Origin of the sequence: Streptomyces sp. IMTB 2501 (genome assembly GCF_001953885.1) — a bacterium.
GTDB lineage: Bacteria > Actinomycetota > Actinomycetes > Streptomycetales > Streptomycetaceae > Streptomyces.
The window spans coordinates 57,672-113,179 of record NZ_MQUS01000026.1 but is presented as its reverse complement, the minus strand read 5'-3'; the positions used below and the strand labels follow the sequence as shown (position 1 = coordinate 113,179).

The window sequence follows — 55,508 nt, the reverse complement described above, 5'->3', positions numbered from 1 at the left end:
GCCGGCGCGTGCGGGGCCATGACGACCACCCTGGTAGCCCACCCGACGTTCGGCCTGGGGCTGCCGCCCATGGGCCACCCGCACGCGAAAAATCTCCTGGCGGCCCTCGTGATCGCCTCGGCGGCCGCACTGCTCGGCATGGGCGCCGTGTACGCCTTCCCGCATGTCCACGCGGCCTTCCGGCGGCTGCGGCACCCGATGCTGATGATTCCCGGCCGGCGGGGTCGTGCTGGGCGCTCTGGGGGCGCTGGGCGGCCCTGTGACGCTGTTCAAGGGGCTGTCGGAGGTCGGGGAGCTGGCTCGCCGCCCGGAGGGCTGGTCGGCGGGGCGGTTCGCCGCGATGGCGGTGGTGAAGCCGGCCGCGCTGCTCGTCGCCGCGTCATGGGGTTTCCGCGGCGGCCGTATCTTCCCGGCGGTCTTCATCGGCACCGCCCTGGGCCTGTGCGCCCACGCGCTCGTTCCCGCCGTCCATCCGGTGGTCGGCGTGGCGACGGGTGTCCTGGGCATGCTCCTGGCGATCACCCGGCAGGCCTGGGTGAGCCTGTTCACGGCCGCCGTGCTGGTCGCCTCGCCGAGCGTCCTCGCCCTGCTGTGCGTCGCGTCGCTGCCGGCCCGGCTGCTGGTGACGGGGCGCGCGCAGATGCAGTTGCGCGAGAACGGCACCCCGGTCCGCTGACAAACGGTTCGCTGACAACCTTCCCTGGAGGCACGTTCATGGCCCTGCACAAAGGTTCCGAGAAGCACGAAGCGCGGACGCTGTCGGTCAACCCGTTCTACGGGGAGGCCAATCCGGTCGGCGGCATGACCGAGGCCCCGCCGACACACCGCCTCCCGGACGCGCCGCTGCCCCCGTCCACGGCGTATCAGCTGGTGCACGACGAGCTGATGCTGGACGGCAACTCCCGGCTGAATCTGGCCACGTTCGTCACCACCTGGATGGAGCCGCAGGCCGGGGTGCTGATGGCGGAGTGCCGGGACAAGAACATGATCGACAAGGACGAGTACCCGCGCACGGCCGAGCTGGAGCGGCGCTGTGTGGCGATGCTCGCCGACCTGTGGAACGCGCCGGACCCGTCGGTGGTGGTGGGCTGTTCGACGACCGGGTCGAGCGAGGCGTGCATGCTCGCCGGGATGGCGCTCAAGCGGCGCTGGGCCAGGCGCAACGCCGACCGCTATCCGGGCGCCCGGCCGAACCTCGTCATGGGCGTCAACGTCCAGGTGTGCTGGGAGAAGTTCTGCAACTTCTGGGAGGTGGAGGCCCGGCAGGTGCCCATGGAAGGCGACCGTTTCCGTCTCGACCCGCAGGCCGCGGCCGAGCTGTGCGACGAGAACACCATCGGGGTCGTCGGCGTCCTCGGTTCGACGTTCGACGGCTCCTACGAGCCGATCGCCGACCTGTGTGCGGCCCTGGACGCCCTCCAGCAGCGCACGGGGCTCGACATCCCGGTGCATGTGGACGGCGCGTCCGGCGGCATGGTGGCGCCCTTCCTGGACCCGGACCTGATGTGGGACTTCCGGCTGCCGCGCGTGGCCTCGATCAACACCTCGGGCCACAAGTACGGCCTCGTCTACCCGGGCGTCGGCTGGGCGCTGTGGCGGGACAAGGAGGCGCTGCCCGAGGAACTGGTCTTCCGGGTCAACTACTTGGGCGGCGACATGCCGACCTTCGCGCTCAACTTCTCCCGCCCCGGCGCCCAGGTGGTCGCGCAGTACTACACGTTTCTGCGGCTGGGCCGGGACGGCTACCGCGCGGTGCAGCAGTCGACGCGGGACGTGGCGACCGGGCTCGCCGAGCGGATCGCGGCGCTCGGCGACTTCCGGCTGCTGACCCGAGGCGACGAGCTGCCGGTCTTCGCCTTCACCACCGCCCCGGACGTGACCGCGTACGACGTCTTCGACGTCTCCCGGCGGCTGCGCGAGGGCGGTTGGCTGGTGCCCGCGTACACCTTCCCGGCGAACCGGGAGGACCTGTCCGTGCTGCGGGTGGTGTGCCGCAACGGCTTCTCCCACGACCTGGCCGACCTGTTCCTGGCCGACCTGACCCGCCTCCTGCCCGAGCTGCGCCGGCAGCCGCACCCACTGACCCGGGACAAGGACGCGGCCACCAGCTTCCATCACTAGTCCCCCGGATGCCGCTCCCCCGTCGCGTAGGGGTTCTCCTCGTCCTCGGCGAGGACGCCGACGAACGGTTCGCCCTCGGTGGCGAAGGTGTAGGCGCCGCTCTCGATGCGGTCGATGAGGCCGTGGGTCCACTCGGCCTCGGAGTCGGCCGTGTGGACCCACATGTTCATGATCTCGCCGATGTGACCGAGCTGCCCCGGCCCCTCCTCGGGCACATAGTGCTCGGTGACCGAGGAGCGCCACGCCTCGATCCGGCGTGTGCGCTCCTTCAGCAGCGCCACCGCCTCGGCCCTCGGCAGGTCGACCATGAAACCGATGGCCGCCGTCTTCATGTCGCCCCGCTGGTCGTAGGTGACCAGCGCGTCGCGCAGCAGGGTGAAGTACTCCTCGGTGCCCTTCTCGGTCAGCTCGTACTCGGTGCGCGGCGGCCCGCCCGCCGTGGACGGCGCGATCTCGTGCGCGTGCAGCAGCCCTTGCCTGGCCATCTGTTTCAGGGCGTGGTAGATCGAGCCCGGCTTGGCGTTGGACCACTCGTGCGCGCCCCAGTACTCCAGGTCGTTGCGCACCTGGTAGCCGTGGGCCCGCCCGTGCTGGCGGACCGCGCCCAGCACGAGAAGACGGATCGCTGACATGCGGTCCAGGTTATGGCCGCGGGGCTCACCTCCGTACGGCCGCCCGCCCCGCGATCACCCCCAGGAGGCGCCCTGTTCCTGGGCCACCAGCTCGAAGGCGGTCTTGCCGTCCAGGGACTCGCGGATGATGTCCGCGTGGCCGGCGTGCCGGGCCGTCTCGCGGATCAGGTGCAGACACAGCCAGCGCAGCGAGACCCGGCCCTCCGGCGGGAACCACGGGTCCGGCGGCAGCGGGAAGGTGTCGTCCAGGCTCGGCGCGGAGCGGATGAACTTCTCCGTCTCGGCGGCGACCTGCTCCCAGTACGCCAGCTGCGAGGCGACCGTCTCCTCGCCGACCAGCTGGAAGCTCTCGTGCCAGTTCGACTCGTTGCGCCGGACCGGCGGCTGCTCCTGCTTGGCGCGGGCGATCCAGATGTCCTCGATCTCGGCGACATGCTTGAGCAGACCGCCGAGCGACAACTCGCTGGCGCTGGGGCAAGAACGGGCCTGCTCCTCGGTCAGTCCGAGCAGGGCCCGGCGGATGCCGCCTCGCTGCTCCTCGATGAACGCCAGCAGCGCTCCTCGCTCGTCGCCGTTCGCCTCCGCAGGCACGTGCATGACCATGACGGCCACCCTTTCATCGGTTCACCGGGGCTTTCGCCCTGACACCGATGACGTTACGGACCATTGCGGTCAGGTACTGTCCGCAATGGTCCGCCTCGGCGAGAATTCGTCAGAACGGGAAGCCGCTGCGCCCGTGCTGCACCGAGATCCACTTGATGGTCGTGAAGGCCTCCAGCGTCGTCTCGCCGTTCAGGCGGCCGAGGCCGGAGTGCTTCTCGCCGCCGAACGGCACGATCGGCTCGTCATGCACCGTGCCGTCGTTCACGTGGAACATGCCGGTGTCGATCTGCTTGGCGAAGGCGACACCCCGCTCGATGTCGCCCGTGTGGACAGCGCCGCTGAGGCCGTACGGGGTGTCGTTGACGATGCGGAGCGCCTCCTCCTCGCCGTCGAACGGGATGAGGAAGACGACCGGGCCGAAGACCTCCTGCTGGAGCAGCGCGGAGTCGGCGGGGACGTGGCTGAGCACGCTGGGCTCGACCAGGTTGCCGTTGGTGGCGCCCCGCACGAGGGCAGTGGCGCCCTCGGCGAGCGCCTGCTCGACGGTGCCGGAAATGGCGCCCGCCTGCTGGGAGTTGATCACCGGGCCGATGACGGTCTGCGGGTCGCGCGGGTCGCCGACCTTCAGGGTGCGGACCTTGGCGACGAACTTCTCGGTGAACTCCTCGGCGACCGAGGCGTCCACGAGGACCCGGTTGGCGGCCATGCAGACCTGGCCCTGGTGGACGAACCGGCTGAAGACCGCCGCGTCCACGGCGTAGTCGATGTCGGCGTCGTCCAGGACCACCAGCGCGCTGTTGCCGCCCAGTTCGAGCACCGAGCGCTTGAAGTTCGCCGCGCACACGGTGGCCACGTGCCGGCCGACCTTGTCGGAGCCGGTGAAGGAGATGACCTTCGGGACGGGGTGTTCGATGAACGCGTCGCCGATCTCGGCGATGTCGGTGACGACGACGTTGAGCAGGCCGCCGGGCAGCCCGGCCTCCTCGAAGATCCTGGCGATCAGGGTGCCGCCGGCGATCGGGGTGTTCTGGTGCGGCTTGAGGACCACGCCGTTGCCGAGCGCGAGTGCCGGGGCCACCGACTTCAGCGACAGCAGGAAGGGGAAGTTGAAGGGGCTGATCACGCCCACGACGCCGACCGGCACCCGGTAGACGCGGTTCTCCTTGCCGTCGGCCGGGGAGGGCAGGATCCTGCCCTCGGGACGCAGTGCCAGGTGGATCGACTCGCGCAGGAACTCCTTGGCGAGGTGCAGCTCGAAACCGGCCTTCACGCGCGTGCCGCCCAGTTCCGCGATGATCAGGTCGGCTATCTCCTGCTCGCGGTCCTCTATGAGCCTCAGCGCCCGCTCCAGGACCGCGCGGCGGGCGTACGGGTTGGTCGCGGCCCACTGCTTCTGGGCGCGGGCGGCTGCCCGGTAGGCCTGGTCCACCTCGTCGACCGTGGCCACTGTGATCGAGGCCAGCTTCTCGTCGTCGTACGGGTTGAAGTCGATGACGTCCCAGGAGCCGGTGCCCGGACGCCACTCGCCGTCGATGTACTGCTGGGCCAGGTCGGTGAAGTAGGACGACATGTGATCCCTCAATCGCTAGCGGACACCAGATCTACGCCATGCCTGATCGCACGTCATCGTACTTGCGTTTAAAGCGAGTTGAAGGCGTCCGCTCAAGACAGACTGAAGACCGGCTCAGGACCCGCTCAGGACCGGCTCAGGGCAGATATCCAGACGGTGCGAGACAGATCTCAAGGCGGAAAGTGACCGCTCAGGACAGTTGCAGGAGCCCGCGGAGCAGATCCCGGCTCTCGTCGGGGCCCGGGCTGTCCTGCTGCAGTTCCTTCAGCGCCTGCTCGTACTGGGCGACGTCCTCGCGCTTGTCCAGATAGAGGGCGCTGGTCAGCTGCTCCAGGTAGACGACGTCGGACAGGTCGGCGTCCGGGAAGCTGAGGACGGTGAAGGCGCCGCTCTCACCGGAGTGCCCGCCGAAACCGAACGGCATGATCTGCAGTCGTACGTTGGGCCGCTGGGAGACGTCGATGAGGTGCTGGAGCTGGCCGCGCATCACCTCGCGGTCGCCGTAGGGGCGGCGCAGGGCGGCCTCGTCGAGGACGAAGTGGAACTCGGGGGCACTGTTCGCGAACAGGTGCTTCTGCCGTTCCAGACGCAGCGCGACCCGGCGCTCGACGTCTGCCTGGCTCGCGCCCGTCATGCCGCGCCGGACCACCGCGCGGGCGTACTCCTCGGTCTGGAGCAGGCCGTGGACGAACTGCACCTCGTAGACCCGGATGAGGGACGCGGCGCCCTCCAGGCCCACATAAGTGGGGAACCAGCTGGGCAGGACGTCGGTGTAACTGTGCCACCAGCCGGCCACGTTGGCCTCCCGGGCGAGGGAGAGCAGCGACTCGCGCTCCATCTCGTCCGTGATGCCGTACAGCGTCAGCAGGTCCTCGACATCCCTGGTCTTGAAGCTCACCCGGCCCAGCTCCATCCGGCTGATCTTCGACTCGGAGGCGCGGATCGAGTACCCCGCCGCCTCACGCGTAATCCCCCGCGCTTCACGCAGTCGCCTGAGTTGCGAGCCGAGCAGCATCCGCCGCACCACCGATCCGGGCTCTCCCGCGCTCACGTTCGCCAGCCTCCCCAACCGTCTTCAGGGCCCGCAGTCTGCCACTAAAACACTTCGAGCAGTACTCGCCCGGTTACGGAAACGGAAAGAGGTGAGCCGTTTCTGCCTGTGTGTGGTCGGGAAGAGGTCAGTACCTCTGGCGACAATCGCCGAGAAGATGGCGGAAAAAATGGCCAACAAGCGGTACGGGCAGGGCCAATTCGGTCGCGTGCACGTGCATCTGCCCTTGCATCTGCTTCCCGCATCCGAAACCATGGTGCCGCGCCACCGCTGCATCGCAACGACCGCGTCTTCCCGGGAGTGCCTCGCATGGGGACGAATGGATCGACCATGCTCAAGCCGTTACGGCAGGGCCTTCCGCCGCTGGATCCCGCGGCCGTGTCCGATGCCGCCTCCTGCGCCCTGCCCGCCCGCTACGAGGCGGTGCGCGAGGCCCGGCACTTCACCCGTGACACCCTCGACAAGTGGGACGTCGGCGACCGCTTCGACGACATATGCCTGGTCGTCTCGGAACTCGTCACCAACGCCCTGCGCCACGCGGTGCCGGCCGACACGGGATGCCCCGAGGCCGCAGCGTCCGTACGGCTGCACCTGATGCGCTGGACCGAGCGGCTGGTGTGCGCGGTGCGCGACCCGAGCCACGAGACACCGGTGCCGCGGGACTCGGACGACTTCTCCGCCGAGTCCGGACGCGGGCTGTTCCTGGTCGACTCCTTCGCCGACAGCTGGGGCTGGCATCCGCTCGCGGGCACCCTCGACGGCAAGGTCGTCTGGGCGCTGTTCCGGCTCCGTCCGGTCGGCTGACACGGCGAAGCACCCACGGACGCCCGGTTTCTACGCGCGTCACAGCGCCTCTTCCCGCGCGTCCGACATCGTTGCCACCGGGGCGGGCGGCCCGCCCCCACCCGGGCGTCAGCTCACTATCAGATGGTCGAACTCGCCGTCCTTGATGCCGAGCAGCATGGCCTCGATCTCCGCGCGCGTGTAGACGAGCGCCGGGCCGTCCGGAAAACGCGAGTTGCGTACGGCGACCTCGCCGCCCGGCAGCCGCGCGAACTCCACGCAGGAACCCTGCGAGTTGCTGTGCCTGCTCTTCTGCCAGGCCACTCCGGCCAACTGCGCGGCAGCCATGCCGTTGTACACGTCGTACCCCCCGTACACGCCGTCAACGTCGCGGTCCACAGGTCGCTCCCCGGTGGTGCACTGGCTGGTGTGGCCATAGATGCTGTGGTCAACTGACCCGGATCATAACCCCGTTCACGTGCGGATGCATGAGCAAATGCACGTGCACAGGGGGTGTTCCCTCGGTTACAGGTTTGACGTCCGCTTTACCGAAGTGGCCCCTGCGACCTGTACCGACGGCTCTCCACCCAAGCCGAAGGCCCGTTACCGAAGCTGTTCCAGCGTTTGCCCCAGTGCGGGCAGGACATGCCCCCGCCACCCCCCGTCCATGATCTTGCGCGCCATCAGCTGAGCCGGGTCGTCCGGATCGAACCCCTCGTGCACTAGAAAGAGACGCGTGCCGCGCCCTTCATGTTCCAGGGTCCAGGTGATGGTCCAGTCCGCCGGGTTGGCCGGATCGGCGTCGGCCCAGCGGACGGACAGCATCCGCTCGATGTCGTAGGCAAGGACCCGCACCTCCACGACTCCGGAGAAGCGGGCGTTGGGACGCGGGACGGAGGTCATCCGGTACCGGTGGCCGACCTCCAGCCGGAAGTCCTCGGCGCCGGGCATCTGCCACCGCACGAGCAGTTCGGGGTCGGTCAGGGCGCGCCAGACCTTGGCGGGCGGATGCGGGAAGAACTGGTCGACGCGAATGGTCGTCAGGTCGTCATCGGGTTCGGTGCTCATCGCTCGTCATCGTCGGGCAGGCGGTCGAGGAGATCACCGAGACCCTTCAGCTGGTCGCGCCAGAACCGCTCGTACGGGTGGAGCCAGTCCTGCACCTCGGCGAGCGGGGCCGCCCGCAGGCGGTAGATGCGCTGCCGTCCGGAGCGCTGCTCGGAGACGAGGCCGGCCTCCCGGAGCACCTTGAGGTGTTCCGAGAGGCTGGGGCGGCGCATGTCGAAGTGGTCGGCCAGGGCCTGGACGGGCAGCGGTCCGCGCTCGCGCAGCAGCCGCAGCACCTCGCGGCGGGTGGCGTTGGCGAGCGCGGCGAAGACGCGGTCCTCGGCGGCGGTACCCGTCCCGTTCATGGAGCGGTCAGAAGCCTTCCTTCTCCGTCAGCAGCATCAGACCGTTGCCGTCGGGGTCCGTGAAGGAGGCCATGCGCCCCCAGGGGAGGTCGTCCGGTCCCTGTACGGGAGTCCCGGCCGCGGCGAGCCGCGCACAGTCGGCGTCGACATCGGTCGTCACCAACATGATCCCCCGTGCCGAGCCGGGCTCGAAATCCCCCATGCCCGGCCCCGAAAGAGTGAAGACGGTCTGCGCACCCTTCGGCGCCACCTGGAGCCACCGGCCCGGCGGCATCTGCAGATCGGCGGTGACCTCGAAGCCGAGGACGTCCCGGTAGAAGCACAGGGCACGGTCCTGGTCGGCGACGGGGAGGGTGACGAAGGAGGCGTGAGTGATGTTCATGGATACGACAATAGGTAGGCGTTTCCCTACCAGTCAAGCGTAGGGAAACACCTACCTATGTGCCGTGATCAGTGACTGGAGTACGGCAGCAGTGCCATCTCGCGCGCGTTCCTGACGGCGCGTGCCAGCAGTCGCTGCTGCTGGGCCGTGACCCGGGTGACCCGGCGGCTGCGGATCTTGCCGCGGTCGGAGACGAACTTTCGCAGCAGCTCGGTGTCCTTGTAGTCGATGTAGGTGATCCCGGCCTGGTCCAGGGGGTTGGGGCGGTTGCGGGCGGGCTTGCGGTCGCTCTTGCGGGACATCAGATCTCCAGCAGGGTGTCGAAGGCGGACGGCAGCCGCTTCCAGGCGTCGCGCCCGGCGGCGTACTCGGCGTCGGTGAGCAGGCAGGACTCCAGGAGGTGCGCCAGTCCGTCGCGGTCGAGGCCGGGCGAGGTGAACACGAGGTGGTTGCAGCAGTCGCCGTGTTCGGGGTGCCAGTCCAGCGCGGCGGCGGCCCGGCGCACCGGTGGGACCATCTCCCAGGCCGCGTCGGGCAGAGCGGCCAGCCACGGCCCCGCGCTCTCCACGCACAGCGCCCCGCCGGCCGCGTCCCAGTGCAGCAGCGTGTCCGGCTTGTCGGCGAGCCAGAACCGGCCCCGGCTACGGGCCGCGGCGCAGGTCAGGTCCTCCAGCGCCGCGTACAGCCGCTCCGGGTGGAAGGGCCGGCGGCGGTGCCAGACCAAGGTCGACACGCCGTGGTTGTCGGCCTCGGCGGGCAGCCGGGCACAGGCCGGGTGCTGAGCCGCCGCGGCGGCCTCCACGTCGAAACCGGCGAGAGCCGCCTGGGCCAGCGGGCGGGGCGTGGGGGCGGGTGCGGGCGACTCCGGCGCGGGCCATTCGGGCGCGGGCGCCTCCGGCGCACGTGCAGGTGCGGGATCCGGTGCGGGTGCGGACTCTGACGCGGGGACGCGGTCCGGTGTGGACGCGGGGTCCGGTGCGGGTGCCGGCCGCTGCTGATGTGGCGCCCGGGGGTGCGCCGTCCGTGGGTGTGGTGCCCGCCAGGCCACCGTGGCCGATCGGAACCTGGCGGGCCGTCGGGTGGAGCTGCGCCAGCAGCTCGCGGTCCTCGTCGTCCGCCTCCGGGGAGTCGGCCAGGGCGAGGACGGGGGCGTACTCCAACTGTCGGGCGAAGGTGTCGGCGATCGTGCGCTGGTCGGTGGCCGCCGCCGCGAGGCCGGCCTCGGCGAGGTCGTCGCCGTTGCCGAGGTACGGCAGCACCAGCGCCGGGTCCACGGCGGTGATCACGGAGGTGACGGTCAGCCCGCCGGACGCGACCACCTCGGCCATCGCCTTGGGCTCGACCGAGTCCCACAACTCGACGATCGCGAGCCGTGTCGTGCCGTCGGCGGCGAGCCTGCGCAGCTCGGGCACCAGGTCCTCGCGCAGCGCACAGCACGCGCAGTCGTTGACCAGGGGCGCCTCACCCGCGGACAGGATGCCGCCGCGGTCGCGGACCGTACGAACGACCGTACCGGCGGTGGCCGTCGCCAGGTCGTGGTGGAGTACGACGCTGCCGGGTACGTCGGCAAGCAAGCGGTCGACGGCCGCCTTGCGGGCCTCGGCGTGCAGCCCGCCCACGACGGCCACGGCGAGACTCATGCCCCGCCCCCCTTGCCGTACCGGCGCTCGAAGCGCTCCACGCGCCCGGCGGTGTCCAGCACGCGCGCGGTGCCGGTGTAGAAGGGGTGGCTGACGTTCGAGATCTCGACGTCGACCACCGGGTAGGTGTTGCCGTCCTCCCACTCGATCGTCTTGTCACCCGGCACAGCCGCAAGCGTCGAGCGGGTGAGGAAGGCGTGGTTCGCGGCACGGTCACGGAACACGACAGGCCCGTACTCCGGGTGGATTCCCTTGCGCATGGCGGTGATTCAGCGCTCCTCTCGGAAGTCGACATGCCGACCGACGACCGGGTCGTACTTGCGCAGCGTCATACGGTCCGGGTCGCTACGGCGGTTCTTGCGGGTCACGTAGGTGTAGCCGGTCCCGGCCGTGGACCGGAGCCTGACGACCGGGCGGAGTTCGTTGCGTGCCATGCTGCTACCTTACTGAAAATGACATCCATTACGCACTACGTCTGAGGAGAGTTACGTCACCATGTCCGCGCACTGCATGCTCACCGGGGCCCAGCCGGGCTTCGGGAACCGCGTCTCGCACTCCCACCGGCGCACATCCCGCCGTTTCGACCCGAACATCCAGAGCAAGCGGTACTGGCTGCCCAGCGAGAGCCGGTACGTCCGGCTGCGGCTGAGCGCGAAGGGCATCAAGACCGTGGACGCGATCGGCGTGGAGGCCGCCGTGGCCCGCATCCGTGCCCGAGGGGTGCGGGTCTGATGGCGAAGAAAAGCAAGATCACGAAGAATGACCGGCGCAGGGAGATCGTCGCCCGGTACGCCGCCCGGCGGGCCGAGCTGAAGGAGATCATCCGGCGGCCCTCGTCCTCGGCGGCCGAACGGCTCGCCGCCCAGCGCGAGTTGCGCGGGCAGCCGCGGGACGCGAGCGTTACGCGCGTGCGCAACCGCGACCAGGTCGACGGTCGCCCACGCGGCTATCTGCGCGCCTTCGGCCTGTCCCGGGTAAGCCTGCGCGAACAGGCTCACAACGGATTCCTGCCTGGAGTCCGCAGGTCCTCGTGGTGACCAGCTGGTAGCTTGCTGCGGGCCGTCCGGCGGAGGGCGGCCGGCCGCTACGAGCTTGGGAGCTTTCCGGTGACTTCTGCGATTGCAAGGGTGCGGACCGCGACCGTGGCCGCGGGACTGGTGGGGGCACTCGCCGCGCTGACCGCGTGCAGCGGGGGCATCAGCAGCAAGGCCGCCTCCTCCCCGACACCGAGTGCGACCGTCAAGTCCGCCGCCCCCTCCCCCTCGGGCTCGCGAGCCGTGGCCGGGGCTTCGGCCAAGCTCCAGGGCAGCTGGATCGCCACGAGCGGCGGCAAGATCGTGGCGCTGGTGATCACCGGGAAGAAGGCCGGGCTGTTCGTGACCGGGCGCAAGGCGTGGTGCCAGGGTGTCGCGGGCAAGGACTCGGGCATGCAGATGATCCATCTGACCTGCCCCGACGGCAACAAGGACCGGGCCACCGGAATGGTGGAATCGGTGGACGGCAAGGGCATGACGGTGAACTGGTCGGGCAAGATCGGCCAGGAGACGTACACCAAGGCGGAGGGCGGCAAGCTGCCGTCGACGCTGCCCACGAAGCCGAAGCACTGACCCCGTGAGCCACTTGAGGCAGACCACCTGAAGCGGTGATTCCGCAGGGGTGGGCACGCAGGTGCCCGGTGCAGACGCCATGATGCTGGGGCACCGTCACGACCTCGATGGGACATGCTCATGCGCGCCATTCCGCTCACCGTCACGGCCCTCGCCGCCGCCCTGCTGCTCACCGCCTGCGGTGGCGGCGGGAGCAAGAGCGGCGACAAGAACAACTCGGGCTGCCAGATCGGTGGGGTCTCCGTGCAGATCGGGTCGGCGAGCGTGGCGCCGAAGGCCGGTGACACGGGTGAGATTCCCGTCAGCATCACCAACCAGAGCAAGCCCTGCACCCTGGACCACTTCGCGGGCGTCTCCCTGAACGCCGGTAAGGCCAAGACCGACGTGCCGGCGCTCAAGGGCGCGAAGGCCCAGCAGCTGAAGCTCGCCAAGGGCGACTCGGCGTCCTTCACCATCAGCTATGTGCGCGGAGCGGCGGGCGGCAAGAGCAGCATGGACGTGAAGACCGTGGACATCACCCTCCCCGGCACCACCGCCTCGCGCAGCTTCCCCTGGTCCTACGGCCCCATCGCCACCCAGCCCGGCGGCACCGGCCCGAACGCGTCCGTGTCGGCCTTCCAGCAGGTCGGCGACTGAACGGCCGCTGCTGCCTGCGGCAGGTCACTCCGGCTTGGGGCGGGCCTGGGGCGGGCCTGGGGCGGTCACTTCAGGGCCGGGGCCGCTCCGGGCTGGGGCACTCGCTCTCGGCTGGGCGCCGCTCCGGTCTGAGCCGCTCGCTGCACGCTGGGGGCTCATGCCGGCCTCGGGTGCTCACTCCAGCCCTTGGTGCCCGCTCTCGGCCCATGCGCTCACCGCGGGCCCGGGCGGTCACTCCCGGTTGATGAGATCACCACAGGCTGAGGCAGTCACTCAAGCTTGGGCGATCACCCCGGGCTGAAGCCTCACTCCAGCCTGGGGCGGTCACCCCGGGCTGAAGCCTCACTCCAGCCTGGGGCGGTCACCCCGGGCTGAGGCCTCACTCCAGCCTGGGGCGATCACCCCGGGCTGAGGCCTCACTCCAGCCTGGGGCGGGCTCTTACCTGGGCCCGGTCCGCCGCGCGGGCGCCCTCTGTCCACCCGGCCGCGTCACTCACCCCGCGCAGCCGGGTCGTGGTGGTCTCGGGGAACATCTGCTCCAGCCGGCCGGTGACGGCTATCTCCCTGGTGGCCAGGACGGGCAGCAGATTCTGGGTGACCTGGGTCTCGGCGGCGGCCGCGAGCCGGTCGCCGACCCGGTGGGCGTAGGCGGCCAGGAACGACTGCCGGAAGGTCTTGGTCCGCTTCCGGCCGCCCGCTCTCTGCGCGGCCTCCGCCTTGGTCATCGCATGCGTGGCCTGCACCAGCAGCGACGTGTAGAGCAGCTCGACCGCCTCCAGGTCCGCCTCGAAACCGACGACCGTGGAGAAACCCAGCGGTTCGTTCCACACCGCGCGGCAGTGGTTCGTCCCGGCCACGGCGTCGAGCAGGACCGCCTTGGCCTGTTCGTACGGCGGCTCGACACCGATCCGGCAGGCGCCGGGCGCGTCCGGCGCGGGTGCCTCGGCCGCGAGCAGCGCCTCGTCGACACTGTGCCGCGCCATCAGCTCCTGCGCCTTGGCGCTGAGCGCCTCCGCCTCCTCCGGATATCCGGTGGCCTCGGCCTTGGCGAGCAGCGCGCGGATCCGGGCGAGCATGCGGGAGGCGGCAGGGCCGGGGAAGCGGCGGGGCTCGTCCTGCAGAGGCTCCAGCGTGGGCAGACGCAGCAGCAGGCGGTACAGCTCCAGCGCGCTGGTGGCCTGCGCGAAACGGTCGGCCTCGCGGGCGGGGCCCTCGGGCAGATCCGCCAGCTGGGCGGCCCAGCGGCGCCCGCGCGGGCGGTCCCGACCGGACTGCGCGCGGATCAGCGCGGCGGCCAGGCGCACATGCACGTCCTCCAGCTCGCGCCGCACCAGTCGTACGACATCCGCGGGCTGCCAGCCGCGCCGCCAGGCCGCCGCGACGAACTCCTCGCCCCGCTGCGCGAGTTCGGCGTCCGCGGCCGGGTCGGCGGCGAGCAGAGAGGCACCGGTGTCGAGGCCGGTGTCGGTGTCGTCGTAGAGAGCGGCTCGAAAGGCCCGCTCGACAGTGCTGGCATTGCTGGCAGTGCTGGTCACATCGTCGATCGTGCCACGCCCCACCGACAGCGGGCCGCCCTTTGTCCACAGGGTGTGGACAAAGGGCTGGCGGGCCGCCGGGGGGTGATGCACGGGTGCCGATGATCAACACCAAGGTAGTCGTGGATGGCGTCGGGGGCCGGGAGCCGGGGGCGGGTGATGGCAGGGCGACAGCGAGGAGGGCGGCTGCCCGCTGACCGCCCCGGACTGTCCGGCGCAGGGAGGCCAGGGCCGCGAGGGCCACAGCCGGGAGGCCGGCTGCCAGTAGGGAGAGAGCCGAGACGGCAGCCGCCGGGAACCCCACCGGCCACCCGGCACGGGGTGCCGATGGGGCCGGTCAGCGCGGCCGGCAGGCGCGTCCGGGAGAGCCGTGTCTCAAGATCGGTCGGAGCGCCGGGGAGCGAATTCGTCAAGGCGATGCCTCAAGGTCCGCCGGAACTGTCAGGCGCAGGGCGCCGGTTCACCGTTTGCCAGGTGCAGGGCGTGGTCGAGGGCCCTGTCGGCCGGGCAGGAGACGTCTGGGTGTACGCCGGTGCCCTCCCAGTTGGTGCCCGAGATGGGGTTGATCGCGCGGCCGACCGGGATCGAGGCCTCCAGGTGCGGGTGCACCGCCCAGCCGTCCCGCGGATGCGCTCCGCCGCGCGTGGTCTCGCCCACGACGACCGCGCGCCCCAACTGCTGGAGGTTGTAGGTGAGTTCCTCACCGCCGGAGAACGTACGGCCGCTGGTGAGGACGTACACCGGCTTGGCGCCCCCGAAGCGGGCACCCGGGACGTGCGGGAGGGTCCAGTACTGCTCGTACCGGTCGCCCGCGCGCCAGTACTGGGTGTTCAGGTGGGTCCGCTCGTCCAGGAGGTGGCTGCACACGAACGCCACCGTGTCCGGATCGCCGCCGACCGTGTCCCTGAGGTCCAGGATCAGCGTGTCCGCGCGCGCGACCAGCGTGAGCGCGGCCGACAGGGGCTCCGCCGCCCAGGCCAACCGGAAGAGCATCGGGGCGAGTTCGAGCAATGTGACCCCGCCCCTGAGAAGCTCCACGCGCGGGACCCCGCCCAGCGACGCGGCGAACTCACGGCGGAGCGAGGTGAGATCGACCTGGTCCCCGTCCTCCAGCAGGCGCTCGGCGTGGAACTTCAGGCGCAGATGCAGATCGCCGTTCTCCGACTGCAGGTCGGCGGTGACCCGGGCACCGAGTTCCGCCGGATCGGCGGTGTCGTACGCCCCCTCCTCCAGGCGGCCGCGCAGCAGGGCGGCGAGCCGGTCCGCCACCTCGGGGAAGACGTAGTTGGCGGCGAGGAGCCGGGCGGTCTCCTCGATGACGGCGGATACGTCGGCGACGGGGGCGGGCGACGCTGCGGGCGTTGCCTTAGAGGTCATGGAGGTCATGGCAGAGGAGTACAGCACCGGACTTGCGAAAGCGTCAAGGAAATTAGACGCTTAGACCATGACCGGACCGGAACCGCCCGACCGCGGCACCGACGACGGCGTGCTGGACATCTCCACGCCCGAGCAGTTCGCCGCACTCGCCCATCCGCTGCGCCAGCGCTTGCTGTTCGCGCTGACCCACGAGGCCGCCACGATCAGCCAGCTGGCGGTGCGCCTCGGAGTGGCCAAGGGGAGCGTGGCGCACCATCTCAAGACGCTGGACACGGCCGGACTCGTGCACATCACCGAGACCCGCAAGGTCCGGGGCGGCACCGAGCACTACTACCGGCGCACCGGACGGCGGCTGCGGGTCGCCGAACCGCGTGCGGCCGACCGGGCGGCCCTGCTGAACGCCGTCGCCCAGGAGGTCGACCGCTCCCCCGAGGACCATCTGCTGAGTCTGCGTCACCTGCGCCTGTCCCCGGAACGGGCGCGGCGGCTGCGCGAGACGCTGGCCGAGCTGGTGGACGGGACGGAGGAGGACGACACGGACCAGCCGGTGCACGGCGTACTGGTGGTGATGTACGAGCAGGAGCGGCCCTGAGGCGACCGCGCCTCAGGCGCTGATGCCGCACCTCGGCCCCTGAAGCACGTCTCAGACCCTGGAATTGCGCCCCACGCGTGCGTGGCGGCGCCAAGCATGACGGCATGGTGGACACGTCTCTCTACGCCGCGTTCCTGATCGCCGCGTTCGCGCTCTGCGTCACCCCGGGCCCCGACATGATGTTCATCGTGGCGGTGGGCGGCCGGGGTGGCCCCCTGACCGGGCTGACGGCGGCCGTGGGGGTCGCCTGCGCGATGTTCGTGCACACGGTCGCCGCGGCCCTCGGGCTGTCGGCGCTGTTCCTGAACCTGCCGACGCTCTATCACGCGCTGCGCTGGACAGGTGCGGCCTATCTGCTGTTCCTCGCGGTACGGGCGTTCCGCGGTGCCGACGGCCCCCTGGAGGCGGAGGCCACGCCGCGGCAGGGCCGTCAGCGTGCCTTCTGGCGGGGAGCCGTCACCAATCTCCTCAACCCCAAGGTGATTCTGTTCAACGTCTCCTTCCTGCCGCAGTTCGTGAACCCGGATCTGGGGCATGTCCGCGAACAGTTCCTCCTGCTGGGGGTCACGATCACCGCGATGGGCGTACTGGTGGACGGCTCGGTGGGGCTCCTGTCCGGAAAACTCGCCTCACTGCTGCGGCGCAGCCGACGAGTGGCCCGGGGGCTGGACTACTTCAGCGGGACGGTGTTCACAGGCCTCGCGGTGCGACTTGCGGTCACACCCAAGTGAGGCAGACCGGATAGGAAAACTGGACTGTCAACTGTCGGTTGACGCCTCTGGGAGTGCAACCTACGGTTGACACATGGCGACCAACCCGAACATCACGGCATCCGTACGCCTCGACGACCTCATCGAGGCCATCAAGAAAGTCCATCCCGAGCCCCTCGACCAGCTCCAGGACGCGGTGATCGCCGCCGATCACCTCGGTGACGTGGCCGACCACCTGATCGGCCACTTCGTCGACCAGGCCCGCCGCTCCGGCGCCTCCTGGACCGAGATCGGCCGGAGCATGGGAGTGACGCGGCAGGCCGCGCAGAAGCGGTTCGTGCCGAAGGAGTCCACCGACCTCGATCCCAACCAGACCTTCAGCCGCTACACCCCCCGCGCGCGGAACGTGGTCATGGCCGCGCACAACGAGGCGGTGGCGGCCCGCAACCCCGAGGGCCGCCCCGAGCACCTGGTTCTCGGACTGCTGGCCGAGCCGGAGGGCCTGGCGGCGAAGGCGATCACCGCGCAGGGTGTCCTCCTGGACTCCGTACGACAGGCCGCGACCGCCGCGCTCCCGCCCGCCTCGGACGACGCCCCGGACCTCATCCCCTACGGCCCCGACGCCAAGAAGGCCCTGGAACTCACCTTCCGCGAGGCCCTCCGGCTCGGCCACAACTACATCGGCACCGAGCACATCCTGCTCGCGCTCCTGGAGCAGGAGAACGGCGAAGGCGTCCTCAACGGCCTCGGCATCACCAAGGCCGGGACCGAGGAGCACATCGCCAGGACGCTGTCGCTGCTGACGGAGCAGCGCCTGCCGGGGGTCGGCGAGGCAGCGGCCGATCCGGCCTCCCCGGAAGACTGAAACCGCAGGTCAGACCGATTGTCAGAGCCGCCTGCCACACTCGCAGTCATGACCGACCGGTGGGCGCTCGCACCGGCCGAGGACGGAGGCGTGGACGTCGCCCCCCTCGGCCCTGACGGGCTGCCCGCCGGGCCGGTGCGGCGGGAGAGCGATCTCGCCGGGGCGGTGCGGAGCCGCCCGGAGGTGACGCGCTGGGTGTGGCGGTCCACCCCCGAGGTCTACCCGCGTCTGCTCGCCACGGGGGTGCGAGTGGAGCGGTGCTACGACATCGAGGACGCCGAGACCCTCCTGCTGGGCCACGAGGGCCGGCACGGCGAGCCACGCTCGGCCGCCGCCGCCCTGGCCCGCCTCCGCGGCGGCCCGGTACCGCCCGACCCGCCCCAGCGCTCCGCCGAACCGGGCGCCCAGTCCCCGCTGTTCGAGGCCACCGGCACCCGCCTGCCGCTGACCGACCTCCTCGCGGTCTACGCCGAACAGCTGCGACGGCACGAGCGGACCGCCCACCCCGACCGGATGCGGCTGCTGACGGCCGCCGAGTCGGCCGGCATGCTGGTGGCCGCCGAGATGAACCACGCGGGCCTGCCGTGGAGCGCCGAGGTCCACCGCCGCCTGCTGCACGACCTGCTGGGCGAGCGGTACGCGGGCAGGGGCGAGCCGCGTCGCCTCGCAGAGTTGGCCGACGAGGTGTCGGCCGCCTTCGGCCGCCGGGTCCGCTCCGATCTGCCCGCCGATGTGGTCAAGGCCTTCGCCCAGGCCGGGATCAAGGTGCGCTCGACCCGCCGCTGGGAGATCCAGTCCCTCGACCACCCGGCCGTCGAACCGCTCCTGGAGTACAAGAAGCTGTACCGCATCTGGGTGGCGCACGGCTGGTCCTGGCTGCAGGACTGGGTGCGCGACGGCCGCTTCCGCCCCGAGTTCCTCGCCGGCGGCACGGTCACCGGACGCTGGGTCACCAACGGCGGGGGCGGACTGCAGATCCCGAAGGTCATCCGCCGGGCCGTGGTCGCCGATCCCGGCTGGCGGCTGGTGGTGGCCGACGCCGACCAGATGGAACCGCGCGTGCTCGCCGCGATCTCCCGCGACCCCGGCCTGATGGAGGTGGCCGGCCGCGAGAGCGACCTCTACCAGTCCGTCTCCGACCGCGCCTTCTCCGGCGACCGCGACCAGGCCAAGCTCGCCGTGCTCGGCGCGGTCTACGGCCAGACCTCCGGCGACGGCCTGAAGAACCTGGCCGCACTCCGCCGCCGCTTCCCGAAGGCCGTCGCGTACGTCGACGAGGCCGCCCGTGCGGGCGAGGAGGGCCGGCTGGTGCGCACCTGGCTGGGCCGGACCTGTCCGCCGGCTGCCGGGTCCGGCGAGGACACGGCGGAGGAGGCGGGCATCCCGGTCGGCGAGGACGACACCGACCCGCAGGCCGGCGGCCAGGCCGCCTGGGTTCCGGGTTACGCCTCCACCAACTCCCGGGCGCGCGGCCGCTTCGCGCGGAACTTCGTCGTCCAGGGCAGCGCCGCCGACTGGGCACTGCTGATGCTCGCCGGGCTCCGCCGGGCCTGCGCCGGCCTCAAGGCCGAGCTGGTCTTCTTCCAGCACGACGAGGTGATCGTGCACTGTCCCGCCGAGGAGGCCGACACGGTCGTCCAGGCCATCCGCGCCTCCGCCGACCTCGCCGGACGGCTGACCTTCGGCGAGACACCGGTGCGCTTCCCGTTCACGACGGCGGTGGTGGAGTGCTATGCCGACGCCAAGTGAGCGCCGCCAGTGCGCACTTCGGTCACTCCACGAGAGCTGTTCACAGGCGCTTGGGTCACCGCGCCAGCAGTTCTCGCAGCTCCGTCACGATCGTCTGCTCGTCCGTGCCGTCCAGGGCGGCGAGTGCCGCGCGCCAGGCGTCGTACGCCTTTGCCCGCTGCCCTCGCGCGTGCAGCAGCAGCCCATGCTGGTGCCGTGCGAGGCCGCCCATGTAGCGGTCGGCACGGGCGTCGGCCCGGCTGAGCAGCTCGGCGCACTCGCGGCCCGCCCGCTGGGTCTCCCCCAGCTGCCGCAGCGCGCGGACCAGGCCGAGCCGGGTCTGGGACTCGCCGTGCCAGTCACCGTGACCGCCCAGGATGCGCAGGCTCTTCTCGAAGTGCCCTGCGGCGGCGGCCGGTTCGCCCAGGGTGAGATGGGCGTAGCCGATGTTGCAGTGCGCCGAGTGCTGCACGATGACCGCGCCGATCGCGTCCCCGATCGCCAGCGAGCGCCGGTGCTGCTCGATGGCGGCACGCGGATCGGTGTGCTCGTAGAGGTTGCCGAGGTGGCTGTGGGTGACGGCCTCTCCGTAGGGGTCGTTCAACTGCCGCGAGTACGCGAGGCTCTGCCGCAGCGCCTCCCCGGACTCCGTGAACCGACCGAGGCCCTCCAGCAGCAGACCGCGGTTGTTCAGACAGCGCCGGATCCTGGAGACGACACCGAGCCGCCGCCAGATCTCCAGGGACCGGTCGGTGAGGGCGAGGGCGTCCTTCTGCCGGCCGGTCATGAAGTGCAGGCCCGCAAGGTCGCCCAGCGCGTACGCCTCGGCCGCCGCGTCCCCGAGCCGCCGCGCCGCCCCGAGCGCGGCCCGCCCCAGCACCTCCATCTCGGCGACCCGTCCACCGCGCTGGACGTAGGGGAAGAGCAGCCGTGCGAGCACCGAGAGATGAGCGGCGCGGAGCCGGTCGGACGTGTCCGCGTTCCGCGCCACCAGGGCGACGACGTTCTCCAACTCCACCTCGCCCCAGGCGAAAGCCTCCTCGGTGGACTCGAAGGACAACAGCTCGGCCACGTCCACCGCGTGCTCCGCCGGCTGCGCGGAGGTCGCCCGCCGCCGGTCCTCCTGATCGAGTCCCGGTTCCGCCACCGCCTCCAGCACCCGCTCGGCCACGGCGCCGTACCAGCGGAGAGCGGCCAGGTCGGAGTCAGAGACGGAGGCGGAAGCCGGTGTCGGTTCCTCGTGGGAGTCGGTCCGGTGGACGGCGTCCGGCTGTGTGCCGGGGCGTGCGGCGGCGCCCGGCGCTCCCGCGCCCGCGTCCTTCCTCGTGCCCATGTCCCTCCCCATGTCCCTCCCCGTGTCCGTCAGTTCGCGGGCGAAGTCGCGGACCAGGTCGTGCGGGGCGTAGCGGCCGTAGGCCGTCTCCTCCAGCAGGGCGACGTCGACCAGGCGGTCGAGGGCGGCCTCGGCGCGGCGCTCGTCGGTGCCGGTGAGGCGGGCGATCAGCGGGGCGCCGTAGGTCGGCAGGTCCAGCGCACCGATGCGGCGCAGTGCCAGGGCCGCGTCCCGGTCCGCCTCGCGCTCGGCCGCGGCGAGCGCGTCATGGGCGACGGCCAGGGAACGCCGGACGCTCAGGTCGTCGTACTCCAGGTGCCGCAGCCGCCCGCCCGTCTCGGCGAGTTGGCCCGCGAGCACATCGGGGGTGAGGGCGCGGCGGGCGGCGAGCCTGGCGGCGACGACACGCAGCGCCAGCGGGAGCCGGCCGGTCAGTTCGACCAGCGCGTGCCCGGCGTCCAGCCCCTCGCGTCCGCTCACCGTGCGCAGCAGTGCCGCGCTGTCCTCGCCGGTCAGCGGGGTGAGCGGGAAGCGCCGGGCGCCGTCGAGGGCGGTGAGCGGCGAGCGGCTGGTGACGATCACCGCGCAGCCGGGCCCGGCCGGCAGCAGGGGCCGTACCTGGGCGGCGTTCGCCGCGTCGTCCAGCACCAGCAGGATGCGGGCCGGGGCGAGCAGTGAGCGGAGCAACGCGGCTGCCGCGTCCGGGTGTTCGGGGATGCTGCGGGGCTCGGCGCCCAGGTCCCGCAGCAGCGCGGCGAGTGCCTGGGCCGAGCTGAGGGGGGTCATGCCAGGGGTGGCGCCGTGCAGGTTGACGTAGAGCTGACCGTCGGTGAATCGATCCCGCAGCTCATGCGCGACATGCAGGGCGAGCGCGCTCTTGCCGACGCCCGCCATGCCGCTGATCACAGCGATGGCCGGAGCGGGGGCGGGCGGCTCGGTGAGCGCGTGCCGCAGTGCACGACGGACGTCGGCGCGGCCGGTGAAATGGGCGGGTGGTGCCGGGAGTTGGGCCGGACGCGGGGTCAGCCGGGCGTCCGGCTCCGGCTCGGCGTCCCTGTGCGGGGCCGCCGGTTCCCCCTTCTCCTCCGGGGTTCCGTCCACCCGCCCTGCGCCCTGCGGGACTTGGCGGGCATGGCCCTTCACGGCCCGCCGGAGGCCGACGCGCTCCTCGCCCGCCCGCCGCTGCTCCTCGCCACTCCCCCGCAGCACCTCGACATGCGCCTCGCGTACCGCGGGGCCGGGTTCGATGCCGAGTTCCTCGATCAGGCGGGCACGCAGATCACGGTGGACGGCGAGAGCCTCGGCCTGCCGGCCGGTGCGGTGCAGGGCGAGCATCAGCTGACGGTGGTACGCCTCGCGCAGCGGATACTCGGCGACCAGCGCCGCGAGCTCCGGGACGAGCGCGGCCAGCCGTGCGCCGCCCAGGGCGAGTTCGGCGTCGTAGCGCCACTCCAGCAGGAGCCGCCGAGCCTCCTCCAGGCGCTGCACCAGGGCATAGCCGCCGAGGTCGGCGGGAAGCCCGCTGAGCGGGGCGCCGCGCCAGAGCGCGAGCCCGGCGGTGCAGGCCCGTACGACACCCGACCAGTCCCGCCGGGCATGCGCGGCCCGCGCCTCGGCGACCCGGGCGTCGAAGACGTGCATGTCCAACTCGCCGTGATCGACGCGCAGTACGTACCCCGGTGGTACGGCTCTGAGCCGGTCGGGGTCGTCCAGGAGCCGGCGCAGCCTGGTGACGTGGTTGTGCAGGGACGCCTGCGCGGAGACGGGCGGCGCCCCGCCCCACAGGGCGTCCTTCAGCGACTCCACCGACACGACCCGGCCCGGCTCCAGCAGCAGCGCGGCGAGCAGCACACGCACCTTGGGACTGCCGATGGCACGGACGCCGTCGTCGAGGGTGTCGGACGAGATCTCGAACGGCGGCCGGTCGTACAGGACGGGCGGCCCCAGCAGTCCGAACCGCAGCTCGCACCGCCGCATCACGCCGTACCACTGCCTTTCCGCACGATCGGGGCCGACCGTGCTCCGCGACGAGCGCGCGCCCGCCGTTCCCTGGCGGGAATCCACCCTGTCCACAACGGTTTCCCGCCACCTTCTGCCGGCCGGCCCGGCCCCGGATCGGCCTGTCCGGCGGCCTGTTACGGACACCGTCGGCAAGTTCCGGCCAACGGATCCGCGACCTGCCGACGAACCGTTGGCCACATGTTAGCGATCCGTTGGCGCATCCTGATGTGATCATTTCCATCGGATCTGGCCCTACGGTGCGCGCGTTGTCGCGTAACTCGGGGGAGTGTCGCCGCAGGCTGGATCCGGGGACGCAAGGGGCCCCGGTCGGCGGAGGTGAACGCCCGGGGCCCCGTCCCGTTCTCTGCTCCGCGCCCCGTTCGCGCCGGCCCACGCTCTGTTCGCGCCGGCCCCGGCTGCGTCTACACCGGGGCGCACTCTCAGATCACAGGCGGGCGCCCCAGCCGAGTGAGCCGCCACACCGTCCGCCAGCGCATGGGCCGGCGCCCGCCCGCCGGTTCCCGCAGCCCTTCCACGAACCCGTCGAACCAGGCCTTCAGCCCCGCCAAAGAACGGGTGCGGGCGAGGGTGAGCAGCGTCCACACTCCGAGGTGCACGGGAATCAGCGGCAAGGGCAGCCGGCGCCGGACGAGCCAGACGCGGTTACGGGCGTTGACGCGGTAGTAGATGGCGTGCCGGGCCGGTGAGGTCCTGGGGTGCTGGAGCAGCAGCTCGGGGGCGTAGAGGATCTTCCAGCCGGCGTCGGCGGCACGCCAGGCGAGGTCGGTCTCCTCGTGCGCGAAGAAGAACTCGGCGGGCCAGTCCCCGGTCTCGGCCAGCATCGCCATGCGCAGGGCGTGCCCGCCGCCGAGGAAGCCGGTGACGTACCCGCGGCGCATCGGGTCCGACTTGCCCACGCGGGGCACATGCCGCTGTTGTGTCTCGCCGTGCTCGTCGGCGATGCGGAAGCCGACGATGCCGAGCCGCGGGTCGGCGGCGTACAGGTCCCGTACGCGCCGCAGCACATCGGCGTCGACGAGCAGCCCGTCGTCGTCCAGTTCCACGACGGCATCGACGTCGCCGAACTCCCGCAGCCGGGCCAGGGCGACGTTCCGGCCGCCCGGGCAGCCGAGGTTGTCCTCCACGTCGATGGTGGTGACCTCGCCGGGCAGGGAGAGCCGGCGGGCGAACTCGGGCAGGCGGCAGCCGTTGCCGACGATTACGATGCGGGCGGGGGCGAGATCCTGCTTGGCCACGGACTCCAGCAGGGCGTCGACCTCGGAGGGCCGGTTGCCCATGGTCACCACGGCGACGGCGATCCTCGGCTCCACCACGTCCCTCACCCCATCCGGCCGACAGCGGCACCACGCCCCGACCGCGCGGTGCCCGCCGTTCACCAAGATGTTGCCTCAGATCCGCGGGTTCACCCGATGCCGATTCACTTTGCGACCCCTTTGCTCCGCTTTTGTCCGCACATTCCCTCGAGAGGCGGCACAGCGGCCGGGCTCCCGCACCTGCGGTCCATCTCGGACCACTCCCCTCTCGGCCCGGCCAGGTTCGCGGTCAGGAAGCGGGCGGCTCCGGCGACCAGCGGTACGGGTACCGGGCCGACGGAGGCCACCGCCGCCGCGGCGATCAGTCCGCCGGGCGGAACACCGGCCCCGGCCACCGAGTCGCCCAGCGCATTGACCCGACCCAGCAACCGGTGTGGCACGCGTTCGAACAGGACGGGTCCCAGCACTGGTGACGAGGAACCCGGTGCACAACACCACCCGGCGCCGCAGCCGGTGGGCAACGACAGCGGCCACGAAGCTCCCACCGACCGCTGCGACTCCGATGACACCGCCCAGCACACCGATGGCAGCCGCTCTGCTGCCGGCACTCTTCGGCCCCCACGGGGATCAGAACGCGAGCAACAGAAAAACCCCGGGCCAGAAGCGGTCCGGCCCGGGGTTCAGTGGAGCCGCCTTCGGGATTCGGACCCGAGACGTACGCAAATCCGCGAATCTACCCCTCGACGAACGTGACGGTCTCGTCGAGCGGCGCCCTGCCCGTACGGGCGTAACCCACCGTGACGTCCTCGAACCCAATCGACATGCCACAGAAGAGGATGAGGTCGTGCGGAGGCGACAGGATCTCCGCGACAGTCTTGCGATACACCGACCACGCCATCTGCGGGCAACTGTGCAGCCCTTCGGCGCGCAGCAGCAGCATGACGGTCTGCAGATACATGCCGACATCGGACCATTGAGGGCGGCCCATGTCGCGGTCGATGTAGCAGAACAGGGCGGCGGGCGCCCCGAAACAGTCCCAGTTCGCGGCAGCGGCCCTCTGGCGCGCCTCCCAGTCGTCGCGCCCAATGCCAAGTGCGCTGTAGCGCTCATGGCCAAAAGCGGATCGGCGCTCTTGGTACGGAGACTTCAGTGCGGGCGGGTACATCTCGTACTCCCGCTCGTCCCAGGGGTCGGCTGCGGCCACGCGCTCGCCGGCGCGCCGCTTGAGCTCGGCCAGCGGCCCACCGGTCACCACGTAGGCGCGCCACGGCTGGAGGTTCGATCCGGACGGCGCCCAAGCCGCGGCGGACAGCACCCGCTCCAGCACCTGCCTCGGGACGGGCCGGTCGGTGAACCCGCGCACCGCCCGTCGGCTCGTGACCGCCTCATAGACATTCAAGATCATCTACCTCCCTCGTCTGCTCCATGCGTCTACTCATCGCATCTACTCATCGACAATCCGGGACTGCGAAATGGGACAGGCCCCGGAAACCTAATAAGTGACAGCCGAGCGAGTCCCTCGCCCCCCACCGGACCGGGGATCGGAGGACCGCGCCGACTCCCCGTCCGACTCGAACCGCCGCACTCGGCGGGCACAACGAAAAGACTGCCGGGCCAGGCCAGGACAGGCAGGAGGCAGGGATGTCAGGAGAGCCAGTCGGTGTAGCGAGTGGGGGCGAGGTGGGCGTTCTTGTCGGTGAGGACGTCGCCCTTGACGACGGCGAACATCCCGGCGGTGGGGTCGATGACGACGGTGCGGTTGTCGCCCTTGCGGGACAGGGTGATCCGGCCCAGCTCGTCCAGGGTGAAGACCTCGGGGCCGGCGATGTTGCGGATGCCGTTCAGCGGACCACCGGCGGCGACCTCCGCCACCGCTGCGGCCACGTCCTGGGAAGCGATGGGCTGGATGGGTGTGGCGGGCAGCCGGACGGCGTCGGCATCAGCGGTCCACGACAGGACTGCATCCATGAACTCCATGAACTGCGTAGCCCGGACGATCGAGTAGGGGATCGGCCCGGCCGCGAGGATCTTCTCCTGGAGCGCCTTGGCACGGTAGTAGTCCAGCTCCGGCACCTGGTCCACGCCGACGATCGAGAGGATGACGAAGTGGCCGACGCCGCCCTTTTGGGCCGCGGTCAGAAGGTTGTCCATCGAGGTCTGGAAGAAGGCCAGGGAGGCTTCGTCGAAGGTCGGGGAGTTCGTCAGGTTGACGACGACGTCGGCTCCCGCCACCGCCTGGTCCAGTCCCTGGCCGCTGATGATGTCGACTCCGGTGGACTTCGAGTGCGGTACCGCCTCGTGTCCGGCGGCGTTCAGGTTCTTGACGACCTGCGACCCGATCAGTCCGGTACCGCCGATGACTGCGATCTTCATGACATGCCTTTCGTGGGGATTATGCGCGCAATATTGCATATGCACCGCTATGTGGTCGCGGCATGAAACGGCTCGTCGATCGAACAAGGAGAGACGGCGTCAGAGACTGCCGACGAACGTGACCGTCTCGCCGAGCGGCGCCCGGCCTATGCGGGCGTCACCCGCTGTGACGTCTTCGAATCCGATCGACATCCCACAGAAGAGGACAAGTCCGTCCGGGGGTGACAGGACTTCCGCGACGGTCTTGTGATACTTCGCCCAGGCCATCTGCGCGCAGCTGTGCAGCCCTTCGGCGCGCAGCAGCAGCATGACGGTCTGCAGATACATGCCGACATCGGCCCATTGGGGCGATCCCATGTCCTTGTCGATGTAGCAGAACAGGGCGGCGGGTGCGCCGAAGCAGTCCCAGTTCGCGGCGGCCGCCCGCTGGCGCGCCTCCAGGTCCTCACGCGCGATGCCGAGCGCACCGTAGCGCTGCTCGCCGAAGGCGGATCGGCGCTCGCGGTACGGAGACTTCAGTTCGGGCGGATACATCTCATACTCCGGCGCATCCCAGGGGTCGCCCGAGGCCAGGCGCTCGCCGGCGCGCTTCTTGAGTTCGGCCAGCGGCGCGCCGGTCAGCACGTAGGTGCGCCACGGCTGGATGTTCGATCCGGACGGCGCCCAGGCCGCGCCGGACAGCACACGCTCCAGCGTTTCCCTCGGCACCGGCCGATCGGTGAACGCGCGCACCGCTCGTCGGCTCGCGACCGCCTCATAGGTGTCCATGACCGCTCGCCTCCATCTACCCAACGGGTCTATCTTCGTTACACTCAAGATGGTATCACTCAATACCGTATCGAGTGCAACTATCTCGATGTACGAATCCCCGCCCCTCGGCCCCCGCCTCGGGCACTGCACCTTGGAGAAAGTCCATGACCACGCTGCTGCACATCGACTCATCCGTGTTTTACGGCGAAGCGTCCTCGTCCCGATCGGTCACGGCCGCCTTCCGCAAGACCTGGGACGAGCAGCACCCGGAGGGCACGGTGATCTACCGCGACCTCGCCGCCGACCCCGTCCCGCACATCACCGCCGACGCCTGGTCCGCCGGTTATGCCGCCCCGTCCGAGCGCACCCCGGAGCAGTCCGCCGCGTTCGCCGCGCGCGTGAAGCTCATCGAGGAGCTGGAGCAGGCGGACGCCGTCCTGATCGGCGCCCCCATGTACAACTTCTCGATTCCCTCGACCCTCAAGGCATGGCTGGACAGCGTGCTCCTGCTCGGCCGCACCGCGGGCGAGGCCCCCTCCGCCCAGGGCACCCCCGTTGTCGTCGTCGCCAGCCGCGGCGGCTCCTACGCGCCGGGCACCCCGCGCGAAGGCTACGAGTTCGTACAGAACTACCTGGAGGCCGTCCTCAAGGGCACCCTCGGCCTGGACCTCGACTTCATCGTCCCGGAACTGACCATGGCCCCCCGCAACGCGGCCATGGCAGACCTGGTCCCCCTCTACGAGGCGTCCCGCAGGCACGCCTTCGAGGACGCGACCACCAAGGCCAAGGAACTCGCCGAGCGCCTCACCGCGTAACCCCCGGGCCTGGACGCCGTGTGACGCCCCACCCCAGGAGGTCACACGGCGTCCACGGCGCGTGCGCCCTCTCCGACGGTGCACGTGGCGCCCTGTACCTGGGGGCTGGTGGCCCGGCCGTGAGGGCGGCCGGTGTTCGGCCTGTCGGCAGGGCGCGCATCGAGACGACGACGGTGCTCTGCGAGGGTGAAGAGCACACCGCCGGCCAGGTCTGCGGCGCGGCAGTCTCACGGGCGACTCGGCCCCGTCGGCGACGAAGCCCTGACCAGCCGCCAGTCGCCAGGCCTGCGCGTGGCAACGTTGGCCACAGCTCTCAAGGCGGGGTTCGCCGCGGAAGCCGCATGAGCCCAAGCCCGCTGACGCGGCCGGCAACCGGTGCGCCCGCGCGCTTACGCCTCGTCGTCTGCCGGATGGGCAAGCCGGGTCAGCAGATCCTTCAGCTGCTCGGGCTCGCCGGGCCCAAGTTCGGCAACCAGACGCTCAGCCAGCGGCTCCGCCGCCACATGGACCGCATCGAAGAGCTCCAGCCCCTGAGGGGTGATCTCCACTGCCCGCACCCGCCGGTCCCCCGGAACAGCCTTGCGTACGGCCAGACCCTTCCGCTCCAGGTCGTCCACGACCCGCATGATTCCCACCTTGTCCGACCCCGTCGCCGCCGCCAAATCCCGCTGCACCGTGGGCCCGTGATTGACAAGCTCGATCAGCACCGCGAAATGCCGCAACTCGATGCCGAGCGGCCGAAGCGCCTCCCCCATCACCGCGGCCGCGCGCCAGTGCGCCCGGCGCAGCAGCAAGCCGAGAGCGAAAGGCGACGTATCCCCGGGGCGGTCGGTCGCATGCGAGGCAGTGGTGCGGTGAGGAACATCAGCGGCCATAAAGCCAGACTCTACTTCATTCGATACAGTATCGCCTGAAACTAAATGGGCTGCGTCCGCTGCGGCTCCGTTGGCAAGAAGCCGAAGGAGCAGGGCCGGACCCGCTCCGCTCACGTCATGCCCTGAGCCACGCAAAAGGCCAGGTCACGGGCTATGTGACCTGGCCTTTTCTGGAGCCGCCTTCGGGATTCGAACCCGAGACCTACGCATTACGAGGGCCCGCAAGATCATGACGGGTGGTGCTCGGTGATCACGCTCGGTCCCGTTCTTCCTGGTCAGAGACTTGCTGCCCGCCCGTGCATGACGTCACGTCCAATGGGTGCTTCCCCGTCCGCTCACGCATCGCTCACGCAACCCGGCCGCGCTCGCCTTCAGGACCCGGGCCCGAACGGAGGCCAGTCACCCAACCTGTCGTACATGGGCTTTCCGCAGCCCCGGCACGGCTCTCCGGCCTCAAATTCCTCCCAGGTCAGGCGCATCCCTTCCCGGGCCCACTTCTCTCGTCTCTCGTTGTCCCGTCGGTCTTCCTCCTCAGCCGCGAGGGCTTTTTGCCGGGCTCGTGTCAGCCGAGGACAACAGGTTCGCCGGTCAGTGCGACGCCTGCTTTGCGCAGTTCGTCGATGGCTTTGTCGGTGGTGTCGGCGGCGACGCCGGCGGTGTAGTCGAGCAGGACGCGTACGGCGAAGCCGGCCTTCGCACCGTCCAGGGCGGTGGCCTTCACGCAGTGGTCGGTGGCGATGCCGACAACATCGAGGTCGCTGACGCCGCGCGCATGAAGCCAGTCGGCCAGGGATGTGCCGTCTTCGGCCGAGCCCTCGAAGCCGCTCTTCGAGGCGGAGTACGCGCCTTTGTAGAAGACCTCGCCGAGGGCTTCGGAGGCGGCGGTCGGCGCGAAGTTGGGGTGGAATGCGCCGCCATCGCTGTCGACCATGCAGTGCACAGGGAAGGAGTCCTGGAAGTCCGGATGGTCGGAGAAGTGGCCGCCGGGATCGATGTGGTGGTCGCGGGTGGCGACGATGTGCGCGTAATCATCGCCGGCTGAGCGTCGGACCAGATCGGCGATGGCGCGGGCCCGGTCGGCGCCGCCTTTCACCGGGATGCTGCCGCCCTCGCAGAAGTCCTTCTGCACATCGACGACGATCAGTGCTCGGCGCATAGCGCAATCCTTTCTACACGGGGACCCGTGCCTGGAGGTATGCCACTTCGGCCGTGGTCGGGTGCGTCACCGCCGGGCCGTTCACCCGACAGGCCCCGAGCCCGCCACACGTCCCATCCGTGCCGGACGAGGCTGGGGTGCGGCCGCTGTGACAACGCAGCTTTGTTGGCAAAGAGCGGCGCAGGTTGTCGCTGGGGCGAAGGATGTGTCGCTGCGTGGTTGGCGAAGGGACTGTCCGATGCGGCTGGAGATTGCACTCGTCGGTGGTTGTGACCAGCAAAGTGAAGGGTCCACCTGCGCGCCTGGCGCCGTGGTTGTACAGATCTGCCTTGCATTTTTAGTTGACTGCGAAGAGAGGGGCCGTCGGCGCAGGTGACGGCGAGGACCGTTACGCTCCTCGCCCCGTGTTCGGCATCTGTGTCCTCGGCCAAGGAACCAGCGCCCTCGCGACGGCCAGCGGCTCGCAGAGGCCGTCGGCTGAGGGATTAGAGCCTGTGCCGAGTTCAGATCACAGGTTTGGCTGTTCTGCTGTTGGTGTCGCGAGTGGTGCTTGAACGCGGATGCGAAGGATCGATCCGCCGACCCCGTTCGAGTGGTGACGCGTTTTGTGCATACGGCTGTGGGCAGGGTGTGTGCGCTCACCTCGGCTTAGGAGGACAATCATGTTGCATCAGGTCATCCTCTCTCTTGGCGACAACAGTGCCGGCGGTGGCCTCCTCGGCGCCGGTGGCCTCCTTGGCGGCCTCCTCGGCACCGTCAACGGCCTCACCAACAGTCTCGGACTCGGCGGCCTCCTCTCGGACCGGAGGCTGAAGGTGGATGTGACGCCGGTGGTCTGGGACGCGTGATCCCCCGGCTGCTGCGGGCCATGGCCCGCAAGGCCGGGAAAGCAGCGCCTCCCACGGCTGCTACTTTCCCGGCCGGACGCGCCTCAACGGCCGGCCCGGCAACGGTGAGCGGGAGTGAGCCGGTGAACGGGTACCGCCTGCTCGAACACGTGCTGGCCCTGCCGGTGAGTACCTGGCGCTACCACTGGGATCCACCGCACGTGCGCCACCTGGGGCCCATGGCCCAGGACTGGTGGGCCGCCTTCGGAGTCGGCGAGAACGACAGGACCATCTGCTGCACGGACACCAACGGCGTGGCCATCGTCGCGATCCAAGCCCTCCACCGGCTGCTGACCCAGACCCAGCAGGAAGTCTCCGAACTCCGCCAGGAAATCAAACGCCTCAGCGAACAGCCCGAACAGTCCCCGCCGCATGGCGCAGACGGGAGCAACTCCGTGGGCTTGCCGCACCACGCAGAGAACGACCAAGGACCCGCGTAGTTCACAACCCAGGCGTGCCCACTGGCGCATCACCGGCTGCTTCGGCCGCGTCTCCAAGTCCCCTCCCGCAGCCACTCATCGAGGGTCTTCGATCCGAACTCAGCAACTCTCTAGCCGTGCTTGGCGATCGTGGCCCTGGCCGTCTCGATGTACTTCAGCGTCGCATCATCCTGCGACATGCCGCCCAGTTCCTTCCAGGCGTTCCACTTCGCCTTCGCGGTGAGGTCGAACACCCCGGGTGCATCGGTGCCGTTGTCACCGACGGTCGCCTGTTTGAAGTAGGAATAGAGCTTCAGAAGGGTGTCGTTGTCCGGCTTCGATGTCAGCTTCTTCACGTCTTCGGCCAGCTGCACGAACTCAGCGTTGTCCAGTCCTACTGACATTCCTGTCCTTCCGTGGCGGACTGCTCGGGTGCCGGATGCTCCCGGCTGTCTGCTCGGTCAACGACTACTGCCGGTGGCACGTGACGCTTGCCCCCGGACCAGTGTGACGCCGCTGAGAGGCGGTACCGCCAGCCCGAGCAACCGAGCCTCTCTCCGTCGAGGCTGAGCAGGCGTATGCAAGGTCACCCTGCACTGCGCAACCTCTCATGCAAAGTAGAGCTGCAAAGTGCAGGGTTCACCTGCACAGGACAGGGACGGCAGTTACACCGGGTACTGCACCGATGGTCCGGCGGGGCCCGCCGACGACGGCACCTCTCACGGGCATCTGACCCCGTGCCGGGACAACAGCGGGCGGCGCATCTCATGCGTCGGCAAGCTGTCCCGTCAGCTTTCTGCCCAACCCTGCAGACCTACAGCGACGGCCGGATCGACCGGTGGATCGAGGTGGGCGCGCCCAGGGGGACAGCCACGGCCACGGCAACGAAACGTCGGTGCTGAAGCTGAAGGCCGCTGCCCCGGGCGCCAAGCCAGTCAGCCCTTCACCCAGCAAGTGCTCATGGCCCTCGGGCCGCGGCTGGGGGCGGAAGCGTGGGAAAACCGAACCGCAGCACCGTCTACGGAAGTCCGTTCGCTAGCAGGCCGTGCCTACGGACACGGTGGCTGCCCGGGTCTCCTTGTACGGGCGCGAGTGCCCGGGCTTGGGGCAGGACTCGGATCGTTTCGCTCTGGTGGGTCGGCCGCCGCTCTGTCCCATCAGTTCCCACCACTGGGAGGTGGCGTCAGGACCAGCGGGCGCAGGGCGGCAGTCTGCGCGTTGGTCGAGGCCGGATCGCGGTCGATGACCAGTTCGCCCCCATCGATCGGCCCCCGTGCACGACGATGAGGAAGTGCCTGTCCCGTCGAGTCGAGCGCAGCTGCCACAGCCAGGAGGAGCTGTAGTTGGGGCTCAGGGTGACGCACTCGTTGATTGCGGGGTTGTCACTGCGGCTCACGTGGGCGAAGCCGGCCAGGCACTGGATGACGTACTCACATTCGGAGTCTCCTGGTTTTCCACCGCCCAGGTCTGTTCGGGCAGGCCGAGCAGGCCGTAGATGAGCGCCTCCGGATCTTCTGGGCCGGAGGGCTGGCCGAGGGCCCGCATCGACAGGTAGTCCGAGGTCTGGATGTGGCGAAACCCGTAGTTTTTTGCAGGCACCACCGGCATATCGGAATCCATGGCAGCCCTTTCCCGCACGGCCTTGAGGGCCGCGCCCTGGTGATCGGCGATGATGCCCGTGGCCTACCCCGGCCAGGTCGGCGGGCAATACCGAAAGGCGTCGCCAGTTCGGGTGGTCAACGCCATCCGGCGCCGCCCTGAAGAGTGCGGAAACAGCCCGGATACGGGCAACCTCTTAAGTGCTGAGTCATACAGCACCCCGTGTGGGTGACCTTCTCTCAGCCTGCTTTCCGGAGCCGGGCTGGGAGCGCGGGGCGTGCATGCGTGGGGAAGAAACCATCCTGCCCCTCGACGCGACCTGTCCGGAATTCCGGTTTGTACATGCATTCCCATTTCTGCGCCCTCCGGGCGGCGGGAGGATTCGGTCTTGCGGTTCGCCTCCGAGCGGGCGAAAACGATCCGATCTCGGGACAAGGGGCCGCGGTATGAAGGTGGACCAGGAGCGCCTGGAGCGGCTGCGAGGGGCGGTCCGGTGAACGGTGAAGGGATGACGATGAGCACTGCTCAGGCGGCAGCCACAGGTGGCGAGGACTCCGCCCCTCCAATCAGGACGGTCGCGGGGACCGGGGTGGCGGGGTTCAAGGGGGACAACGAGCAAGCCGTTACGGCTCAGTTGAACGGCCCGTGCGGGATCGCGGTGGACAGCACCGGCACCCTCTACTTCTCCGACGGCAACAACCACCGGGTCCGGAAGATCACGGCGGACGGGAAGATCAGCACGGTCGCCGGCACGGGCACCCCGGGCTCCAGCGGTGACGGCAGCCTCGCCACCGCCGCCCAGTTAAGGGACCCGCGCGAGGTGGCGGTGGACAGCGCAGGCGCCGTCTACATCGCCGACACCGGTAACCATCGGATCCGGAAGATCACGGCCGATGGGAAGATCAGCACGGTCGCCGGCACGGGCACCCCAGGCTCCAGCGGTGACGGCGTCTCCGCCACCGCCGCCCAGTTGAACAGCCCGTTCGGGCTAGTGGTGGACAGCACCGGCACCCTCTACTTCTCCGAGTACAACAACCACCGGGTCCGGAAGATCACGGCGGACGGGAAGATCAGCACGGTCGCCGGCACGGGCACCCGGGGCTCCAGCGGTGACGGCGGCCCGGCCGTTTCGGCCCAGCTGAACTGCCCGCGCGAGGTGGCGGTGGACAGCAGGGGCGTCCTCTACATCTCCGACTACAACAACCACCGGATCCGGAAGATCACGGCGGACGGGAAGATCAGCACGGTCGCCGGCACGAACGCCCCGGGCTCCAGCGGTGACGGTAGCCTCGCCACCGCCGCCCAACTGAACGGCCCGTCCGGGGTGGCGGTGGACAGCACCGGCGTCCTCTACATCTCCGACTACAACAACCACCGGATCCGGAAGATCACGGCGGACGGGAAGATCAGCACGGTCGCCGGCACGAACGCCCCAGGCTCCAGCGGTGACGGCGGCCCAGCCGCTTCGGCCCAGCTGAACGGCCCGGTGGGGCTCGCTGTGGACTGCGTCGACACCCTCTACATCGCCGAGTGGGTCAACAACCGGGTTCGGAAGGTCGCGTCGGCGAAGATGGCTGGGCTACCCGAGTCGGGCACGGTGGTCTCCTGGGCCAACGTCCGGAGCAGGCTGCGGATGGGGGTCCTGCGTGAGTCCACCAAGGACGGGGCCGAGATCCACCAGTTGCTCGCCGTCCCCAGGGACCATCAGCGGTGGCGGCTGGTCGCGGCGGGTCAGGACAACGGCGACGTCCTGTACAGGATCGAGAACGTGCGCAGCGGCAAGGTCCTGGAGGTCGGCGGAGCGCAGGAGGCGCCCGGGGCGGTGGTCGCGCAGCGCGCCTACGAGGGTGGCGACGCACACCACCAGCAGTGGAAGCTGATCCCGGTGGGCTCCGTGACCGACACTCCGCGGGTGTACGAGATCGCGAACCGGAACAGCGGTCTGCTGCTGCGGGTCGACACCAACGCCCGTACGGCGATCAAGCAGGACGGGGCGGAGGGCGACCACCGGGACCGGCAGTGGCAGTTGCTCCCCGTGTAACGCACGCAACGCCCGAGGGGGTCAGGGGCGGCCTCGCCCCTGACCCCCTCGGGAGCCGGGCACTGCTACTGGGAAGCGGACGGGTCCTCGGCGGTCGGCTTGGCGGCCTTGGGGGCCTCCGGGGCCTTGGGCGGCTTGGTGAAATCGCTCTTCTTCGGCCTGCTCTCCAGGTCCTCGTCCTTCTGGAGGCCACTGTGCCCCGTGATCGTCGTACTCGACTTCTGCATGCCGCCGGCTGCCGCGTTCGACACCGAGCCGGGATCCTGGGCGTACTGGGCCTGCGCACCGGCCGACGCCTGGGTGGTCTGGATGAAGGAGCCGAGGAAGCCCAGGATGGCCCGCGCTTCGGGCGACTCCTCCCGCACGACCTTCGCGCGGTGGTTGGCCCCGTGGATCCCACTGGTGAACAGGCTCGTGGTCGTGTCGTCGTAGGTGCTGTCGTCGGCGTCCTCGAAGTCGACGCCGGCACCCGGCCGCGGCTTCGTGCCGTCGGTGGTTACGGAGAAGAGCCCCGCACCCTTGTTCGCGAAGTTGAAGATGTTGTCGAATACCATGGTCGTCACCCCTGGTCGTCGTCGTGGCGGCGCCGCCCGCCCGGTCAAGGCTGCTTGTACAGCGCTCGGTCGCTGTCGGTCAGGCTCTCGCTGTCGAACATCGTGTGGTGAACCTCCAGGGCGGAGACCACCTCGGCCAGCCCCTTCATGCGGAAGCCGCCGCCTGCCAGGTCGATGTCGCCGATGGGGCGGGCGACCAACTGGTCGAGGCCCGGGTAGTTCCCGGGCTGCGGGGGAGACAGGACTGCCACCGGCACGTCGTACTTCACCGCGATCAAGCCGGAGAAGGTCACCGGGATCTCGTAGGTGTACTGCTTGTGCGTACGTCGCTGCGTGACGATCGTCTCCACACGGGAGTTCGGCGGGACGTCACCGGAAATCTGCGATTTCGAGGCCCAGCTGGTGGACAGGGAGCCACCGACGGAGGCCGCGATGCCCAGTGCCAACTGGGCATTGAGCGTGGCGCTGCCGGTCGCACTGCCCGTGGTCGTGAACCCCACCGAGTTCGTCATGCCGACCGACGCCGTGTTCGCCGCCGAGTTCGTCGCGCCTGTATCGGTGGCGTTGGCGTTGTCCGTCCCCGTGTTTTCCGGGCTGGCCTTTTGGGTCACGGTCGTGGTGTTCTTGGTCGTCATGTCGTTCCGCAGCTGTGTCTGGAGCTGGGACTGGAGGTCCAGACGCAGCTGGTTCTGCAGTTGCAGCTGAAGCTGCGCGCTGACGCTGCCACCGAAGGTGAGCTTGGCGTCCCCGTGGAGCGACCAGGTGACCCCGTTCGACACGGTGAAATCGACCGAGTCGGTGAACGTCATCTTGGTCTGGCTGCGATTGACGTAGGCGCGCGAGGAGAACGTGTCGGGCGGCGGCTGGGTGATGTTGCGCCGCTCCTCGATCAGCGGCTCCCCGAGGTTCATGTAGGCGAGCCAGCCCAGATGGAATGCGGTCCCGGGGCGATCGCCGAAGCTCGACGGGAAATCGCCGAAGCGCGACTTGTTCACGGAGAACCCGACGGGCTTGTGCTGCACACCGTAGTCGTCCACGTAGACCAGGTTGGGGTGGTCCAGGATGGACTGCCAGGTCTGCTCGATGTTGAGTTCCCGCAGGTTCTTCTTCGTCAGCGGCTGACGCTTGGCCCGGTCCAGGTTGTACGCGTTGGAAGACATGCACCGTCCTCGACTAATTTGGCCGAATTGCGCTCGGTGAAATGTAAACAAGAATCTGCGCGCGTTTCCGAAAGGCGAAGCTAGCACGTGCTCCACCGCCCGGAAAGACGTCTACACGCTATGCGCTCAATCGAGTGATAAAGACTCGACGACTCTCCCAACTCGCCTAGTGTAAAGCTAACTTGGTGCCTGTCGATCGCTCGATCGTCACTTTCAGAATCGCCCCTACCTGCGGATTTCATGGCCTCGGCCATTGCCGTGGGTGAGGTATTCACTCAGTCACCCAATCGTTTTCGATGCCGTCTCCATCGAATGCGGTTGAGTTTGCGGCAATGCCGCGCGACGAGCCACTGCATTGAGTATCCGACGCGTTGTTCTCCACATTCAGGACAGGTGAGGTTTCGCGATGTACACCCAAGAGCGCACGACGATGGCGAATTTGGTGGTCGGCGGCCCGGTGGCGGTGAACAGCTATGACAACGCGATCGTGGCAGCGCTGGTCGAGAATCGGCCGGTCATGCTCGTTCACGCCTTCAACGGCGGCTACCTGCGGCCGGCCGAGCTGAAGGAGGAGAGCCACGACAAGGGGGTCAAGCTGGCCACTGCGCTCGACCCGGCCACCAAGGACGCGCAGGGCCACCTCTGGTACATCACCCCCGCCGGCTTCTTCGGGCAGCGACCGCTGTACCTCATCGAGAGCGCCGCCGGCCAGGTGTCGCCCAAACCCGCCGCTGCGGGCGACGCCGACGCCGGGCGCGGCGACGACGGCGCGCCCAAGCCGAAGCGCAGGCGCATCACCGTCCACCAGGACGCCCCCAAGAGCACGGCCGACACCGTCCAGGTCGGCCTCCCCGACAAGGTGGGCGACAAGTGGCGCGGGAAGAACGGCGCGATCGAGGACACCCAGCTCTGGGTCGTCACGGTGACGCCATGGGGCGGGATCACTTTCGTGCCGATCACCCACCCCGACACCATCCTCGGGTTCAAGGACCACGCGGTGACGGCCGACAGCGAGGTGCGTGTCACCTACAACTGGGGCGGGGACTTCACCGGGACGGTCATCAACACGTTCTACCCGCGGCTGCCCAGCGAATGGAACGTCCCCTACCACCACGTCTTCACGTGATCCGCAGCCGCCGCGCCACACCCGTCCCGAGCCCACGCCCCAACCGCCTGGAAGAGGCACCACGATGCCCGTGCCCACGAAAGAACTGAAGCTGGAGATCGTCAACGCCGCCACGGGGAAAACCCTCGGCACCAAAGCCGCGCCGAGCGCGGACGGGGCGCTCGTCGTCCGCGACTTCCCCCACGGCGGCCCGAACCCGGAGCAGTGGCAGCTCACCCCCGTGCAGGCCGCGCAAGGCGGGCAAGCACAAGACGACCAGGCATATGTGATCCGCAACGCGGTCAACGGCAAGGTGCTCGACAACCCCGCCGCCGCGGACCGCGGCGTCCGCCAGTGGGACGCCACCACTGGCAAGAAGAGCCAGCAGTGGCACGTCGTCCCCGTCGAGGGCGAAGCGGGCCTCTACTTCATCGAGGGCACGACCGACGGCGCCGTTCTCGACCTCGCCGACCCCGGCCCGGACGACACCCGGATCGTCCTGCGCGAGTACGACGACAGCGCGGAGAGCCAGCGCTGGCGGTTCGTCCCGGCCGAGCCCGAACGCACCAGCGACCCCGTGCTGCGCTGGGCCCCACTGGACCACTGGAACAGCCGCCGGTCCTGGCCGCTGGCCCTCTCGACCGCGCTGCGCCCGGCACCCGGTGCAACACCCTCCTTCAGCGACATGCTGCTGGTCCTCCCGCAGTTCGGCAGCGACCAGGACGCCGGCGGGTGGAAGAGCGACGGGGCCAACCGCTCTCCCAGCGGACAACCGGGCTGGTGGGCCGGGCGCGATGCGCGGTTCCTCGCCGACACCACGGGAGCAGGACGCGCGGACATCGTAGGACTCAAACCCACGAAGGGGGCTGTGACCTCGTCCAGCAGAGGCGACGGCACATTCGACGACAACGAGCGCGTCCTGCACCAACCCCCGCCTTCCCGAAACCCCGCGGACCTGTGGACCATCGTGGACACGACAGGCAACGGCAAGCCCGACGTCGTCGTGCTTTCCACTGCCGGTCTCCGGGTGTCCCGGCAAGACGAGGACGGGACGTTCGCGCCCGCGGGCGGCGAGCCGGTCCTCAAGGCGTTCGGCCACGGCCAGCAGGCAGGCGGGTGGCTTACCGACAAGCACCCCCGCTTCCTCACCGACACCACCGGCGACGGCAGGCTCGACATCGTCGGCTGCCACGACGACGGCGTCTGGGTCTCACTCCAGGACGAGGAAGGAGAGTTCGCACCGATCACCGACGAACCGGTCCTCCGGGCGTTCGGCCACGACGAGAAGGCCGGCGGGTGGCTGGCCGACAAGCACCCTCGCTTCCTCGCCGACACCACCGGCGACGGCAGGCTCGACATCGTCGGCTGCCACGACGACGGCGTCTGGGTGTCCCTCCAGGACGAGGACGGCACGTTCGCCGAGCCCCTGTACGTCCTCGACGAGTTCGGGACCGACCAGGGGTGGAGCACGGTCGAGGAGCACCCTCGGTTCCTGGTCCAGACCACCGGTGACGGAGCAGTGGACATCGTCGGGTTCGGCCCACAAGACGTGGTCGTCTCACGCGGGCGCGGCGACGGCACGTTCGAACTCCCGAAGCTCGTCCTGAACGACTTCGGGCTCGCCCAGGGGTGGACGAGCAAGAAGCACCTCCGGTTCCTCGCCGACGTCACCGGCGACGGCAATCCGGACATCGTCGGCTTCGGCGACGAGGGGGTCTGGGTGTCGCACAACCGCGGCGACGGCCAGTTCGAGCAGGCCCAGCTGGTGTGCCGCGGATTCGGGTACAACGAGGACGCTGGCGCCTGGCGGGTCGACCGCCACCCCCGCTTCCTCGCCGACATCACCGGTGACGGACGCGTCGACATCGTCGGCTTCGGCGGCCCGGGCGTGTACGTGGCCCGAAACCTCTTCCGCCGCTTCAGAACCCGATAACCCCCCGGAGGGCCTCCACAGCCCCATCACGGCGCCACGCCATCGGCGTGCCGGAACCGGTCCCCCGACCCGGCATGCGGCCTGGCACACCTTCGCCTGCGAGGCCGCACATTCAGCAACCGCAGTAGTGGGCAGGGATTGTGGGCGCCGAGCAGTGCGGCGGCAGCTCCCTTTGCCGGGGCCCTCCAGGGCAGGTTAGGGCGCTTCTCTCGGATCATCGGGCACGAGCTGCACGTCGTGGCCCCAGCTGGCCGTCCGATCGTTGACACCCAGGACAGATTCGTTGTCGCGCCAGCGTCACCTTGCGCGCCGCTGCAAGAATGCCTGACGTCCTGTCATTGATCCTGCACAGACGGTGAGGTCTTCATGTCCAAGGTCAGGCTGCACACCAACTACGGCGAAATCGTCCTGGAGCTCAACGAAGAGAAGGCCCCGAAGACGGTCGAGAACTTCGTCCAGTACGTCAAGGACGGCCACTACAACGGAACACTCTTCCACCGGGTCATCAACGGGTTCATGATCCAGGGCGGCGGGTTCGAGCCCGGCATGAAGGAGAAGACCACCCGTGGTGCCATCGTGAACGAGGCGGACAACGGGCTGAAGAACGACACGTACACGGTGACGATGGCACGCACGAACGACCCTCACTCGGCCCGGGCCCAGTTCTTCATCAACACCAACGACAACGACTTCCTCAACCACAGCGCCAAGACCGGGACGGGCTGGGGCTATGCGGTCTTCGGCAAGGTGATCGAAGGCCAAGATGTCGTCGACAAGATCAAGCAGGTCAGGACGGGTAACGCGGGCTCCCATCAGGACGTCCCGGCGGAGGATGTCGTCATCGAACTCGCCGAGATTCTCGAATAGGGGCGACGCTCGTACTGCGTGTGGCGCCTCCCCCAGTCCTGGACGGTTGCCTGGCGGTCGACCGATCGTTGCTACAGCCGTGCGATCGAGCCTCTATCGCCGGACGGGGCGGGCAGTGGCGGGAGCATCGGCAGGTGATCGACGCCACTGCATGGAAGTTCCGAACCGGCTCGCAGTGGGTGCACCTTCCGGCCGAGTACGGCTCGTGGAAGGGCGTCTACACCCGGCTGCGCAACTGGGCGATCAACGGCACATGGCACAGGGTCTTCACGGCGCTGCTCGCCCAGGCCGATGCCGAAGGAGACCTTGGACTGGGTAGTCGCGGTGGACTCCACCATCGTGCGCGCTCACCAGAACGCGGCCGGAGCCCGCAGCAAGCGGGCCCCGGCCGGCGAGCCCGTCCACCATGCCCTCGGACGATCCCGCGGTGGCCTGACGACCAAAATCCATCTGACTGCCGACGGCGGCTGCCGCCCGCTCTGCTTCCACTGATCTCTTCTTTCCGAGGTGAGGCCGAAGTGGTCTCTACTTCCACCCGTCCAACGACACCTGAGGTCCATCGGCGAGATACCGATGGAGGGCGCTCGCTGTGGTGTCCACAAACTCCTGTGGGATGGCCTCGGCATCGACCCAGCAGACCTGAGCGTGCTTGCGCGGTTCGCGGTTCTCCAGTTCGCCGTTCCACTCGTGCGCGGCGAAGACCACGGTGAGGAAGCCGTTGGGTGCTTCAACACCCCAGGCGCCGTGGATGATGTGGGCGACCTTCAGAGCCTCTCGCTTCACGGTCAAGCCGGTCTCCTCGTGCAGCTCCCGCACCGCTGCCTCGGTGATGGGCTCGCCGGGCTCGCTCTTGCCGACAGGCAGGTCCCACATGCCCTGGGCGAACTTGGCGTTCTGGCTGCGCTGGAGGAGGACGACGCGGTTGGTGGCCTTGTCGTGGACGATGACGGCGGCGACCAGCAGGGTCATGGATTCGAGGGCGGGCGGGAGGGCTTTGGGCTGGTCGTCGGTGTTCGGCTGAGCCACGGTCGGTGTCCCTTCGTCGGCCGGTTGGTGGGCAGCTTGGACCAGGCGAGAACCGTAGGAGGCAAGGCACCCAACGGGGAGGTCGGTCCCTCGTCCTCATGGCGTTGGTCGTCCAGCCCAACGACCCGATACGCTCAAAACACCAGGGATGGTGGGGCGACCGTTCGTGCGCGCTCGTAGAGGTCCCGTGCGGTCGCGTTCTTCAGGTGGGGGCGGAGGAGGCCGAACATGGTTTTGATCCGGTCGTCGGCGCGGCCGGACTGGACCATGGGGTAGTCGTCGAGCGCCTGGTGCCAGGTGGTGCAGGCAGCCTCCAGGTGACCGATTTCCAGTTGTCGCTCGGCCAGGGTGGCGCGGTGCCGGACGCGGGCGCGGCGATAGACGCTGTAGCGTACTTTGTCCGACTCGTGCATGGCCGCGATGGCACCGGGAACGTCCCCGAGTTCATAACGAACCTGGCTGATGTGGTAGTTGAGCGCTGCCGGGTCGTACGAGCCGAACGCCTTGCCGCGGGACTCGGCGCGATCCATGGCGGCCTCGGCCTCACGGATGTACCGCAGCGCTCCTGATCGATCGCCGGTCTGCGCGGCCGCGTGCGCTTGCTGGCCGGCGAGGAAAGCCCGCATGCGGGGCCCGGCCTTCGGGGAGGCTGCGGCAGCCGCGTCGGCCAGTTCCATCGCTTTCGGCCCGTGGCAAAGATCCACCGCCTGAACGCTCATGCCGCGCAACGTGGTGCAGTAGGTCAGGTGGTCCTCGGACGCGCCCGCCAACTCCAGTGCCTTGACGTAGTAGCGCTGGGCAAGGCCATGCAGCCCCTCGTCCACGGCCATGTAGCCGGTCACGTACAGCAGGTCCGAAGCCGCGGACAGCATCGCTTTCCGCACGTCCTCAGGCGCCTCGGCGCGCAGGTACGAAGCGACGGTGTTCACCATGAAGGTGGCGGCCATGGGGCGCGCGTGGCGCCCGCCGAACTGGTCGTCCAGTTCCGAGACGCGCTCGGTCATGGCGATGACCATGTCCACTTCGTTCATGCCGATCCGGCTCGCGTGGCCGGACTGGACCGCTTGGGCCCGCCCGATGACGTCGGGCCAGCCGGGGATGGTGAGGGCTACGGAGAACAGGCCTGCCCCCAGGACGCTGCGGCGTGATGGGTCCATGTCCTGCCTCCCGAGGTCGATCAGCCCTTCCACGGTATCTGCGGCCGTGGGGGAGTGATCGCAGGGAACGGGCAGGCCGGCTTCGGCATGGGTGACGGGGCGTCCGAGGCGGCGTGAGAGGGCTTCGAGGATGCACGCCCGCACGGCTGCACGGGGGACTGTGCCGCCCAGCCAGTGGCTCACCGCCGACTCGTCGTAGCGCAGGGGTGTGCCGGTCTCCGTGCCGACGCGGTTCACCGTCCGCGCGAACTGTCGGTGAGTCCAATGGCTTTCGGCGAGCAGGCGCCCGAGCGCCACGTTCGGTTCACGCTTGGTCATGCCTTCAACTCCCCGTGCCCATGCGAACTTTCAAGGCTTTCAAGTGCTGGCGCTGCTGCAACGGTACCGCTGAGCGTGGTCACGCGGTTGCGTAGAGGCAGCAGGGAACGGCGGAACCTCGCCGCCAGCCGTCGTCTGAGGGACTGAGTGATGAGAAGCGAAGCGCGGGCCCGACTGGCCCGGTTGACCAAGGAGCGGGGCACGGGCGGAACGCTGAGGATCGACACCTACGAGGGTGCGGACCTGCCGCCGGGTTCGAATCGGTTCTCTCCGTGTCGCTGCCCGAAGCATCGTCGTACCGAGTCCCAGGACAGCGCATCTGAGCTGAGCGCCGCAGTGCGCGAGGCCAACGAACGCAGCCGTGGCGAGCGACTGTGAGGCGGTTAGCCGCAGTCATCGGCCGCTACGCCGGGCCGCTGCTGATCATCACCATCTCTGCATCGATCGGCTTCGTCCTGGGCGTTGCTGCCGCCGCCCATTCCACCTGACTCCTCCTTCGTCACACATGCAGGCTCCCCACCCTGTGACGAGGGAGGGCCCACCGCCGGAAAGCCGTGGGCGCCCCGTCCGGCCGCCTTCTTCGCAAGGGTCCGGCAGCCGGACGGGTCCAACTCCGCAGCATCAGCAGCGGAGTCCGTTTCAACCGTAAGGGAGAAAGCGATGAACGTGGACGACCTGTTCACCGGCGACCTGATCACCGGCATCCCGGCCATCGAGGCCGCGCTGCTCGACAAGATGCCCGGCGGTGGCGACAACAACGGCGACCACTGCTCCAAGTGATCCAGGGCTGACGCCAGGCGGGGCGGGGCCGTACGCGGCCCCGCCCCGCCACACGACATCGGAAAGGGACGACATGCTGTCGATGCGTCTGCGCCTGTGCGACCTTCACCATCCCGAGTGGAAAGCGCAGGGCCGCCGTTGGGTCAACGGTGAGAGCTGGATCGAGCCGGCGAACGTGTCCACGTTGGTCATGGAGATCAACGACGACCAGGCGCCGCGCGTGCGGGTACGCGTGAGGGAATGCAAGCGGGACGACGCCGACTTCATCTTGGTCGTCATGGAACCCGGAGAAGCCCGCTTGTCGGCAGGTGTCTTCGGCACCGCTCCGCTCTTCCTGGTGGGGAACGCCGGCGAGCTGCACGCCTCATGGGACCTGACCACGCTGCAACCGCATCTGCGGGCCGACCGTCTGGTGCCACGCGTCGTCGCCCGAACGCTGACCAGGCAGCACCGCTACACGTCCGAGACCCTGTTCGAAGGGGTCCACCGCCTCACCGAGCGGGCATCGGCCACCTTCACTGCCGCAGGACTCGGCATCCGCTACCCGGAGCCCGCAGAGCACGTACTTGAGCCCCGTACGCTGCGGCCCGGCATTGATCCACTCACCGCTCTGGACGACTTGCTGACCGGCGTGATCCGCGATGCCCCAACAGTGACGGGCTGTGTGGGCGTCGAGCTGTCCGGCGGCGCGGACTCCGGGAACGTCGCCCTGGCGATCAAGACGGCGCGATTCCCCGAGGTGCACAGCTTCGGCCTGCTGGTGGGAGGCAGCACGGGCATGCGACAGCGGGAGCGGCGGCTGGCGTTAGTGGAGCACTGCAGCTTTCGGGACACCCCCATCCCCGCCATGCAACACCCGCCCTTCTGCCCCGGAGGCGTACGTGCTTTGCGCAAGCCACATGATCCGGCGGGTGCCTTCTACCAGGAAGCCTTCGATGTCGTACGTGAGCATGCGGCCGCCCGACGCTGCGAGGTGATCTTCACCGGCAGTGGCGGAGACGAGATCAACGCCCACCACTCCAGGACGGACGCCGAACTGCCTGAGCCGGAACCCGTTCCGTGGCTCGGCCCGAAGGCTGTCCAAGCGCTCACGGAGGTGAACGATCACCTGGCGCCCATTCCCGTTCTGCCCGTGCCGACCCTGATGGCGTTCGGGATGCACAATCCCGGATTTCTTCGGGCCGGAGTCTGGCCGGTGAGCCCGCTCGTGCACCCGCGCATCGTTCGGTTCATGGAGCAGCTGCCGCACCAGTACAAGCGCGGCAAAGCGTTGTTCCGCGAGCGGATCAGGAGGACGGGCCTGCCCGAGCCGGTGGCGGCGCCGGCCGAGCCGGAGAACTTCCTGGCCGTCTTGGAGAAGGGACTGCGCGTCTACGGTCTGCCCGTGCTGGATGACATGCTGAAGGAGTCTGTCCTGGTGGACCTTGGCTACGTTGACGGCGAGGCACTCGCTCAGGTCCGTAAGGACGCAGATGCCGCACCGGCCGTCCCTGACCTGCTGTGCGATGTCCTCGCCCTGGAGGTCGGATTGCGGAGCCTCATGTGACCAGCCACAACACGGAAGCGGACCACGTGGAAGCCACGAACCTCCTCTATCGGGTTCCCGCGCTGTACGACGTGGTCCAGTCCGACAGCAGTGCCGCGGGAATGTGCCAGACCCTGATCGAGCTGCACCGGCCGGACGCCGAGACCCTGGTCGACTTCGGATGTGGCACCGGCCGGGACCTGGAGATCCTCGCCAAGCGGTTCGAGTGCGTCGGCGTGGACCTCCAGCCCGGCATGGTCGACTACGCCCGCCGAACCCGGCCCGAGCTGGATATCCGCGTCGGGGACATGCGGACCGTCCGGCTCCGCAGGCGCATGGACGTGGTGACCTGCATGGGCAACAGCCTGGCCTACGTCCACGGCAACAAGGAGATCAGCCAGGTCTTCGCCACCTTCGCAGCTCACGCCCACCCCGGCACGCTGCTTGTGCTGTGCTCCCCTGTCGCCCCTATCACCCGGCCGGAGCCGATCAGCGCCACGGTCGACACCCCGAGGGGACCGGCGACCGTGACGATCCGGCACGAGTGGGACCTGCGAACGCAGATCAACACCATGCACCGGCACTGGATACTCCCCTCAGGCGACGAGGCCCAGGACGACATCCGCAGGCGCGTACTCTTCCCGCGCGAGCTTGAGCGTTACGCAGAGGGTGCCGGCTTCGAGGTCCTGGACATGACCGACGGCTCCGGAACAGGACTCACCGGACCGACCGCGTACACGGTGGCCCGGTACATCCGACGGTGAGGCGACGGCACCGGTCGTGGTTGCATGCACTGCGACCGACGGAGTCCGCACCTGCTCATCCACACGGCCGTAGAAGCAGGTACTACCGGCGTCGTTGGTGCTGCTGTTCAGTAGGCGACGTGGTGCCCGCTGGGAACTGACCGTGCCAGGTCTGCTGGTTGGGAACCGAACCCGCGATGGTCGAGCGGCGGCGGGCGGCTTCGGCACGGCGATTGGGCGCTGGGTTCCGGCCGGTGTGCTGGATGCGGGTGATCAGCACGCGGGCGGGTTGTCGGGCGGTGGTCAGCTCGCGTTGGGCGGCGGCCTCCTTGAGGAGCTGGTGGGGTTGGTGGCCTCGGGCTTCGGCGTCGGCGAGGACAGTGGCGAGCGCGGGCCAGGCCGGGTCGGCGAGGATCCGTTCGGCGTGGTCGGGGACGGCTGCCCGTACGTCGTTCGCGAGAACGCGGCTGGATTGGTCCCTGGGCGGTCGGCCTGCGAGTTCAGTGAGCGTCGGGGCGAGGGCGCGGTCCGTGGCCATCTGAAGGTGCCGGACGGCCTGGCGGGCGGCGTCGGCCTGGTGGGCGTGGTCCTTCGCTTCGTGCCAGCGCCCAGCGACGATGGCGGCCCAGACGAGGGCTGCGAGCAGGGCGGCGAGTGCGCTGCCGTCGGGGCCGGTGGCGGTGTGGACGATGTCGCGTGCTGCGCTGCGCATGGCGTGGGCGGCGCGGTCTTCGGCGCGGATCTGGGAGCGCTGGGCTCGGGCGAACGCCTTGGATGCGGCTTGGAGTTCTGTGCGCAGGTTGGCGGGTGCCTTCTGGGCGGTGGCTTCGAGTAGTTCGCCGAGGGCTGCGATGTGGGCTTGGGCGTGGGTGTCGTCGGCGAGGTCGGTGTGGAGGGTGTCGAGCGCGTCGGTGGCCTGGTGCCATGGGGTGCTGGGGCGGTTGCGGCGGGCGGTGGGGTGCTCTTCGGGCTGGCCGGATTCGAGGCGGGCCTTGATCTTGGGCAGGGAGAGGTCGGGAGCGATCTTGCCTCCGGAGTGGAAGATCTGCTCGCCGTTCTCGTTGAGGTCGCCGGGGCGGCCGACGGCATAGCCCAGGAGGTCGCCTGACGGGCCGCGCCGGGCGTTGACCTCGATGCCGTCGGCTTCCAGGTAGGCGATGAATTCCTCGGCATTGGTCACGTGGGGGATGGCGGCGCGGATGCGGTCCTGGAGCCACTCGGGACTGGTCTGGTCCCAGCCGAGGCGTTCGGCCTTGTGCATCTCGGCCTGGGTGGGCCGGCGGGCACCGGTGCGGTCGCCCTTCTTCAGCCGGCGCAGCCCGTAGTCCTTCTCGATCTCGCGGCAGGCGTCACCGACGCGGAGCCCGCTGTCGTGGAGTTTGGGGCGGCGGCCGTCCTCGCGGACTGTGGTGGCAAGGATGTGGATGTGGTCGCCGGCGTGGCGTACGGCGACCCAGCGGCAGGCCAGATCGTCACCGGCGGGGGCGATGCCGGCCGCCTCGACGATGCGCTGGGCTATCTCGCCCCACTCGGCATCGGAGAGGTAGCGGTCCTCGGGAGCCGCGCGGACGGGGCAGTGCCAGACATGATCGGTGACCTTCTTGCCGAACTCGCTGTTGCGCAGCCGGACGGGTTCGTCGAGATAGCGGGCGAGTTCGGTGAGGGTGGCATTTTCGTCGCGGGCGGGGTCGGGCATACCGAGCATCGCAAATCCCGCCACGATGTGCGGATCGAGGTGTTCGTCGTGGCGGCCGGGTCCGTAGAGGTAGGCGAGCAGGCCGCGGGTGTTGGACCCTGACGGTTTGATGGCGGCGATCACGCGGCTGTCTCCGTCTCCGGATCGACGGGCTGGCGCAATGCCTCGGCGATCAGCTCCAGCAGGTCGTGGAGCTCGGTCAGGCGCTGGCGGAGGTCGGGCGGGGTCTGGTCGCTGTTGAGAGCGCGGGCTATCTGGTTGACGTTGACGCCGATCCGGTTGAGCTGGCGCAGGACCTGGGCGCGGAAGATGTGAATACGGCGGCGATCCTCGGACAGGGGCAGGTTGGCGGTAAACCGTCCGGTGACGAAGGCGAGGACGATGTCGGCGGCGAAGCCGGAGTCACCTTTATAGCCATGCTCGATGGCTGCCTGCTGAAGCTGGGTGTGTTCGTTGCCGGTGAAGCGCAAGGGACCAACGCGGACCACGCGCTTGGTGCCGGTGAAGCGACGGATGGTGGGCTGCACGCTCTGCACGACGGGCTCGGCGGCGGAGGTCTCGGCGGTGCGGGCGGGGTGGAGAACTTCGCTCTGGACGGCATGGAGTGTGTCCAGGTCGAGGCCGCCCTCGGCCCCGACCTCCCGGTCCTGCGCCCCCTGGCGCCGGGCCTCCTCCGCCACCCCCGGGGCGGAGACCCCCGAAGACCGGCCTTGAGTCGGACTCGGGGTACTACTGGCTCCGCCAGGGGCACCCCGTCCGAACACCCACCGCAGACGGTTCCTCAGCGTAGGGGACTTCGTCAGCCTGAGTGGCTCGTCGGGGGCGTCCTCGGGGTGGTGCGGGTCGTGCGTCATGGGTGGTTCTCCGGAAGGGGCAGGGAAGGCACGCGGGGCGGTGGCAAAGTCCGGGCGGTGTGTTGCGGGAGCTGGCTGTCCACAGGTGTGGATGAGTGGGCGCTGGGGTGGCGGAGCGCGGGACCGGGCGCGCTCAGTGTGTGGGCTCGGCGGGGTTTCGGTGGGCACCGGAAGTACTTCCGGTGCCCACCGAAAGGCGCGGTTCCAGGCGTGTCAGCCGGTACTGCTGCCGACTGCGGCGGCGTTTGCGGGCTCGGCCTTCTCGGCGTTCAACTCATCGCAGATTTTCTGCACGCGGCCGTTTGCGGCCTTCCGGCCGCGTTTGACGCGGATCTCGTCCCCGACCTCTGTGGAGGAAGCGGATCCCGTACGGGCCATCACCTCGCACGCGATGGCCCGTATCTCGTCGTCGGAGATGTCCTGCGGGCGCCCGGTGCGCCGAGACCGTGCTCCGGTCGGCTTGAGGGCCGGGCCGGTGGCCTCACCGCCCGAAGGGGATCCCGCATCGACTGGACGGTCGGGGGCAGGATGCTCCGTCGACCCGTCACCATGCTGCGGGGCTTCGCCAGGAGCAGCCGACCGTGCGGCGCTGGCCAGTGGGGTCGGCGCCGGGGCAGGCGCGGGTTTCCGGAGGCTGGCGGGTTGCTCGACGAGCTGGTGGATCTGCCGCATCAGGACACCGAAGGCCAGCAGCGCGGCGGTCGGGGGAACCGCTGCGACCACGTAGTCGAGCAGCGGCACGGTGCCGGCGTTGCCTGTGCCGTTGACCCCGGCCACGTTGAGCGCGATGGAGCCGACCGACCCGGCAGCGGTCACGCCGATGGCCCACTTGTCGGTCACCTGGCGCAGACCGGCGCGCAGCATGAGCAGTTCGCCCGCGACGATGAACGCGTCCAGGGTGGCGGGCCACGCCCAGCGGCGGATCGGGGAACCACCGAGGCCGTGTCGGCCGGCGACATCGGCCAGGTGTGCGTAGGAGAGCCAGAACGCTCCGGCGGTCAGGACGACGATGACGACGCCGGCCGCGATGAGCGCGTACCGCTCGGCGTCCTGCTGGGTCATCGAGAGCCATCCTTCGTCGGGACGGTGTCCCCGGTCGGCGGGTGTGGATGTGGATGTGGAGAGGGTCAAGCGGGGTACTCCTGGGGTTTGTCGGTGTGAGCCGTCTTGGCCGTCTTGGCCGTTGCAAGCACAGGTCAGGGCCGGTACGGCAAGGGTCTCGGCGCTCCGTCCTGCAGGCGTCTTCGGTTGCCACGGGGCCGCGGGCCCGTCATAACCGAGTGGGGGCATGAGTCCTCCGCCGGTCGGGACGGCACTGATGTGTGGTGCGTCCCGACCGGCGAAGCCGTGGCCTGCGGCGATACGGCGAGGACGCGCGGGACGCCACAAGACGGATCGAGGCAGTGTCCTGGCGGCGGCAGCGCGTCCACCGTGATCGCGTTGCCGTCTTGTTCCCGGTTGCCGTCTTGCCTGCACGTCGTTTGACCTGCGGGATCACGGCAGGGACGGCAGGGACGGCCACCCGGGGATGCGGGGCTCAGCCTGCGGTGGGGGCGGCAGACTCGCTGTCCACTGAGTGGACGGTTGGGCAGTAGCGGCGCCACGCGTCGAGGAACTTGTTGCGCGTGTAGCCCTTGCGCTGGGTTCCGTCGGCGAGGCGGACATTGCCGGGTTTGATGCCGAACTGGCCCAGCATCTTTGCCAGATCGCGGGCGGTCAGCCCATTGCGTCCCCATTCCCCCCACGGGCTCTCGGCGTCCTGGCGCAGATGGTGCAGCAGCTCGTCCGTGGAGAGGCTGTCCACCTCCCGTTGGGCGACGAAGACCCGGCGGATGTCCGCCAGGATCCGCGCCCCACCGGGGTGCTCCTCCTCCACCTCGACCTCGGAGGCGACCATCCGTGCACACGCCTCGCGGGCGCGACGGGGCCAGGACCCGGCGGCCAGGTCGGCGACGATGACCAACGGCTCCCAGGTATCGGCAGCCCGGTCCTCTACCGGCATGTCCGGCTCCAGGTCCGCTGCCTCGTCCAGCAGCGGCCTGGCCCAAGCGGCGATGCGGTCCCGCAGGTCATGAAGAGCCGGGATGTCGCGGCGGGAACGGAAGGGCTTGACGTGCTCGCCCTCCGCCCGGCGACGCATCCGGATGACCACCGCCCGGTCCATGATCGTGTCGGGCAGGTCACCGATCCCTGCGAGGGCGGCCATGGCGAAGGTGGCGAACCGGTGCGGGGTGTGGTCGTTGCCGACGACCCGCGTGACGTAGCGGTTGCGCTGGTGGCCGGCGTTGAGCAGGCCGCGCATCTCCTCGTTCTTCTCTGCCATCTTCGGCGTGCCGAAGATGGTGTCCGCCTCGTCCACCAGGAGCGTGGGCGGCTCCTCGGTGATCGACCGGAAGATCGCAGCCGGGGTGGTGTTGATGGTGAGCATCGGCTCGTGGACCGTCTCGGTCAGCACGTCCAGCAGCCGCGACTTGCCGCACCTCTTCGCCGGACCCACCACCGCCAGACGCGGCGCGTGCTGCCACGCGGGCTGCAGATGCGTCGCCGCCACCCACAACGTCACGGCGTCCAGCGCTTCCTGCGTGGGCAGGATCACGAACTTCGCTATCTGCTCACGCAGTTCGTCCAGCAGCACCGAGCCGACGGTCGGCTCCGGATCCGGTACCGGCTCCTCGGCTGCCACGGCCGGCGCAGTGTGCTCGGGTTCGCCCTGGTCGGGCTTGCCCGGCATCGCGACCGGCGGCCACACAGCAGCAGGTGCGGGAGCAGGGGTGGAATGGGGCGCGGGGTTCTCAGGTTGCACTCGGCGGTTCCTCTTTCTGCGGCGCCGGGCATGCAGGCCCGACAGGCGCGGATCGTTCGTTGGATGCGGGCGACGGAGTTTCCAGGGCCTCCGGCGTTGCCGCGCCGGAGGCTCGCTCTGCTCAGAGACTGAACGCTCGGTGTGCTCAGAGACTGAGCGCTCGGCGTGTTCCGTGTCGGAACGCGCGATCTGTCCCGAGTCGGGACGCACGCGCTGTTTCCTGAGGAAACGCTGGCTTCGTTCCCTGAGGGAACACGGACAGTACGTCCAGGCCCGGCAACAGTCCAGCGTTTCTGTGTCAGCTCAGCGCAGAACCGTCCGCTACGCTCCCACCCCTTCACGCCGCCAGACCCAGCAGCTCCAATAGATCCGCGGTCACCACCCGGTAGGCGTTGCCCAGCCGCAGCACCTTGCAGGGGTACTCACCTCGCTTCGCCAGCTCATACCCCTTGCTCCGTCCGAGACCCAGAGCCCGGTTGCCCGTGTCCAGGTCGACAGCCACAGGCAGGGCGAGCAGCTCCTTCCGACTCATCCCCTTCGAACCCTTCGACTGGCCAGCCGTCGCGCCTTCGCGCATACAGTGCACCCCTTTTCATGCAGCCCTCGGCGAACGCGACGATCACGCCCGGCTCCAGGCCACTAAATCCAGGATGGTGAAGCTAATGTGTCCTCATGACACAACACGATTTCGATGCTGGATACGACGACGAGGACGACGTCCCCGAGTGGGCCGACCACGTCATGGCCACCGTGGCCGCTGAGGTCCGACGCCGAAGGAAGGAGCTACGCATGAGCGCCCAGGACCTCGCCGACCGGTGCGAGCAGATCGGTCACCCGATCCCCCGCAACGTCATCGCCAATATGGAATCCGGCCGTCGCGCCAACCTGCCCCTGGTCGACGTCATGGTCCTGGCCAGGGCATTGCACACGAACCCGATCTGCCTCATCTACCCGATCGGTTACGTCGCCGAGGTCCAGCGGCTCCCGTACGAGGACCGCACTGCTCCGTGGGAGGCCATGTGTTGGTTCACGGCTCAGGACAGTGGCTCCCTGGCCGACCGCGACATGCTCCGCTACCAGCGCGAGCACATCGAGGCCCTCGGCGAGGCGCGCGCCGCGATGGCCAGCGAGAGCTACGCGCAATACGCCGTCGAGCACGCAACCAGTGCCACACAACAGGCGGAGGCGCTGCGCGATCAGGCCGCCTGCCTGGAGCGCATCGACAAGGCCAAGCAACGCCTCCGCGTAGCCCGCTCCTTCATCCGCCGCGACCGCGGCCTACTCCCCTACCTGCCGCCCGAACTCGCCGACGTCGACCCACCCGAACCCGGCAGCAACGCCAACACCGCTGAGGAGAATGATCTTTGAAGGGCTCCACCTACCGCCGCTGTTCCTGCCGCGACCCGAAGACCGGCAAGGAACTCGGCACGTCCTGCCCCAAGCGCAACAACAGGAACCACTGCACCTACTCCATCCGCCAAGAGCTGCCGCCGCGTGAGGACGGCAGCCGCAGGTCCTTCGCCCGTGGCGGCTACGACAGCCGCAAAGCCGCCCAGGCCGGCCTCGACCACGTCCGCGCCCTCCTCGGCCTGGCCGAGTCGGACGATCCCGAGGGCACGGAACTGATCGCCGCCATGCTGACGGAAGTCAGCAGCGAGAAGACCCCCCTGCCCGACGTGGAGGAGACCCGGCGGCGCCTCAACGCCGGCCAGGACCTCATCGGCAGCCTCACCGTGAGCGAATGGCTCGACCGGTGGCTGGCGGGCAAGCGCATACGCAAGTCCGGCCTGAACCGCTACGAGACCGACATCCGCGTGCATCTCAAGCCGCACATCGGGAACCGACGCCTCAACCGGCTGCGCGTCAGCCACCTCAGCGAGATGTTCACGGAGATCCGCGACGCCAACGCCCAGATCCTGGAGCAGAACGCTCAACGGCGAGCCGCGCTCGATGAGCTGGCGACCGTGCCCTGGAGGGGAGCGGAGAACCGTGCCCGGCGCAAGGCGATGAAGGCCGCGATCGACGAGATGCCGCCCTTCCGTCGCATCACCGGCCCCGCCACGCGCCTGCACGTCAAGGCCACGCTCCGCGCGGCCCTGAACGACGCGATCGGGCAGCAGATCATCACGTTCAACCCGGCCGCTCATGTCGAGATCGACCCCGTACGCAAGCCGAAGGCGCTGGTGTGGACGGACGAGCGGATCGCCAAGTGGGAGCAGACGGGCGAGAAGCCGTCGCCCGTGATGGTCTGGACGCCCCAACAGACCGGCGCCTTCCTCGACTTCGTCGCCGAGGACCGGCTGTACGCGATGTGGCATCTGATCGCCTTCCGCGGCCTGCGCCGTGGTGAGGCGTGCGGGCAGCCGTGGTCGGAGACGAACCTCGACACCCACTCCCTCACCGTCTCCTCGCAACTCGTGCAGGACGGCTGGGAGGTCGAGGCATCCGGCCCCAAGACCGACAGCGGCTACCGCGTCGTCGCGCTCGACGACGACACCGTCAACGTCCTGAAGCAGCACCGCGAACGACAGGACGCGGACCGCAAGGAATGGGGCTCGGCTTGGGTGGACACTGGGCACGTCTTCACTCAGGAGGACGGCTCCTGGCTACACCCCGGCAAGGTGACTGACCTCTTCGAGCGGCTCGTCGCCGCCTCCGGCCTCCCGCCGATCCGGCTGCATGACCTGCGCCATGGCGCGGCCACTCTCATGCTGGCCGCCGACATCGACATCAAGATCGTGTCGGACACCCTCGGGCACAGCGACACCCACATCACGCGGGATATTTACCAGAGCGTCCTGCCCCAGGTCGGCAAGAACGCCGCCGAGGCCACCGCCAAGTTGGTCCCGCTTCAGCGCAAGGCCGAGGCTGAGAAGGCGGCCCGTAAGGCCGCGAAGGCCGCCAAGAAGGCCAAGGCCAAGAAGAGCCGCAAGGGCGAAGGCAAGCCGAAGGACAAGGCGAAAGCCCAGGCCAAGGCCAAGAAGAAGACCCAGCGCCGGAAGCCCGAGAAGTAGGTCCCGGCGGCGCTCCGCTCACGCATCGCTCACGCAAGCCACCCCACGGCACTCCGGCCGTGTGACGCGCCATGCCCCGAGCAACAGAAAACCCCAGGTCATGGGCTATGTGACCTGGGGTTTCTCGGAGCCGCCTTCGGGATTCGAACCCGAGACCTACGCATTACGAGTGCGTTGCTCTGGCCATCTGAGCTAAGGCGGCGCGCCTTCCGCACTAATGGTGCGATCGGCAACTTCGGTAAGTCTACACAGTTTCCTGAGGTGCTCTGACCACGCCCCGGAGGCGAGGGTTCCGGGGCGGGTGGCAGGGGCTATGAGCAGCGCTTTCGTGGGATCGGTGGGGTGCCGTCGAGCAGGTAGGTGTTGATCGCCGCGTCGATGCAGGTGCTGCCGCGGCCGTAGGCGGTGTGGCCGTCGCCGACGTACGTCAGGAGGCGCGCCGAGGAGAGTTGGCCGGCCAGGGACTGCGCCCAGCGATAGGGCGTCGCCGGGTCGCGGGTCGTGCCGACGACCACGATCGGCGCCGCGCCCTTCGCCTCGATGCGATGCGCCTCACCCGTGGCCTTCACCGGCCAGTACGCGCAGTTCAGCGCGGCCCAGGCCAGGCCCCGGCCGAAGACCGGGGAGGCCTTCTCGAAGGTGGGCAGCGCCTTCTCCACCTGGTCGGGGCCGGTGAAGGCCGGCGGCAGGTCCAGGCAGTTCACGGCGGCGTTGGCCATCATCAGGTTGCTGTAGTGGCCGTCGGCGCCGCGTTCGTAATAGGTGTCGGAGAGCGCGAGCAGGCCCCTGCCGTCGTTCTGCTTCATCGCCGAGGTGAGCGCCTCGCGCAGTTGCTCCCACTCCGCCTGGTCGTACATCGCCGCGATCACCCCGGTCGTGGCCAGCGCCTCGCCGAGCTTGCGGCCGGACGCGTCGCCCGCCTGGATGGGGTGCTGGTCCAGTTTCCGGAAGAATGCGTTGAGATGGTCGCCGACCTGCGCCGGCGCCGTGCCCTTGCCGCCGAGCGAGCAGTCGGAGTGCCGTACGCAGTCCTTCGCGAACGCCTGGAACGCCGCCTCGAAGCCGGCCGTCTGGTCCAGGGTCATCTGCCGGGCGTCCAGGGTGGGGTCCATCGCGCCGTCCAGGACCACCCGGCCGACCCGGTCGGGGAACAGCCCGGCGTACGTCGCCCCCAGGAACGTGCCGTACGACGCCCCCACGTAGTTC

54 protein-coding genes, 1 tRNA gene and 3 pseudogenes (2 of these 58 cut by a window edge) are annotated in these 55,508 nt (G+C 69.4%); 24 read left to right on the top strand and 34 right to left on the bottom strand.

The annotated features are described in order from the left end of the window. Together AV521_RS34580 and AV521_RS34575 are read left to right on the top strand one after the other, a co-directional pair. Nucleotides 1–676, top strand: a pseudogene (locus tag AV521_RS34580) (ion channel protein) (it extends 615 nt beyond the left edge of the window). Nucleotides 677–714: 38 nt separating this feature from the next. Continuing rightward, nucleotides 715–2,121 (top strand): glutamate decarboxylase, encoded by a 1,407-nt coding sequence (locus tag AV521_RS34575; RefSeq protein WP_076094175.1) that lies wholly within the window; start codon nt 715–717, stop codon nt 2,119–2,121. Here AV521_RS34575 and AV521_RS34570 read toward each other — a convergent pair. The 4 genes from AV521_RS34570 to AV521_RS34555 all read right to left on the bottom strand — a co-directional run bounded on the left by AV521_RS34570 (nt 2,118) and on the right by AV521_RS34555 (nt 5,941). Then, on the bottom strand, nt 2,118–2,753 hold the full coding sequence (locus tag AV521_RS34570; protein ID WP_076094173.1) for a PadR family transcriptional regulator: 636 nt from the start codon (nt 2,751–2,753) through the stop codon (nt 2,118–2,120). The two genes, AV521_RS34575 and AV521_RS34570, sit on opposite strands and share 4 nt — an antisense overlap. A 54-nt stretch (nt 2,754–2,807) precedes the next feature. Next, nucleotides 2,808–3,356: a DinB family protein gene (locus AV521_RS34565; protein ID WP_076094171.1), complete on the bottom strand. Its 549-nt coding sequence runs from the start codon at nt 3,354–3,356 to the stop codon at nt 2,808–2,810. Nucleotides 3,357–3,465: 109 nt separating this feature from the next. Then, entirely contained in the window at nt 3,466–4,926 is a 1,461-nt protein-coding gene (locus tag AV521_RS34560; RefSeq protein ID WP_076094170.1) for an aldehyde dehydrogenase family protein, read from the bottom strand. 190 nt (nt 4,927–5,116) lie between these two features. After that, nucleotides 5,117–5,941, bottom strand: a complete 825-nt coding sequence (locus AV521_RS34555; protein WP_076094168.1) for a helix-turn-helix transcriptional regulator — start codon at nt 5,939–5,941, stop codon at nt 5,117–5,119. A 366-nt stretch (nt 5,942–6,307) separates the two neighbouring features. On the opposite strand from AV521_RS34555, the gene AV521_RS34550 reads away from it, so the two are divergent. Beyond that, the gene (locus AV521_RS34550) at nt 6,308–6,781 is read left to right on the top strand and encodes an ATP-binding protein (protein ID WP_076094166.1); all 474 of its coding nucleotides are present in this window, start codon (nt 6,308–6,310) and stop codon (nt 6,779–6,781) included. A 108-nt stretch (nt 6,782–6,889) separates the two neighbouring features. Here AV521_RS34550 and AV521_RS34545 read toward each other — a convergent pair whose 3' ends face one another. The 8 genes and pseudogenes from AV521_RS34545 to rpmG all read right to left on the bottom strand — a co-directional run bounded on the left by AV521_RS34545 (nt 6,890) and on the right by rpmG (nt 10,628). Beyond that, entirely contained in the window at nt 6,890–7,159 is a 270-nt protein-coding gene (locus AV521_RS34545; RefSeq protein WP_179023601.1) for a DUF397 domain-containing protein, read from the bottom strand. Nucleotides 7,160–7,363: 204 nt separating this feature from the next. Next, entirely contained in the window at nt 7,364–7,828 is a 465-nt protein-coding gene (locus AV521_RS34540; RefSeq protein ID WP_076094164.1) for an SRPBCC domain-containing protein, read from the bottom strand. Continuing rightward, a complete protein-coding gene (locus tag AV521_RS34535; protein ID WP_076094162.1) occupies nt 7,825–8,172 on the bottom strand; it encodes a helix-turn-helix transcriptional regulator in 348 nt (115 codons plus the stop codon). Before AV521_RS34535 ends, AV521_RS34540 begins: the two co-directional genes overlap by 4 nt. A 7-nt stretch (nt 8,173–8,179) precedes the next feature. Continuing rightward, entirely contained in the window at nt 8,180–8,554 is a 375-nt protein-coding gene (locus tag AV521_RS34530; RefSeq protein ID WP_076094160.1) for a VOC family protein, read from the bottom strand. Nucleotides 8,555–8,622: 68 nt separating this feature from the next. Beyond that, a complete protein-coding gene (gene rpsR / locus AV521_RS34525) occupies nt 8,623–8,856 on the bottom strand; it encodes a 30S ribosomal protein S18 (RefSeq protein ID WP_076094158.1) in 234 nt (77 codons plus the stop codon). Then, nucleotides 8,856–10,194, bottom strand: a pseudogene (locus AV521_RS34520) (GTP-binding protein). Before AV521_RS34520 ends, rpsR begins: the two are co-directional and overlap by 1 nt. Then, nucleotides 10,191–10,454 carry a type B 50S ribosomal protein L31 gene (locus AV521_RS34515; RefSeq protein WP_076094156.1) on the bottom strand — a complete coding sequence of 88 codons (264 nt, stop codon included), beginning with the start codon at nt 10,452–10,454 and terminating at the stop codon, nt 10,191–10,193. Before AV521_RS34515 ends, AV521_RS34520 begins: the two are co-directional and overlap by 4 nt. Nucleotides 10,455–10,463: 9 nt before the next feature. Further along, nucleotides 10,464–10,628 (bottom strand): 50S ribosomal protein L33, encoded by a 165-nt coding sequence (gene rpmG / locus AV521_RS34510; protein WP_076094154.1) that lies wholly within the window; start codon nt 10,626–10,628, stop codon nt 10,464–10,466. A gap of 61 nt (nt 10,629–10,689) precedes the next feature. Here rpmG and rpmB point away from each other — a divergent pair, with 61 nt between their 5' ends. From rpmB to AV521_RS34490, 4 genes are all read left to right on the top strand, one after another. Beyond that, the gene (rpmB, locus tag AV521_RS34505; RefSeq protein WP_076094152.1) at nt 10,690–10,926 is read left to right on the top strand and encodes a 50S ribosomal protein L28; all 237 of its coding nucleotides are present in this window, start codon (nt 10,690–10,692) and stop codon (nt 10,924–10,926) included. Then, entirely contained in the window at nt 10,926–11,231 is a 306-nt protein-coding gene (gene rpsN / locus AV521_RS34500) for a 30S ribosomal protein S14 (protein WP_076094150.1), read from the top strand. The genes rpmB and rpsN overlap by 1 nt, the downstream gene beginning before the upstream one ends. 90 nt (nt 11,232–11,321) lie before the next feature. Then, a complete protein-coding gene (locus AV521_RS34495; protein WP_256725782.1) occupies nt 11,322–11,801 on the top strand; it encodes a hypothetical protein in 480 nt (159 codons plus the stop codon). 120 nt (nt 11,802–11,921) lie between these two features. Then, the gene (locus AV521_RS34490) at nt 11,922–12,437 is read left to right on the top strand and encodes a DUF4232 domain-containing protein (RefSeq protein ID WP_076094218.1); all 516 of its coding nucleotides are present in this window, start codon (nt 11,922–11,924) and stop codon (nt 12,435–12,437) included. A gap of 416 nt (nt 12,438–12,853) precedes the next feature. Here AV521_RS34490 and AV521_RS34485 read toward each other — a convergent pair whose 3' ends face one another. Further along, nucleotides 12,854–13,972 carry a DUF2786 domain-containing protein gene (locus AV521_RS34485; RefSeq protein WP_179023599.1) on the bottom strand — a complete coding sequence of 373 codons (1,119 nt, stop codon included), beginning with the start codon at nt 13,970–13,972 and terminating at the stop codon, nt 12,854–12,856. A 441-nt stretch (nt 13,973–14,413) separates the two neighbouring features. Then, the gene (locus AV521_RS34480; protein ID WP_076094214.1) at nt 14,414–15,349 is read right to left on the bottom strand and encodes a S41 family peptidase; all 936 of its coding nucleotides are present in this window, start codon (nt 15,347–15,349) and stop codon (nt 14,414–14,416) included. A 67-nt stretch (nt 15,350–15,416) separates the two neighbouring features. Here AV521_RS34480 and AV521_RS34475 point away from each other — a divergent pair, with 67 nt between their 5' ends. From AV521_RS34475 to AV521_RS34460, 4 genes are all read left to right on the top strand, one after another. Further along, on the top strand, nt 15,417–15,941 hold the full coding sequence (locus tag AV521_RS34475) for a transcriptional regulator (RefSeq protein ID WP_076094148.1): 525 nt from the start codon (nt 15,417–15,419) through the stop codon (nt 15,939–15,941). A 104-nt stretch (nt 15,942–16,045) separates the two neighbouring features. Then, the gene (locus tag AV521_RS34470) at nt 16,046–16,672 is read left to right on the top strand and encodes a LysE family translocator (protein WP_076094213.1); all 627 of its coding nucleotides are present in this window, start codon (nt 16,046–16,048) and stop codon (nt 16,670–16,672) included. A 73-nt stretch (nt 16,673–16,745) separates the two neighbouring features. Then, nucleotides 16,746–17,516 (top strand): Clp protease N-terminal domain-containing protein, encoded by a 771-nt coding sequence (locus tag AV521_RS34465; protein WP_076094145.1) that lies wholly within the window; start codon nt 16,746–16,748, stop codon nt 17,514–17,516. A gap of 48 nt (nt 17,517–17,564) precedes the next feature. Then, nucleotides 17,565–19,265: a bifunctional 3'-5' exonuclease/DNA polymerase gene (locus AV521_RS34460; protein ID WP_076094143.1), complete on the top strand. Its 1,701-nt coding sequence runs from the start codon at nt 17,565–17,567 to the stop codon at nt 19,263–19,265. Between the two features lie 55 nt (nt 19,266–19,320). Here the strand turns inward: AV521_RS34460 and AV521_RS34455 are convergent, their stop codons facing one another. From AV521_RS34455 to AV521_RS34435, 5 genes are all read right to left on the bottom strand, one after another. After that, nucleotides 19,321–22,554: a BTAD domain-containing putative transcriptional regulator gene (locus AV521_RS34455; protein WP_076094141.1), complete on the bottom strand. Its 3,234-nt coding sequence runs from the start codon at nt 22,552–22,554 to the stop codon at nt 19,321–19,323. Between the two features lie 464 nt (nt 22,555–23,018). Next, nucleotides 23,019–23,912 (bottom strand): glycosyltransferase family 2 protein, encoded by an 894-nt coding sequence (locus tag AV521_RS34450; RefSeq protein WP_076094138.1) that lies wholly within the window; start codon nt 23,910–23,912, stop codon nt 23,019–23,021. A gap of 673 nt (nt 23,913–24,585) precedes the next feature. Next, nucleotides 24,586–25,251: a nitroreductase gene (locus AV521_RS34445; RefSeq protein ID WP_076094211.1), complete on the bottom strand. Its 666-nt coding sequence runs from the start codon at nt 25,249–25,251 to the stop codon at nt 24,586–24,588. A 245-nt stretch (nt 25,252–25,496) separates the two neighbouring features. Further along, nucleotides 25,497–26,225, bottom strand: a complete 729-nt coding sequence (locus AV521_RS34440) for an SDR family oxidoreductase (RefSeq protein WP_076094136.1) — start codon at nt 26,223–26,225, stop codon at nt 25,497–25,499. 99 nt (nt 26,226–26,324) lie between these two features. Next, the gene (locus tag AV521_RS34435; RefSeq protein WP_076094135.1) at nt 26,325–26,993 is read right to left on the bottom strand and encodes a nitroreductase; all 669 of its coding nucleotides are present in this window, start codon (nt 26,991–26,993) and stop codon (nt 26,325–26,327) included. 146 nt (nt 26,994–27,139) lie between these two features. On the opposite strand from AV521_RS34435, the gene AV521_RS34430 reads away from it, so the two are divergent. Continuing rightward, the gene (locus tag AV521_RS34430) at nt 27,140–27,790 is read left to right on the top strand and encodes an FMN-dependent NADH-azoreductase (RefSeq protein WP_076094133.1); all 651 of its coding nucleotides are present in this window, start codon (nt 27,140–27,142) and stop codon (nt 27,788–27,790) included. A 389-nt stretch (nt 27,791–28,179) separates the two neighbouring features. On the opposite strand, the gene AV521_RS34425 is transcribed toward AV521_RS34430, so the two are convergent. Together AV521_RS34425 and AV521_RS34420 are read right to left on the bottom strand one after the other, a co-directional pair. After that, the gene (locus AV521_RS34425) at nt 28,180–28,665 is read right to left on the bottom strand and encodes a MarR family winged helix-turn-helix transcriptional regulator (RefSeq protein WP_076094132.1); all 486 of its coding nucleotides are present in this window, start codon (nt 28,663–28,665) and stop codon (nt 28,180–28,182) included. Nucleotides 28,666–29,227: 562 nt separating this feature from the next. Beyond that, nucleotides 29,228–29,821 carry an isochorismatase family protein gene (locus AV521_RS34420; RefSeq protein WP_076094131.1) on the bottom strand — a complete coding sequence of 198 codons (594 nt, stop codon included), beginning with the start codon at nt 29,819–29,821 and terminating at the stop codon, nt 29,228–29,230. 662 nt (nt 29,822–30,483) lie between these two features. Here AV521_RS34420 and AV521_RS49615 point away from each other — a divergent pair. Further along, entirely contained in the window at nt 30,484–30,669 is a 186-nt protein-coding gene (locus AV521_RS49615) for a hypothetical protein (protein WP_076094130.1), read from the top strand. A 122-nt stretch (nt 30,670–30,791) separates the two neighbouring features. Further along, nucleotides 30,792–31,148, top strand: coding sequence for a tail fiber domain-containing protein (locus tag AV521_RS34410; protein ID WP_076094129.1), 357 nt, complete (start codon nt 30,792–30,794; stop codon nt 31,146–31,148). Nucleotides 31,149–31,258: 110 nt separating this feature from the next. Here AV521_RS34410 and AV521_RS34405 read toward each other — a convergent pair whose 3' ends face one another. Both AV521_RS34405 and AV521_RS34400 read right to left on the bottom strand, forming a co-directional pair. Then, nucleotides 31,259–31,501, bottom strand: coding sequence for an acyl-CoA-binding protein (locus AV521_RS34405; protein ID WP_218639394.1), 243 nt, complete (start codon nt 31,499–31,501; stop codon nt 31,259–31,261). 1,018 nt (nt 31,502–32,519) lie between these two features. Beyond that, the gene (locus tag AV521_RS34400; RefSeq protein ID WP_076094126.1) at nt 32,520–32,747 is read right to left on the bottom strand and encodes a hypothetical protein; all 228 of its coding nucleotides are present in this window, start codon (nt 32,745–32,747) and stop codon (nt 32,520–32,522) included. Between the two features lie 493 nt (nt 32,748–33,240). On the opposite strand from AV521_RS34400, the gene AV521_RS34395 reads away from it, so the two are divergent. Further along, the gene (locus AV521_RS34395) at nt 33,241–34,767 is read left to right on the top strand and encodes an RICIN domain-containing protein (RefSeq protein WP_076094209.1); all 1,527 of its coding nucleotides are present in this window, start codon (nt 33,241–33,243) and stop codon (nt 34,765–34,767) included. Nucleotides 34,768–34,832: 65 nt separating this feature from the next. Here AV521_RS34395 and AV521_RS34390 read toward each other — a convergent pair whose 3' ends face one another. Together AV521_RS34390 and AV521_RS34385 are read right to left on the bottom strand one after the other, a co-directional pair. Continuing rightward, a complete protein-coding gene (locus tag AV521_RS34390) occupies nt 34,833–35,321 on the bottom strand; it encodes a hypothetical protein (RefSeq protein ID WP_076094207.1) in 489 nt (162 codons plus the stop codon). A gap of 44 nt (nt 35,322–35,365) precedes the next feature. After that, nucleotides 35,366–36,481, bottom strand: a complete 1,116-nt coding sequence (locus AV521_RS34385) for a hypothetical protein (protein ID WP_076094124.1) — start codon at nt 36,479–36,481, stop codon at nt 35,366–35,368. A 406-nt stretch (nt 36,482–36,887) separates the two neighbouring features. Here AV521_RS34385 and AV521_RS34380 point away from each other — a divergent pair, with 406 nt between their 5' ends. The 5 genes and pseudogenes from AV521_RS34380 to AV521_RS46940 all read left to right on the top strand — a co-directional run bounded on the left by AV521_RS34380 (nt 36,888) and on the right by AV521_RS46940 (nt 40,878). After that, the gene (locus AV521_RS34380) at nt 36,888–37,607 is read left to right on the top strand and encodes a hypothetical protein (protein ID WP_076094122.1); all 720 of its coding nucleotides are present in this window, start codon (nt 36,888–36,890) and stop codon (nt 37,605–37,607) included. 64 nt (nt 37,608–37,671) lie between these two features. Next, on the top strand, nt 37,672–39,519 hold the full coding sequence (locus AV521_RS34375; RefSeq protein WP_076094120.1) for an FG-GAP-like repeat-containing protein: 1,848 nt from the start codon (nt 37,672–37,674) through the stop codon (nt 39,517–39,519). Between the two features lie 366 nt (nt 39,520–39,885). Next, nucleotides 39,886–40,386 carry a peptidylprolyl isomerase gene (locus tag AV521_RS34370; RefSeq protein WP_076094117.1) on the top strand — a complete coding sequence of 167 codons (501 nt, stop codon included), beginning with the start codon at nt 39,886–39,888 and terminating at the stop codon, nt 40,384–40,386. Between the two features lie 20 nt (nt 40,387–40,406). Further along, a pseudogene (locus AV521_RS52885) lies at nt 40,407–40,643 on the top strand (transposase); the annotation flags it as partial. A 49-nt stretch (nt 40,644–40,692) separates the two neighbouring features. Continuing rightward, on the top strand, nt 40,693–40,878 hold the full coding sequence (locus tag AV521_RS46940; protein WP_079249533.1) for a hypothetical protein: 186 nt from the start codon (nt 40,693–40,695) through the stop codon (nt 40,876–40,878). Between the two features lie 33 nt (nt 40,879–40,911). Here AV521_RS46940 and AV521_RS34360 read toward each other — a convergent pair whose 3' ends face one another. Further along, nucleotides 40,912–41,412, bottom strand: coding sequence for an NUDIX domain-containing protein (locus AV521_RS34360; protein ID WP_179023597.1), 501 nt, complete (start codon nt 41,410–41,412; stop codon nt 40,912–40,914). Between the two features lie 134 nt (nt 41,413–41,546). Beyond that, nucleotides 41,547–42,887 carry a tetratricopeptide repeat protein gene (locus AV521_RS34355; RefSeq protein ID WP_256725781.1) on the bottom strand — a complete coding sequence of 447 codons (1,341 nt, stop codon included), beginning with the start codon at nt 42,885–42,887 and terminating at the stop codon, nt 41,547–41,549. A gap of 853 nt (nt 42,888–43,740) precedes the next feature. On the opposite strand from AV521_RS34355, the gene AV521_RS34345 reads away from it, so the two are divergent. Together AV521_RS34345 and AV521_RS34340 are read left to right on the top strand one after the other, a co-directional pair. Then, entirely contained in the window at nt 43,741–45,213 is a 1,473-nt protein-coding gene (locus tag AV521_RS34345; protein WP_179023595.1) for an asparagine synthase, read from the top strand. Further along, on the top strand, nt 45,210–45,956 hold the full coding sequence (locus AV521_RS34340; protein WP_179023593.1) for a trans-aconitate 2-methyltransferase: 747 nt from the start codon (nt 45,210–45,212) through the stop codon (nt 45,954–45,956). The genes AV521_RS34345 and AV521_RS34340 overlap by 4 nt, the downstream gene beginning before the upstream one ends. An 82-nt stretch (nt 45,957–46,038) precedes the next feature. On the opposite strand, the gene AV521_RS34335 is transcribed toward AV521_RS34340, so the two are convergent. The 5 genes from AV521_RS34335 to AV521_RS34315 all read right to left on the bottom strand — a co-directional run bounded on the left by AV521_RS34335 (nt 46,039) and on the right by AV521_RS34315 (nt 51,865). Then, the gene (locus tag AV521_RS34335) at nt 46,039–47,754 is read right to left on the bottom strand and encodes a relaxase/mobilization nuclease domain-containing protein (RefSeq protein WP_076094112.1); all 1,716 of its coding nucleotides are present in this window, start codon (nt 47,752–47,754) and stop codon (nt 46,039–46,041) included. After that, complete coding sequence (locus tag AV521_RS34330; RefSeq protein ID WP_076094110.1) at nt 47,751–48,311, bottom strand: MobC family plasmid mobilization relaxosome protein; 561 nt, start codon at nt 48,309–48,311, stop codon at nt 47,751–47,753. Before AV521_RS34330 ends, AV521_RS34335 begins: the two co-directional genes overlap by 4 nt. Before the next feature lie 387 nt (nt 48,312–48,698). After that, nucleotides 48,699–49,547 carry a DUF2637 domain-containing protein gene (locus AV521_RS34325; protein WP_076094108.1) on the bottom strand — a complete coding sequence of 283 codons (849 nt, stop codon included), beginning with the start codon at nt 49,545–49,547 and terminating at the stop codon, nt 48,699–48,701. A 475-nt stretch (nt 49,548–50,022) separates the two neighbouring features. Further along, the gene (locus AV521_RS34320) at nt 50,023–51,288 is read right to left on the bottom strand and encodes a DUF3631 domain-containing protein (RefSeq protein ID WP_076094106.1); all 1,266 of its coding nucleotides are present in this window, start codon (nt 51,286–51,288) and stop codon (nt 50,023–50,025) included. Nucleotides 51,289–51,625: 337 nt separating this feature from the next. Further along, nucleotides 51,626–51,865: a hypothetical protein gene (locus tag AV521_RS34315; protein ID WP_076094104.1), complete on the bottom strand. Its 240-nt coding sequence runs from the start codon at nt 51,863–51,865 to the stop codon at nt 51,626–51,628. Nucleotides 51,866–51,960: 95 nt separating this feature from the next. On the opposite strand from AV521_RS34315, the gene AV521_RS34310 reads away from it, so the two are divergent. Continuing rightward, nucleotides 51,961–52,656 (top strand): helix-turn-helix domain-containing protein, encoded by a 696-nt coding sequence (locus AV521_RS34310; protein WP_076094103.1) that lies wholly within the window; start codon nt 51,961–51,963, stop codon nt 52,654–52,656. Further along, nucleotides 52,653–54,302 (top strand): site-specific integrase, encoded by a 1,650-nt coding sequence (locus tag AV521_RS34305; protein WP_076094101.1) that lies wholly within the window; start codon nt 52,653–52,655, stop codon nt 54,300–54,302. Before AV521_RS34310 ends, AV521_RS34305 begins: the two co-directional genes overlap by 4 nt. A gap of 128 nt (nt 54,303–54,430) precedes the next feature. Here AV521_RS34305 and AV521_RS34300 read toward each other — a convergent pair. Next, nucleotides 54,431–54,504, bottom strand: a tRNA-Thr gene (locus tag AV521_RS34300). Between the two features lie 109 nt (nt 54,505–54,613). Next, nucleotides 54,614–55,508: the 3' portion of an alpha/beta hydrolase gene (locus tag AV521_RS34295; RefSeq protein ID WP_076094099.1), read on the bottom strand. It continues 710 nt past the right edge of the window; only the last 895 of its 1,605 coding nucleotides appear in the window; its start codon lies beyond the right edge, outside the window; the stop codon is at nt 54,614–54,616.

Excerpts from the sequence above, each read along its gene's own strand:
- AV521_RS34575 (WP_076094175.1), top strand. The coding sequence starts at position 715 with ATGGCCCTGCACAAAGGTTCCGAGAAGCACGAAGCGCGGACGCTGTCG.
- AV521_RS34570 (WP_076094173.1), bottom strand. The coding sequence starts at position 2,753 with ATGTCAGCGATCCGTCTTCTCGTGCTGGGCGCGGTCCGCCAGCACGGG.
- AV521_RS34565 (WP_076094171.1), bottom strand. The coding sequence starts at position 3,356 with ATGGTCATGCACGTGCCTGCGGAGGCGAACGGCGACGAGCGAGGAGCG.
- AV521_RS34560 (WP_076094170.1), bottom strand. The coding sequence starts at position 4,926 with ATGTCGTCCTACTTCACCGACCTGGCCCAGCAGTACATCGACGGCGAG.
- AV521_RS34555 (WP_076094168.1), bottom strand. The coding sequence starts at position 5,941 with ATGCTGCTCGGCTCGCAACTCAGGCGACTGCGTGAAGCGCGGGGGATT.
- AV521_RS34550 (WP_076094166.1), top strand. The coding sequence starts at position 6,308 with ATGCTCAAGCCGTTACGGCAGGGCCTTCCGCCGCTGGATCCCGCGGCC.
- AV521_RS34540 (WP_076094164.1), bottom strand. The coding sequence starts at position 7,828 with ATGAGCACCGAACCCGATGACGACCTGACGACCATTCGCGTCGACCAG.
- AV521_RS34535 (WP_076094162.1), bottom strand. The coding sequence starts at position 8,172 with ATGAACGGGACGGGTACCGCCGCCGAGGACCGCGTCTTCGCCGCGCTC.
- AV521_RS34530 (WP_076094160.1), bottom strand. The coding sequence starts at position 8,554 with ATGAACATCACTCACGCCTCCTTCGTCACCCTCCCCGTCGCCGACCAG.
- rpsR (WP_076094158.1), bottom strand. The coding sequence starts at position 8,856 with ATGTCCCGCAAGAGCGACCGCAAGCCCGCCCGCAACCGCCCCAACCCC.
- AV521_RS34515 (WP_076094156.1), bottom strand. The coding sequence starts at position 10,454 with ATGCGCAAGGGAATCCACCCGGAGTACGGGCCTGTCGTGTTCCGTGAC.
- rpmG (WP_076094154.1), bottom strand. The coding sequence starts at position 10,628 with ATGGCACGCAACGAACTCCGCCCGGTCGTCAGGCTCCGGTCCACGGCC.
- rpmB (WP_076094152.1), top strand. The coding sequence starts at position 10,690 with ATGTCCGCGCACTGCATGCTCACCGGGGCCCAGCCGGGCTTCGGGAAC.
- rpsN (WP_076094150.1), top strand. The coding sequence starts at position 10,926 with ATGGCGAAGAAAAGCAAGATCACGAAGAATGACCGGCGCAGGGAGATC.
- AV521_RS34490 (WP_076094218.1), top strand. The coding sequence starts at position 11,922 with ATGCGCGCCATTCCGCTCACCGTCACGGCCCTCGCCGCCGCCCTGCTG.
- AV521_RS34480 (WP_076094214.1), bottom strand. The coding sequence starts at position 15,349 with ATGACCTCTAAGGCAACGCCCGCAGCGTCGCCCGCCCCCGTCGCCGAC.
- AV521_RS34475 (WP_076094148.1), top strand. The coding sequence starts at position 15,417 with ATGACCGGACCGGAACCGCCCGACCGCGGCACCGACGACGGCGTGCTG.
- AV521_RS34470 (WP_076094213.1), top strand. The coding sequence starts at position 16,046 with ATGGTGGACACGTCTCTCTACGCCGCGTTCCTGATCGCCGCGTTCGCG.
- AV521_RS34465 (WP_076094145.1), top strand. The coding sequence starts at position 16,746 with ATGGCGACCAACCCGAACATCACGGCATCCGTACGCCTCGACGACCTC.
- AV521_RS34460 (WP_076094143.1), top strand. The coding sequence starts at position 17,565 with ATGACCGACCGGTGGGCGCTCGCACCGGCCGAGGACGGAGGCGTGGAC.
- AV521_RS34455 (WP_076094141.1), bottom strand. The coding sequence starts at position 22,554 with ATGCGGCGGTGCGAGCTGCGGTTCGGACTGCTGGGGCCGCCCGTCCTG.
- AV521_RS34440 (WP_076094136.1), bottom strand. The coding sequence starts at position 26,225 with ATGAAGATCGCAGTCATCGGCGGTACCGGACTGATCGGGTCGCAGGTC.
- AV521_RS34435 (WP_076094135.1), bottom strand. The coding sequence starts at position 26,993 with ATGGACACCTATGAGGCGGTCGCGAGCCGACGAGCGGTGCGCGCGTTC.
- AV521_RS34430 (WP_076094133.1), top strand. The coding sequence starts at position 27,140 with ATGACCACGCTGCTGCACATCGACTCATCCGTGTTTTACGGCGAAGCG.
- AV521_RS34425 (WP_076094132.1), bottom strand. The coding sequence starts at position 28,665 with ATGGCCGCTGATGTTCCTCACCGCACCACTGCCTCGCATGCGACCGAC.
- AV521_RS34420 (WP_076094131.1), bottom strand. The coding sequence starts at position 29,821 with ATGCGCCGAGCACTGATCGTCGTCGATGTGCAGAAGGACTTCTGCGAG.
- AV521_RS49615 (WP_076094130.1), top strand. The coding sequence starts at position 30,484 with ATGTTGCATCAGGTCATCCTCTCTCTTGGCGACAACAGTGCCGGCGGT.
- AV521_RS34400 (WP_076094126.1), bottom strand. The coding sequence starts at position 32,747 with ATGGATTCCGATATGCCGGTGGTGCCTGCAAAAAACTACGGGTTTCGC.
- AV521_RS34395 (WP_076094209.1), top strand. The coding sequence starts at position 33,241 with ATGAGCACTGCTCAGGCGGCAGCCACAGGTGGCGAGGACTCCGCCCCT.
- AV521_RS34390 (WP_076094207.1), bottom strand. The coding sequence starts at position 35,321 with ATGGTATTCGACAACATCTTCAACTTCGCGAACAAGGGTGCGGGGCTC.
- AV521_RS34385 (WP_076094124.1), bottom strand. The coding sequence starts at position 36,481 with ATGTCTTCCAACGCGTACAACCTGGACCGGGCCAAGCGTCAGCCGCTG.
- AV521_RS34380 (WP_076094122.1), top strand. The coding sequence starts at position 36,888 with ATGTACACCCAAGAGCGCACGACGATGGCGAATTTGGTGGTCGGCGGC.
- AV521_RS34375 (WP_076094120.1), top strand. The coding sequence starts at position 37,672 with ATGCCCGTGCCCACGAAAGAACTGAAGCTGGAGATCGTCAACGCCGCC.
- AV521_RS34370 (WP_076094117.1), top strand. The coding sequence starts at position 39,886 with ATGTCCAAGGTCAGGCTGCACACCAACTACGGCGAAATCGTCCTGGAG.
- AV521_RS34355 (WP_256725781.1), bottom strand. The coding sequence starts at position 42,887 with ATGACCAAGCGTGAACCGAACGTGGCGCTCGGGCGCCTGCTCGCCGAA.
- AV521_RS34345 (WP_179023595.1), top strand. The coding sequence starts at position 43,741 with ATGCTGTCGATGCGTCTGCGCCTGTGCGACCTTCACCATCCCGAGTGG.
- AV521_RS34325 (WP_076094108.1), bottom strand. The coding sequence starts at position 49,547 with ATGACCCAGCAGGACGCCGAGCGGTACGCGCTCATCGCGGCCGGCGTC.
- AV521_RS34315 (WP_076094104.1), bottom strand. The coding sequence starts at position 51,865 with ATGCGCGAAGGCGCGACGGCTGGCCAGTCGAAGGGTTCGAAGGGGATG.
- AV521_RS34310 (WP_076094103.1), top strand. The coding sequence starts at position 51,961 with ATGACACAACACGATTTCGATGCTGGATACGACGACGAGGACGACGTC.